Raw genomic sequence first — 56,885 nt, forward strand, 5'->3', positions numbered from 1 at the left:
CGGGCCGTCAGTTGTGCTGGTGGGCGGCGTCGTCGGTGACGGGCGCGGCGGCGGCCGCCGGGGCGGCAGCAGCGGCGTGCAGGTGGTCCATGCCGGGCGGCATGTTCCCGTTCTCGTCCAGCACGTGCAGCATCGTCGACATGCCGGCGTCGGAGTGGAACTGCATGTGGCAGTGCAGCATCCAGTGCCCCGGTCCGACCGACTCGCCGGCGACCACGTTGACCCCGAACGATTGGGCCGGGCCGAGCACCTTGGTGTCGATGATCGGTACAGAGTCGGCGAACGGCTGCCCGTTGCTCACCACCCCGGTCCGGGTGTCCGCCCAGGAGTGCCCGTGCAGGTGGAAGGTGTGCATGTCGTTGCCGATGCCGACCACCACCAACTCGATCCGCTCCCCCATGCGGGCGACCAGGCAGGTCGGGCCGGGCTGCGGGTTCACCTCCGCGCAAGTGTCGGTGGCCTCGCCGCGACGCAGGTTGATGCTCTGCTGGTTACCGAAGACCACCGTGTAGGAGCGGTCCGGCTTCGGGTCGCCGGGGCGGCGGACCACCAGGCCGCCGAAGAGGCCGGCAGCGAGCCCCTGGGTGCCGTGCGGGCCACCCACCACGTGGTCGTGGTACCACCAGTACCCGGCGGTGCCCTGCGCCCCGGTCTTGGTGTTGCGGGGCTGGGCGTACCAGGTGTAGGTGCGGGTGCCGCCCGGCGGGACGTACGACCCGCTCTGCACCGTGCCGTCGGAGTCCTGCGTGTACTTGACCCCGTGCACGTGCAGGGAGACGCCCAGCGGGTGGCTCGGGTTGGTCCGCAGCGCCGCCAGGGTCGCCTCGGGCACCAGGTTGTGCACGGTGATGGCGAGGCACTCCCCCTCCATCATCTCCATCAGCGGGCCCGGGTAGGACGCCGTCTCCGGGGTGAGGCCGTAGCCGAGACGGACCTGGGTACCGTCCTTGGGCAGCTCCACCGCGTACAGCTGGATGCTGCGGTCCGGCTTGACGCAGCCGTCCGGACGCTCGGCGAACATGCCGGTCCGGGCCGCGGCAGCCAATCCGCCGGCGCCGAGCACGGTCACCAGCATGACCACCGCGACGGCCAGGAAGCGTCCACCGGCACGGCGACGCTCTGGACGAGGCTCCTGCTCCGCCGGCTCGTCCTGGACCAGGCGCCAGGCCCTCATCGAGCACCTCGCAGCCCGAGTAAACGCTCGTGGGCCGCGCTGCCTGGCGGCAGCGTACGACGGTCGATCCTGTTCCTTGCCATGGGGCATGTCCCTTTCGTTCAACAGCAGGTGTTTCCGGTGCCGCCCGGGCGGCAGGCGGTGCCGTCGTGCTGCGAGCCGTCGCCCGGGTCGTCCATGCGGTGTTGACGTACTCGTTGGTCAGATGCCCGTTGCGAGAGGTCGGGTGGGGCCGGCCGTCGGAACGTGCGGAGGGGGTCGTCGGTTGCCCTTCCAGGCCGCACCGACTCCCCGGCCGTGGCCGGTGGCCATGGTCGTGCATGTATATGGCGGACTGTCACCGCTCGGCGGCGGGTCACCGGGCGGTGGTGCGGCGGAACTGTGGGGTGTGGATGTCGGCAATGGCCGGCGGCGGGCGGGCCGCCGTGGTGGCGCGCTGGCCCGGGGTGTGGCCAGCCGACCGGTCGTGGCCGCCGCCGGGTCGCGCCGCCGGAGGGCCACTGTCGAGAGCTACTGCGCCGGTACTTCCTTTCGATGAAGCATATTGATGGTGCCTGACAGTACTAACTTCACTCCAAACTGTCCATACTTTCGCTCAGTCCACGACTACTTTCCTACGCAACATACAAAAGTCCCCAGTGGTCGCTCGACACCCGTGCTCCTGCTTCGAGTACGCCTGAGCACCGTGTTCTCCGACCGGGCTGTGGCGCTGGCACACGACAGACCGAGCGAGAGCTCGTCGATGACCATGAGTTTGGGCTGCGACATCAGCGCACGCGCCATTGCCAGCATCTGGCGCTCACCACCGCTCAGGAGCCCCGCCCGCTTGCCGAAGAGCTTCTTCAGCACCGGGAAGAGGTCGAACGCTTCGTCGCGTCGGGCACCGAAGGCGGCGCGCGGCGCGGCTACAGCTCGTCAACGAGTCGGCCGGGCAACCGGGTGCAGCGCCTCGGGGATCGCCCGGCCTCGACTCAGCGCCCCGTTGCGCTCGCCGGGGCCGCGGGTGGGCTGGTGGTGGCCGGCGGGGTCGCGGTCCGGGTCGGGCTGGGGCGCCGGCTCGGGCAGTCCTGCGGCCGGCAGGTAGGGGCTGCGGAGCTCGGGCCGGCTGAGGTTGGCGTCGCCGGCGGCGGGGACGACGGCGCCGTGGTGGCGTCGCCGGGGAAGGTGGGCTGGTCGAACCGGAACCGGTTCTTGTCCAGCTGGAGCGCGGCCGCGGCGTCGACCATGAACTGCCGCCAGATCGCCCCGGGGTACGTCGCGCCGTACACGTCGTGGCTGCCGTCCTTGGTGACGAGCGCCTGGCCGTCGGTCGTGCCGAGCCAGACGGCCGCGGCGACCGCCCGGGTGTAGCCGACCATCCAGGTGTTCGCGTTCTCGGTGAGGCTGTTGCCGCGCTGCCAGGTGCCGGTCTTGCCGGCCGAGTCCCAGCCGTTGGGCAGTTTCGCCGCCTCGACCTGGCGCAACGTCCAGTTCAGCTCGTTGATCTGCTCCTGGTTCAGACCGACGTCGCGCGGCTGGAGCTTCTCGGTGTACACCTGGTCGCCTTGCTTGGTCACCGAGCGCACGAAATGCGCGTCCGCCCGCTTGCCCGCCGCCGCGAAGGTCGCCATGCCGTTGGCGTGGTCGAGCACGGTGACCGGGTACTGGCCGATGCCGACCTCGGTCGAGAACCGCTGGGCCGCCTCGGTGCCCGGCGTGCCGCGCAGGTCGACGCGGACCGGTTCGTTCTGGCCGGACTGGTTGGCCCACATCGCGTCGATGCCGGCCTTGCTGGCCATGTCGATGACGTTCGCCGTCCCGAGCTTCTCCGTCAACTCGAAGTACGTGACGTTGAGCGACGCGACGGTCGCCTCCCACAGGGTGCAGTCGGGCTGGCACTTGGCATGCTCGGCATTGCGGATCGGCCCGGCGGGGCTGCGGTTGACCCGGCCGCTGTTCGGGAACTCCTTGCTCGCCGGCGAGTCCCAGTGCGACTTCACCGAGATGTTCTGGTGCAGGGCTTCGGCGAGGTCGTACACCTTGAACGAGGAGCCCGGCGGGTGCGCGCCGAATCCGCGCGGCTTGCCGTTCGCGTCGAGGTACCACCCGGCGTAGTCGGCGCCGGTGCCGTTGCTGCCGCCGTAGTACGCCAGCACCCGCCCGGTGCCCGGTTCCACGGCGACGAGCGACGCCTGCCAGTTCGCGGGCTGCCCGCGGACGATCTGCGGTGCGCTCGGCCGTTTCAGGTCCGCGGTCGCCTCCGCCACGTCCTGCGCGCGCTTGTCGATCGTGGTGACGATCTTGAACCCGCCGTTGCGCACGTAGTCCTCGGGCTTGCCGCGGAACGCGTCGGTCTGCCGCAGCTCGGCCATGACCTGGCCCACGACCAGACCGGTGGGCCGGTCCAGGCCGGTCTGCCGCGCGGCCGGGTCGGGCTTGCGCACGGTGTCGGGGTAGGCGAGGGCGTCGGCCTTCGCACGCGTGAGGTAGCCGAGGCGAACCATGTTCTCGCGCACGTAGTTCCAGCGGTCCTTCGAGTTCTCCAGCGCCTTGGCGCCCCGGCTCGGGTCGTACCCCGGGCTGCCCTCCGGATCGCTCGGATCCGCCTCCGGCTGTTTGACCATCGACGCCAGGACCATGGCCTCGGCGACGGTGATCTGGGTGTCCGGCGGGGCGTTGCGGTTGGCCGTCTTGCCGAAGAAGGTCTGGGCGGCGGCCTCGATGCCGTAGGCACCCCGCCCGAACGGGACGGTGTTGAGGTAGAACTCCAGGATCTGCTCTTTCGAGTACCGGTCGTCGAGCTTCCACGCCATGACCGCCTCGCGCAGCTTCCTCGAGTACGTCACGCCCTTGAGGTCGGCCGCGAGGCGCGCGTACTGCTGGGTGATCGTCGAGGCGCCCTGTGTCTGCCCGCCGGTGACGTTGTTCCACGCCGCGCGCAGGATGCCGCCGAAGTCCACGCCCTGGTTGGTCCAGAACGTCTGGTCCTCGGCGGCGACGATGCTCTGCCGTACCGCGTCGTTCATCTCGCCGTACTTGAGGATCGTGCGGTTCTGCGTGCCCAGCTTGGCCATCGGCGTCGTGCCGTCGGCGTAGTACACGGTCGTCGACTCCGGCAGCGTGAGCTGCTCCGGCGTCGGCACGCTCTCGAAGTACAGCGCGCCGACGACCGAGCCGACCCCGGCCAGCATCGCCACGAGGGCGGCGACGACGAGCAGCCGCACCCGGCGTGACCGCTTGCGTGCCGCAGGCGGGCGCGGCCCGGTGGCATCGGCTGACGGACTGGGCTGCGGCGGGCCGGCCTCGGGTTGCGAGGTCGCCCGCGCGCCGGGCTCGACGATCGGCTCTGTGGGGTGCACGCGGTTACAGTTCCCGAGCCCGATGGGGCGGAAACACCGTCGTGCGCCGAATGCCCGGATCATGGCGGCCTCCCCGCCGCAGCAGCGGACCCGCGGCTGGCCACGCGAAGGTTGGCAACCTTCGCGTGGGCTGCCGCGTATGAGAGGCGTGGAAATGACCAAGGGGAGCGGCCCGGACGCGCCGTTCGAGGCGTTCGTCGAGGTCGCCTGGCGGCGACATCTGCGCTTGGCGATGCTGCTGACCGGCGACCCGTCGCGTGCCGAGGAGCTTCTGCAGGACAGTTTGGTCAAGCTGTACGAGCGGTGGGGCAAGATTCGGTCGGAGGACGGGGCGCACGCCTATCTGCGGCGGATCCTGACGAACAGTCAGATCTCCTGGTGGCGGCGCCGGTTCCGGGAGCGGCTCGTCGCCGAGGTGCCCGACCGGTCGTACGAGCCGATCGGGGCCCACCCGGACGCGGACGTGCTACGGCAGGCCCTGCTTGCCCTACCGCCCCGCCAGCGGGCGGTGGTGGTCCTGCGGCACTACGAAGATCTCTCCGAGCGGGAGATCGCCCACATCCTCGGCTGCACGGAAGGCACCGTCAAAAGCCAGAACGCACGCGCTCTGCAACGCCTCCGGCGCACGCTGCAACAGCCCGCACTCAATCCGCAAAGGTGATGGCGATGACCGATTACGACTCCCAGCTCGCCGTCGGGCTACGCGCATTGGTCGACGACGTGCCGATCCCGGCGGCGCCGACCGAAACCGTGCTACGCCGTGGCCGGCGGGCCCGCCACCGGCGGAAGCTGACCGTCGCGGCCTCCGGCACCGCGCTGGCTCTCGCGGTCGGATCGCTCTCCGTGGCCGCCATGACCGGCGCGAAGGATGGGACGCCGAAGCCGCCGGCCGCCACCGGCGCAGTGGCGGACCCGCAGACGCCAAGGTTGCGACTGGCCGCCGCGATCGACGCGACCGCCGGGGGCAGCTTCACCCAGGACATCACCGTCAACGTCGAGAACTTCGACAAGCTGTCCGCGCAGCAACGCAAGATGGCCTCGCACCTGGACCGACTGCGGCTCAGCGGCCCGTTCGATCCCAAGGCCCGCACCGGCTACCTGAGGTCCACGCAGGCCGACGGCACGTCGATCGAGCAGCGGCTGATCAACGGGACGCTGTTCATCGGCGACGGGAAGGCATGGAAGAAGGTGCCCGGCGAGCACACCGGGTTCGACGTTGCCAGCCTCAGCATCGACCGGATCGCGCTGTCGGCCGACCCGACCCAGTTCCTGTCCGCCCTGCGCGAGCTGGGCCAGGTCGAGCTGGCCGCCTCGGCAGGCGCCGACACGATCACGTACCGGTTCACAGGACAGCTCGGCGCGTTGCCGGAGGCTGGTCCGACGTACGAGCTGACCGGCGAGGTGACCGTGGCACGGGCCGGCAACCTGATCACCAAGGTGACGTACCGGGTGCCGGCCTGGCTGACCAACGGCCACCCGGACGTCGTGGCGCTGGTGACCATCAACCTGTCCAAGCACGGCGAACCGGTGTCCGTCGAGCGACCCAGGAACACCATCGACTGACCGGTGCGCCGGCGGCAGACCCCCGAATGGTCACGCGGCCAGGAAGTCCAGCAGCCGCCGGGTGGTCTCCTCGGGCGCCTCCTCCGGGATGAAGTGCCCGACCGGGATTGGGCCGCCGCGCACGTCGTCGGCCCAGTCCCGCCACAGCGCGAGCGGATCGTCGTAGAGCTTCGCGACCGCGCCGCGCTCGCTCCACAGGAACAGCACCGGGCCGGAAATCCTCCGGTGCCGCTCACGGTCGGCCTCGTCGTGCTGATAGTCCAGGGTCGCCGAGGCGCGGAACTCCTCGCAGACGGCGTGCACCGTGGCGGGGTCGGTGAACTTGTCGACGTACGCCGCGCGGATCTCGGCCGGGAAGGCGTCGGGCACCTCGGCCCAGGTGTCGAGCATGAAGTCGACCAGGTTCGCCGGGGCCGCGGCGATGTACCGTTCCGGCACCGGCTCGGGCGCGGCGAGGAACGACCACTGCCAGTACGCGAGGCTGAACTCCCGGCCGGCCCGCTCGTACGCGGCGCCGACGGGCACGACGTCCATGACGGCGAGGCGGTCGACGGCCTCCGGGTGGTCCAGCGCGAGCCGGTACGCGCATCGTGCCCCGCGATCGTGCCCCGCCACGCTGAACCGCTCGTGCCCCAGCTGCCGCATCACCTCCAGCTGGTCCCGGCCGATCGCGCGCATGCTGTACGGCTCGTGGTCGGGCGTGCTGGCCGGCTTGCCGCTGTCGCCGTACCCGCGCAGATCGGTGGCGACGACGGTGTACCGCTCGGCCAGCCGCGGCGCGACCGCCCGCCACATGAGGTGCGTCTCCGGGATGCCGTGCAGGAGCAGCACCGGCGGCCCGCTGCCGCCCCGGCAGCCGTGCACCGACGTCTCCGCCGTGGCGATGTCGAACTCCTCGAACCCGTCGAAGCCGGTCACGTGAGGAACCCTCCGATCGCCTCGGCGATGTCCGCGGCGTGGGTCTCGAGCGCGAAGTGGCCGGTGTCGAGGAAGCGGACGTCGGCCTCGGGCAGGTCGCGCCGGAAGGCCTCGGCCCCGGCCGGGAGGAAGAACGGGTCGTTGCGCCCCCAGATCGCGAGCATGGGCGGCCGGTTGGCGCGGAAGTACTCGTGGAACGCCGGGTAGCACGCCACGTTGCTCGCGTAGTCGAGGAGCAGGTCGAGCTGGACCTCATCGGCGCCGGGGCGGGCCAGGTAGGCGTTGTCGAGCCCGTAGCCGTCAGGGCTCACCCGGGACAGGTCGGGGACGCCCTCGGTGTATTGCCAGATCGTCGTCTGCGGCGCCAGCATGAACCGGACCGCCTCGCGGTTGGGCGGGGACGGGTCGCGCCAGTACGAACGGATCGGATCCCAGCCGTCGCTGAGTCCTTCCTCGTAGGCGTTGCCGTTCTGCGAGATGATCGCGGTGATCCGCTCGGGGTGGCGCACCGCGAGCCGGAACCCGACCGGAGCGCCGTAGTCGAACACATACAGCGCGAAGCGGCCGAGCCCGAGCCGCTCGGTCAGGCCCTCGATGACGTCGGTGAGGCGCTCGAAGGTGGCCCGCTCGGTGGCGGCGGACCGCCCGAAGCCCGGCAGATCCGGCGCGATGAGGTGGAACCGGTCGGCGAGCAGCGGAATCAGCTCGCGAAACATGTGGCTCGCGGACGGAAAGCCGTGCAGGAGCAGCAGCGTGGGCGCGCCGGGCGGCCCGGCCTCCCGATAGAAGACCGGCAGGCCGTCGAGCTCCGCCGTGCGGTACCGGACGTCAGTCATCGAGCCGACCGTCCCTCGGACGGGGAGGATCCGGCGCCACCCGTACCGGACGACGAGAGGCGCGACCACGTCGAGGCCTGGCTAGGCCCTGTCCTGCCGATCATGCCGGCCTGCGACGGGCCCAGATTCCGCCTGCGCGCACCCCGCGAAAGGCCGGTTACAACACCGGTAGCCTGCCTTCCGCGGGGCACACGCAGACGAAATCTGGACCTCGTCTCGGCTCGACATGATCGACAGGACAGGGCCTAGATGGCGGCGTCCCGGTTGGGCGAAGGCTGGGCTCGGCGGGCCGGCAGTGCGACGGCGCCGGCCAGGAGCAGGTCAGCGGCGGTCATGACGGCGCGCGACAGCAGGGCCACAGCGGTGGCCTCGGCGGAGCCGGCCTGGGTTGTCAGGAGAGCGATGAGCACGACATCCCGGGCGCCCACTCCGGCCGGCGCGATGACCAGCAGGAAGCCTGCGCACCAGGCCAGTGCGAACCCGCCGACCGAGACGGTGAGGGCCTTGCCCGGGTCGTCCGCCAGCGGGGCGAGCAGCAGCCAGATGTGGATGCCGAACAACAGCCACGACCCGACCGACCAGCCGATGGCGGTGAGCACGGCGCGGGCCGGGAACGGCCGGGCGAGGGGCGGGCGGCGGATGATCCGGAGCGTGGCCGCGAGGGCGGCGTTGACCAGCCGCGGGTGCAGGGCAGCGGCGATGACCGGCACGGCGGCGAGCAGCCACCAGTACCGGACATCCTGGCCGGCCAACGCCACCGGCACGGTCGTCGCGGCCGTCAGCAGTCCGGCCGCGAGGGACAGGAGCATCGTCAACAGGGCGGCGGTGCTGCTGCGATGGCGGGGTATCGCATAGGCGCGGGCGAGCTCCGCCTGGGCGACGATCGGCCAGACCGAGCCGGGTATGTACTTGCCGAGCTGGCCGACGAAGAACACCTTCGCCGCCTTGGCTGTGGGCAGATCGCTGCCGAGTCCGGCCAGGGTCGCCCGCCATGCCTGCAGCGTGGCCGCCAGGCCGGCCACGGCCGCGGCCGAACTGGCGAGCACCGCGCCCGCGCCGATCTGCCGTACCGATTCGGCGATCGCGTGCCGGTGCGGGGCGAGCGCGCCCGCGCCGGCGAGGACGGCCACGGCCACGAATCCCCACCGAACCCACCGGCTGGCCGCCACGGTCTGGGCGAGCCGCAGCGCGCTGCCGGCCAGCCGGGCTACAGCTCCGGTCGGAGGCGGCGGGAATGATCTCCGGCGGAGCATCGCCCGAGCCTATCCCTCCGCTCGATGGCGCCGAGGCCGGCATTGGTCCGAGGTTGCCGCCCTCGGCGAACGCTGGACTGTTGCGGCTTTGTCATACCGTGTCGTGATTTTCGTCGTAATTGTCACGGACAATGGCGCGGTGATCAGGACGGCGTCACGGCGGCATCAGACGCGTGTATTCCATCGGGTGCCGGCCAAGGTCGCCGCTCCGTGGCGGAAGGCGCTGCTCGCGCCCAGTGCCCGGGCCGGTTCGCTCCTGCTGCTCCTGCCTGCTCTGCCCGTCCTCGCCGTGACCGGCTGGCTGCTCGTCGCGGTGCCCCTGGCGGCTCTCGGCGGCTTCCACCCGTGGACGGTGCTGCCCGCGGCCACGGTCGTGGTGGCCCTGCTGACGCGTTGGGCGTGGCCGCGGCTGCACGCCGAGCGGGCGCGGCCGGTCCCGTGGTGGGTGCTCGCCGCGACGTTGCTCGTGGCGGCGGGGTTCGCCGCGTTCACCATGGTGACGCACAGCCAGCAGGCGGTCCTGCATCGCGACGCCGGCACGTATGCCCAGATCGGCTTGTGGCTCAGCGGACATCCGGGTCTCACGACGCCGGTGCCGGCCGAGGCGTACGGCTCGGCGGCAGACATGGTCAATTTCGCGCACCCGGGGTTCTACGTCCAGGGCGGCCGGATCGTGCCGCAGTTCATGACCGGCTGGCCGACGATGCTCGCGGCCGGCTATTGGGCGGGCGGCTGGACCGGGGTCTTCGTGTTGCCGGGGATCGTCGGCGGCTGCGCCGTGCTGGCGGTCGCCGGGCTGGCGGCGCGGCTGTGCGGGCCGCGGTGGGCGCTGTTCGCCGCGGTACTGCTGGCCGCGGCATGGCCGATGCTGCGGGTCAGCCAGACAACCTATTCGGAACCGTTGGCGTGCCTGATGCTCGCCGGTGGCCTGAGTCTCCTCGCCGCCGGCTGGTCGACCGGCGCTTCGGCGCGGGGACGTCCGTCGGCCGCCGTGCTGATGGGCCTGGCCGGGCTGGTGCTGTCCGCCGGTGAGCTCGTCCGGCTGGACATGGGCGTGGACTTCGCGCTGGTGCTGCCCGCGATCGGCTGGTGGTGGCTGCGGCGCCGGCCCGGCGGCCCGGCGTTCGTGGCCGGGGCGTTGCTCGGCGGAGGCCTCGGCTATCTCGACTGCCGGTATGTGACGTTGCCGTACATCGAGGTGAACTGGTCGTCGGTTCGGCTCATGATCGCGTTGCTGGTGGCGGCGGTGTTCGGCACGGTCGCCGGAGTCGTGGTACTGCACCGCCGGCCGTTGCGGCTGGGGCCGGCCCGGCGTCGCACGCTCGCCCGGGCTGCGGCGGCCGCGGTGGCGATCGGTGGGGTCGCGCTGGCGGCCCGGCCGCTGTTGTACGTCGACCACTCCATCACCTCGCCGGACACGATGGGGTACGTCGCCTCGCACCAGGACGCGTTCGGCCTGGCCGTCGACGGCAGCCGCGGCTACGCCGAGCAGAGCTTGGACTGGGTGGCCTGGTACGTCGGCTGGCCGGCGGTCGCACTCGCGGGCGTCGGGCTCGCGGCCGCGGCCGCCGCCGCCGTCCGGGGCCGTGGCTGGCGGCTGATGCCGGTGCTGCTGGTCTACGGCAGTTCGGGACTCGCCTCATTGCTGCGCCCCGCCATCACTCCCGACCATCCATGGGCGGACCGGCGCCTGGTGGTTGAGGTGCTGCCGGCGGTGGTGATCTTCGCGACGTTCGCGTTGGCTCGGGTCGTGCCGGTGCTGCGGTCCGCGCCGTGGCCGGGGTCGTCCACGGTGGCGCCGGCGATGCTCGTGCTCGCCGGCGTGGTGCCGGCCATCGCGATCTCCGTGCCGCTGGCGCCGGAGCGTACCGAGCTCGGCGAGCCGGCGGCGGCCGCGGCCGTGTGCCGGGCGCTACGCCCGGACGACGCCGTGATCATGATCGACACCCAGTGGGCGCCTACGGTACGTAACGAATGTGGTCTGCCGGTCGCGGCACTTCCGGACCCGACGGTCGAGCGGCTGCAGGCGGTCGTCGCGGCGGTGCGACGGACCGGGCACGATCCGGTGCTGATGTCCTCATCCACCCTGCCGCTGCTGCCGTACGGCCAGCCGCTGGAACAGGTCGTGTACCAGGACGAGCGGGAGGACCAGCATCAGCTGGTGGTCCGCCCGACCGGGACCGACCCCCGCCGGTTGGAGTGCTGGCTGGTGCGGCCGTGACCGGCGCGGCCGACCGCGGCGATCCGTTGGTGATCTTCTTCGGCACGTACGACACGACCACGCACCCGCGGGTACTCGTCCTGGCGCAGGGGCTGCGGGCACTGGGGGCGACCGTCGTCGAGTGCAACGCGCCCCTGGGCGTCGGCACCGCCGAGCGGGTCACGGCGCTGCGCCGGCCGTGGCGCGCGATCCCGTTGTCCGTCCGGCTCGGCCGCCGCTGGTGGACGCTGGCTCGGGCCGCCCGCGCGCTGCGTCCCGGCCGCGGTGGCCCGGACGTCGACGCCGTGGTCGTCGGCTACCTCGGGCTGTTCGACATCCATCTGGCACGGCTGCTGTTCCGCGCCGTCCCGCTCGTGCTGGACCACATGGCGCCCGCCGCGGACACCGCGGCCGACCGGCGGCTCGGCGGAGGTGGGCGGCGTCGGCTGCTGCGTGCCGTTGACCGGGCCGCAACGGCGCGCGCTGACGTGGTCGTCGCCGATACCAGCGAGCATCGCGATGCCCTGCCGGGCCCGGTCCGATCGCGTACCGTGGTCTGTCCGGTCGGTGCGGCGGATGCCTGGTTCGCCGCGGGCGCCGCCGCGCCGCCGCCCGATGCCGATGGCCCGTTGCGGGTGGTGTTCTTCGGTCTGTACACGCCACTGCAGGGTGCCCCGGCGATCGGTGCCGCCGCCGCGCTGCTGGCCGGCCGGCCGGTCCGGTTCACGATGATCGGGCATGGGCAGGACGAGGCGGCAACCCGGCGAGCCGCGGCGGGCGCGGACGTCCGGTGGCGCTCGTGGGCCGGCGCGGCCGAGCTGCCCGCCCTGGTCGCCGGGCACGACGTGTGTCTGGGCATTTTCGGCACCGGCGCGAAGGCGGCGCGGGTCGTGCCGAACAAGGTCTTCCAGGGCGCGGCCGCCGGGTGCGCCGTCGTCACGTCGGACACCGCCCCGCAGCGGCGGGCCCTCGGTACCGCCGCGGTGTTCGTGCCCCCCGGCGACCCGGCCGCGCTCGCCGCGGCGCTGGACCGCCTCGCCACCGATCGGGTCGAGCTGGCCCGGGTTCGCGCGGCCGGCCACCACCTCGCGCAGCGTGACTTCACCCCCGCCCGTGCCGCGGCCCCGCTGTGGCCTTGGATCACTGGAGCAGCGACGTGATGGACCTGGACCGCACCGCGCCGCTGTCGCTCAACGCGTGGCTGCGCCTCGACGTCGTTGCCCGGCTGCTGCCGCCGCAGGCCACCGACGTGCTCGAGGTCGGTTGCGGGCAGGGTGGCTTCGCGGTGCGGCTGGCCCGGCGCTACCGGTACACCGGCGTCGAGCCCGACCCGGAGTCGTTCGCGGTCGCCGAGCGCCGTCTCGCCGGCGCTGGGACGGTGGCGAACATCCGTCTCGAGGATCTCCCGCCGGCCCGCTTCGACGTGGTGTGCGCGTTCGAAGTCCTCGAGCACCTCGACGACGACGCCGCGGCGGTTGCCGCCTGGGCCGGGCGGCTACGCGCCGGCGGCCTGCTCGTGGTGTCCGTGCCCGCCTACCAACACCGCTTCGGTCCCGCCGATCAGCTCGTCGGGCACGTGCGCCGCTACGACCCGGCACACCTGCGGGCGCTGCTCGCCGGGGCGGGGCTGGAGCACGTGGAGCTCCTCCACTACGGGATGCCGCTGGGGTACCTCCTCGAGACCGGCCGCAACGTCATCGCCCGTCGGCGCCTGCGCCAAGGCGGCGACGTTCCGGCGGCGCAGCGCACGGCTGCCTCGGGCCGGCTGCTGCAGCCGGCCCGGCCGCTGCGAGGCCTGGCACACCGCTGGGCTACGGCGCCGTTCCGCCTGCTACAGCGCGCGGCGCCGGGCCGGGGCCCCGGACTCATCGCGGTGGCTTCCGCACCGACGCCCGCCGCCGGAGGGGGACCAGCGGCGGGCGTCAGGCATCCGGGCGGGACCGGACGATGAGGTCGGCCAACAGCGCGAGAGAGCCGATGATGAGCCCGGTCAGGAACACCATCACGGTGTTGTTGGCCAGCCGTACCGGGTGGACGATCACGTCGAACACACTCTTCACCGCGCCGACGCCCAGCAGCAGCAGGGTAAGCGGCATCAGCGCCTTGAGCGGGTTGAAGTACATGACCATGCGCAGCACCTGCAGCAGGTACCGGTAGGCGTCACGGACGAACCGGAACTTCGAGCGCCCGGCGCGCTTGGCGTAGTCGATCGGCACATAGGCGATCGGGTGCTGGTTGGACAGGAAGGCGAGCGTGATCGTGGTGACGCAGGAGAACCCGGGCGGCAACAGACGCAGGTAGGGTGCGGCCACGCTGCGGCGGAACGCCCGCAACCCAGAGTTGAGGTCCGGGATCGGCTGCCCCACCAGCCACTCGGCGATCTTCCGGATCGTCCACTTCGCCGGAACCCGCAGCAGCCGATGACTGCCCTGCTCCGACGTGCGGGCGCCGACGACCTGGTCGACGGACCGGTCGTCGAGCAGGCGGCGTACCAGCTCCGGAATCCGCTCGTTCGGGTACGACAGGTCCGCGTCGGTCCACACCACGATCTCGCCACGGGCCAGCCGCGATCCGAGCCGCCGGACGGTGCCGGCCCCGCCGTTGCGTGGCATGGCGATCACCTGCACGTGCGGCAGCGCCGCCTGCGCCAGATGCAGCACGTCGAGCGTGGCGTCGGTCGAGCCGTCGTCGATGGCAAGCAGCTCATAGGTCAGGCCGTCGTCGTCCATCGCGGCGCAGATCCGGTCCAGCTCGGCCCGCACGTGCGCGGCCTCGTTGAAGCAGGGCAGGACGATACTCACGACCGGCGGCGCCGACTCGTTGCCCGTCCCGGGTCCGGCGGTGGCGGAGTCGTGAAGTGCCTGCAGCCTCCCTCCGGCCACGAAATCGTGCCGAAGACCGATGCCGGGCAGCCCCGCGCGCTCAACCTCCACCGACCAGCAACTCCTTTACACACCTACCGCACCAGGTGCCGTCCGGCTTACCGCCCGAGTTAGGCTCTCGGCCCGACTTGGCGAACGTATCGCGATGACATGACAGTTCTATGACTCTTCGCACGGCGGGACGGATCGGGCTGACATCGCCATCGGCGGCCGGGGAGCGGATCGGGAAACTCACGGGCTGGTAGGATGGCCGGCATGGAGATTGAGGTCGACAGAATCTAGCCACCGCACTGCCGGTGGCTTTCACTCGTGTGGGCGGCGCCCGCACCTGTGCATGACCATTCTCCCGACGCAGCAGCATTCGCACCGCTGCGTGAACCTCGCCGGCAGGCGCGCACCGCACCGACCTCGGTCCCGAGTGGGTGCCTGCGAACGCGCGACTTCGACTCCCTGGCGGACCCACCTCTCGCCCGTTGCCTGAGCAACGGTGCATTGTCGCCGGTGGATGGTGCTCCCGTAGCTCGGATCGAATCTCTCGCCGCCTCGCCCCACGGCCCATGGTCGGTTGTCCCGCCAGCTCCGCTGGCATCCACAGCCACCTGTCAGGCCCGTCGGCAGCTGACGGGAAGAAGAAAGAGAAGTACCGCCAATGTCTTTGAAGTCCGCCATCACACTTCGCGACCTGACCTTCGACTGGCCGGACGGCACCCTTGCGCTCTCGGGCGTCAACGGCACGTTCGGCACGGGTCGTACCGGCTTGATCGGACGCAACGGCGCCGGGAAGTCGACCCTGCTTCGGCTGATCGCGGGAATCCTGCGGCCGGCCGCCGGGCAGATCGATGTCATCGGCGAAGTCGGCTACCTGCCGCAGACGCTCACGCTGCGGCACGAGGCGACGATCGCCGAGCTCCTCGGCATCGACGGCGTCCTCGCCGCGATGCGAGCCATCGAGTCCGGCGACGTCGACGAGCGCCACTTCCACACCGTCGGCGACGACTGGGACATCGAGGCCCGGGCCGATGAGGCGCTCCATCAGATCGGATTCGCCGCCGCCGACCTGGACCGTCGCGTGGCCGAGGTCTCCGGCGGGGAGGCGATGCTCATCGCCATCACGGGCCTGCGTATCCGCCGCACGCCGATCACCCTGCTCGACGAGCCCACCAACAACCTCGACCGGCCCACGCGCGCCAAGCTCGCCGAGTTCGTCGACCAGTGGCCCGGGACGCTCGTGGTGGTCACCCACGACCTCGTGCTGCTGGAGCACATGGATGCCACCACCGAGCTCTACGGCGGCACGCTCGACACCTTCGGCGGTCCCTACAGCGCATGGAAGGAACACCAGGAGCAGGAGCAGGCGGCGGCGGTGCAGGCCGCGCGGTCGGCTCAGCAGGCGCTCAAGGTCGAGAAGCGGCAGCGGGTCGAGGCCGAGACGAAACTGGCGCGCCGGGAGCGCACCGCGAAGAAGACCCAGAAGGACGGTGGCATCCCGAAGATCCTCGCGGGCAACCGCGCCAGCAAGGCTCAGGCCTCGGCGGGCTCGCTGCGCTCCACGCTCGACGACAAGGTCCAGGCGGCCCAGGCCGCCGTCGACGCCGCGGATGCCCGCGTCCGCGAAGAGGAGCACATCCATCTCGTACTGCCCGATCCCGACGTCCCGCGCGGACGGCGCCTCGCGGAGCTGCGGGACCAGGACCGCACCATCGTGATCCAAGGGCCGGAGCGGGTCGCCCTCGTCGGACCCAACGGCACCGGGAAGTCGACCCTGATCGAACAGCTCGTGCACGGTATGGCTCCCGCGACCGATCGGCCGCACGGGCGTCTGGTGACGGAACTCGTGGGATACCTCCCGCAGCGCCTCGACGGGCTGGACGACGACGCCAGCGCGATGGTGAACGTGCGGGCGGTGGCGCCGGGGACACCGGCGGGCACGATCCGCAACCAGCTCGCCCGGCTGCTCCTGCGTGGCGACAGCGTCGATCGTCCGGTGCGCACCCTGTCCGGCGGCGAGCGGTTCCGCGTCTGCCTCGCCCGGCTCCTCCTGGCAGAGCCGCCGGCGCAGCTGCTGGTGCTGGACGAACCCACGAACAATCTCGACATCGCAAGCGTCGAACAGCTCGCGGAAGCCCTCGACGCGTACCGCGGAGCCCTCCTCATCGTCAGCCACGACGTCGCGTTTCTCGAACGGATCGGCGTCGACACCGTCATCGAGCTCGACAGGAACGGGCGCATGCGTCAACGCCGGGACCTGAACATGTGACGATCTTGATCGCCGAGCCCGGCATCGCCTGACGTCGAGCACAGCAGCGCGAGGGGGATGCCGCAGCATCCCCCTCGCGGGTCCGGTCAAGGTGCGGCCGTCACCAGTCCCAGAGGAACCGGAGCAGGCAGCTGATCAGGTCGTCGGACGACGGGTCCGCGGCCGGGGCGGGCGCCGGGGCGGCGTTGTCCTGTGACGGGGCGGGGGCGGCGTTGTTCGCCAGCTCGAAGGCGACGTCGGGCGAGAACGTGCCGGCCGCGCCCTGGCAGCCGTCGGCCTCCCCCGGCGGCTTGATCCACAGGTACGCCTCGACGGCGGGGTCACCGGTGTCGAGGGTCGGTGCCTCGCCGATGGCGCGTCCGGCGGGGTCGCACCACTGGTCGCCCAGGGGTCCCTTGCCGTTGCGGCTCGTGTCGACGACGAAGTGCAGCTGCGATGCGCCGAGCTCGGCGAGGACGGCCTTGCCGTACGCGACCTCGTCGGCGGTCGGGCGGAAGTTCGACGCGTTGGTGAAGAAGCCGTCAGCGCTCCGCACGCCGGCCGCGGTGAGCCGCTTGGCCTGTTCGGCGGGCGAGTTCCACTGCGAGTGGCCGCCGTCGAGGTACACCTTCGCCTGGGGGTTCGCGCTCTTGATGGTCTTGACCGCGAACGTGACGGCGTCGTCACGCTCGGCGATCTTCGCGTCGTCGAGGCAGTTCTGCAGCGCGAGGGCGTCCGGCTCGACGATGACCATCGACGGTTGCGAGCCCAGCCCCTTGGCGAAGGCCTGCACCCACGTCTTGTAGCCGGCGATATCGGGGGCGCCGCCTGCGCTCGCGCCGCCGCAGTCGCGGTTCGGCAGCGCGTACATGACGAGCAGTGGCACCTGCCCGGTGCCGTTCGCCTGACCGACGTAGCCGCTCACGTCGGAAGCCACGGAGTCGGGGCTGTACGTGGTGAACCACTTGCCCGTGGGCTGGTTCGCGATGCGGTCGCGGATCGCGGCCGCCCGGGAGTCGTCGGGGTTGGCTGCCAGCCAGCGCGCCGCCTGCGAGTCGGGGGCCTGGAACAGGGCCCCGGGGGTGGCGGCGGCCGATTCGCCGCCGGTCCAGACCACGGCTCCTGCCGTGGCGGCGACCATGAGACCGGTGAACGCTGCCATCGTGGCACCGCGCGAGGGGTTGGGCGACAAAGCGTCTCCTTCCATGGAGGTACTAGCACGGGAGCGCTCCCAAGGACCGTAGTGGTTCGCGGCGGTCATTCAAGCCATGAGCAGGTGATTTAAGGCAACCTTAAGAAAACGCGGCGCCTGAATACTGACGCGCTTGCACACTCCACAATGGACGGTTAGTCGCCATCGGCCGACCGCCTCATGTGCACCGGGCTGTCGTACCTGTGGACGATCGACCTGAGCCGCCGGCGCCGGCGAGGCCCGCGCTTGTTACCAGCTCGACACGGTCTGCCACAAGTTACAAATGTGATAAATATGGACATTAATCACCACGCCTGCTGGCCGCCGCCGTGGCTCGGATGTAATGATCTCGCAGGTTCCACAATGCATGATGCGAATAGACGGGCGCCGCGATGCCCGGGTTGTGGGGGTGTCCATTGTCCGCAGTCCAGGTGGCGCCGAGGAAGGCCGCGGCCGTGCCGATGCACCGGGCGGTGCCGAGGCTCGCCCGCAATCCGCTCGACGCACTTGTCGGCTTCGCCGAGGAGGCCGGCGGCGAGGTGGTCCGCGTCAACCTGGGCGCGTTCCGGCCCTACCTGGTGTCCAACCCGGCGCACGTGCAGCACGTGCTGCGCGACAACGCCGCGAACTTCCTGCGTGACGGCAAGGGCATGCTGTGGCGGCCGGTCAAGCGGCTGTTCGGCGAGGGCATTCTCGCCGAGGGCCAGGTGTGGGCCGCGAGCCGCAACACGCTGCAGCCGCTGTTCACCGCGAAGCGCGTCGACGCGCTCGTCGATGGCATGGCGGCGTCGATCGAGGAGTCCGTCGCGCGGCTGGACGAGCCCGCCCGGGAGGGCCGCGTCATCGACGTCGGCGCCGAACTGTCGAAGATCGTGTGCGGCGCCATCATGCGGGTCCTCTTCGCCGACAGGGTGAGCGTCCCGGAGGCGCTGCGGATCGTGAACGCGCAGAACACCATCGCCACCGCGATCGTGTTCCGGCTGCTCGTTCCGTTCGTGCCGAACGCGATCCCGATGCCGGGCGACCGGCCGTTCCGCAACGCCGTGCAGGAGATCGACGACGTGCTCCTGCCGATCGTTCGGGCGTCACGGGCGCGCGGCGACGACGGCACCGACGTCATCGCCACGCTGAGCCGAGCCAGCGACGCCGACGGACGCCCGATCGACGAGCGGCAGGCCCGCAACGACGCCGTCGCCATGTTCGCCACCACGACCGAGACGACGTTCGGCGTCCTCACGTGGCTGTGGCCGATCCTCGAGGCCCACCCGCACGTGGCCGAGCGGCTCTACGACGAGATCGACCGCGTGGTCGGCGGGGGCCCGGTCCGCCGCGCGCACCTTGCCGAGCTGACCTACCTGCGGATGGTGCTCGAGGAGTTGCTGCGGCTCTATCCCGTGGGCTGGCTGATTCCCCGCGTCGCCGCCGGGCCCGACGTCGTCGGCGGGACTCGCATCCCCAAGGGTGCCGACATCCTTGTCAGCCCCTACATCACCCAGCGCATGTCGCAGTTCTGGGACAGGCCGCAGGAGTTCGACCCGGAGCGGTTCGCCTCGCCGCGGGCCGAGCGGCGCCACCGGTACGCCCACTACCCGTTCGGCGGCGGCCCGCACCAATGCCTCGGGCAGCACCTGTTCTACCTGGAGGCCCAGCTGATCGTCGCCACCATCCTCAGCCGCTTCCGGTTCCGGTTGCACGATCCGGCCATCCCGGAGCCGCAGGTCGCCGCGTCACTGCGCCCCAAGACGAAGGTCGAGCTCACGCTGCTGCACCGCGACCGCGCCACCGTCTAGCGGTGTCCAGCATGAACGCCCCGACGACGGAGCTCGGGAACGAGCTCGCCGCCGCGGCCGAGCAGGGCCGGATCTGCGGCCTCGCCGCGAGTGGGCAGCGGGACCTGAATGCCGCCGCGGCGGCATACCCCGAGCTGTTCCCGGCGAACCCGTTCGACCCGGCGGTGTTCGGCACCGTGGCGCTGGCCACCGCTTTCGGCGCGCCCTGGTGCACCCGCGAGCAGCTGCGGATCGCCAACCTGACGGCGCTGTGGGTCTTCGCCGTCGACTGGCGCGTCGACTACCTCGCGCGCACCGGTGCCGACGTCGACCGCGTCGTGGAACGGTGCCTGTCCGCGGCCGACGGCGGCGAGCCCGAGGACGATGACGCGCTGTCGCGGATGCTCGCCGCGGTGCGCGATGAGCTCGCCGCCGCGCCGGCGTTCGCGGCGCACCGGCCGGTCTGGCGGGAGGAGCTGCGCCGGATGCTCGCCGCGATGCGCCGCGAGTGGGAATGGAAGTCCACCGGCGCGCGCCCGGACCTGGCGCAATACCTCGACAACGCCGACAACTTCGGCTCGTCCTGGGTCAACGTCTCGCACTGGCTGTCGGGCGGCGAACCCGACGCGCTCGCCGAGTTGCCTCGGCTCATCGCCGCGGGGCGTGAGGTACAGCAGGTGCTGCGGCTCGTGAACGACTTGGCGACGTACCGGCGCGACGTCGAATGGGGCGACCTCAACGCCTTGCTGCTCGGCGCCGACCACGACGAGGTCACCCGTCAGATCGGCAAGCTCGCGCGACAGGCGCTCGGATCGGCCGAGGCGCTTGCCGGCAGCTGCCCGCGGGAGGCGGTGTACCTCAGCCGCCAGATCGGGTTCAGCACCGGCTTCTACCGGCTGACCGACTTCTGGGGTGCCCTGTGAGCGTCGATGAGGAGGCGATCGCTTCCGCGGCGAGCCTCGCCGCACCGTTGGACGCGCGCGTCGATCAGGGTGTACAGGACCTGCTCGAAAGCCTGGCGAGGGAGCCTTGGGGGCAGGTGTCCGCCTCGGTCTACGAAACCGCGCGGCTCGTTCGGCTGGCGCCCTGGCTACGGGGCCATGCGGAGCGGGTGCGGTGGCTGCTCGCCGCGCAGCGACCGGACGGCGGTTGGGGTCCTCCCGGCGGTTACGCACTGGTGCCGACGCTGAGCGCGACGGACGCGCTGCTTTCGGCCGGCCCCCGCGAGGCCGCCGAGCGCGGGCTCCGGTTCCTGCACCGCCTGCTGAGCGAAGTACCGTCCATTCCGGACACTCCCGCGGCCGACCTCATCGTGCCGGCGCTCGTCGAGCAGATCAACGAGCGCACCGCGCAGGCGCTGCCCCTGCCCCACGGCATGGACGGCACCCGGCTGGCGGCGGTGCGGCGGTGGTTCGAGGCCCGTGCGGCGGTCCCGGAGAAGCTCCTGCACGCCCTGGAGGTGCTCGGCGACGCGGCCCGCGGCGCGCCCTCGGTCCGGCCGGTCGGCCCCGGCTCGGTGGGCGCCTCCCCTGCCGCCACCGCCGCCTGGATCGGCGACCAGCGGCCGCCCGCGGTGAGCTCGTACCTCGCCGCGGCCATGCACCCTCACGGCGGCGCCGTCCCTTGCGCCACACCGATCACCGTGTTCGAGCGGGCGTGGGTGCTCGGCGGGCTCGCCCGCGCCGGCGTCCGATTCACGGCGCCGGCCGAGATGGTCGCGAGCCTGACCGCGAACTGGGGCCCGACCGGCACGGCCGCCGGGCCCGGGCTGCCGGCCGACGCCGACACCACGGCGGTGGTGCTGTTCGCACTCGGCGAGCTCGGGCATCGCGTCGATCCCGGCGTGTTACGGGAATATGACGTCGGTGAATTCTTCTGTACCTGGCCCGGCGAGGACGGCTTTTCGGTCACCACGAACGCGCACGTACTGGATGCATTCGGCGTGTGCGGTCAGGTGGACGTGACCGATCGAATTTCCTCGTGGCTGTGCGCGCAGCAGGAGCCGGACGGCTCCTGGCGCGACCGGTGGCACAGTTCGCCGTATTATGCGACCGCCTGCTGCGTGCTCGCGCTGACCCGTTTCGGCCGCGGGCCGGCGGTCGCCGCGGCGGTCGCGCGCGCCGCCGAATGGGTTGCCGCGACGGGGCGTCACGACGGCTCCTGGGGCCGCTGGAGCGGCACCCGCGAGGAGACGGCCTACGCGGTCCACGTGCTGCTCCTGGCCGGTCACCGGCCCCGCACGGACCTGGCCGCGACCGCGCGCTACCTGACTGGAACGCACCCGGCGGACCCGCCCCTGTGGCACGACAAGGACCTCTACGCACCGCACGCGATCGTGCGGGCCGCGGCGCTGGCCGCACAGCATTTGATCATGCAGCACCGAAATTGACCTCGGCGAGTTGGATCGCGTGGCGAGAAGTTGCTAGCGTGCGTCGGTGCTCCGGTGCCCGCGGCGTGAAGTCGGTGGATGACCGCGCCGGGCGTGTCCGAGAAATGCTCACTGGGACGGTGTGATGGCTTCCCGCAGTTCACGGCTCCGCACCAAGATTACCGCGCTACTGCTTTCGCTGACCGCACTCTGGGCGTTCGCGGCCTGGGTGACGCTGCGGGAAGGCGTCAACCTCCTGTGGGTCCAGACCTACAACAGCCAGATCTACGACCCGAGCGAGCCGCTGCTGCTGGAGCTGCAGGTCGAGCGGCGCATGTCGGTGGTGTACCTCGGCACGACCGGGGCCGCTCCGCACGGCGACCTCGACGCCCAGCGCGGCAAGGTCGACGGCCTCGCCGCCGAGTTCCGCCAATCCGCCCAGAGCCGCTGGGCCAAGCTGGCCGCCGACGCGGAGCTCAAGTCCCGCGTCGCCACCGTGCTGAGCAGCCTGGACCAGCTGCAGGCCACGCGCACGTCGGTCGACTCGCACACGATCGACCGGGCCGCCGCGTCGAGCGCCTACACCGCGGCGATCGAGTCGATCTTCCAGGTGTACTACTCGCTCGGCAAGCTCGACGACCAGGCGATCGCCGACGACACGGTCACCCTGATCCAGCTCAACCAGGTCCGCGAGCTCGTCTCGCAGGAGGACGCGTTGCTGGCCGGGGCGCTCGCCTTGGGCCGCTTCACCGACGTCGAGTACGGGCGGTTCACCCAGCTCGTCGGCGCGCACCGGTTCCTCGCCGACCAGGTCGCGGCGAAGCTGCCCGCCGCTGACAAGTCCCGCTACGACGCGATGGTCGACGGGGCCGAGCTCACCCGGCTCCGCACGATCGAGGACCAGGTCGTCTCCGGTTCCCGCACCAACCTGCGGCTCCCGGTCGACGCCGCCGGTTGGAAGACGACGACCGAGGCAGCGCAGAAGCAGATCCTCGACGTGGTCCTCCGCGGCGGTGACTCGGTCGTGCAGCGGGCCACGCCGGTCGCGATCGGGGTGGTCGTCCGCCTGCTCCTCGCCGCCGGTCTCGGCCTCGTCACCGTCATCGCCTCGATCATCGTGTCGATCACGACGGCCCGGGCGATCCTGCGCCAGCTGGAACGGCTGCGGGACGCGGCCCGGCACCTCGCGACGGAGCAGCTGCCGGGCGTCGTAGCCCGGCTCAGCCGCGGCGAGGTCGTGGACGTCGCCACCGAGGCACCGCCGCTGGAGTTCGGCAACGACGAGATCGGCCAGGTCGGTCACGCGTTCAACGCCGTGCAGGAAACCGCTATCCGCGCCGCGGTGGAGCAGGCCGAGCTGCGTCGCAGTGTCCGCGACGTCTTCCTCAGCATCGCTCGCCGGTCCCAGTCGCTCATCCACCGCCAGCTCGCCGTGCTCGACGGCATGGAACGGCGCGAGAGCGACACGGTCAAGCTCGAAGACCTGTTCCGCGTCGACCACCTCGCCACCCGGATGCGGCGCAACGCGGAGAACCTCATCGTGCTGGCCGGGTCGAGCCCGGGCCGCGTCTGGCGGCGCACCGTTCCGATGGTCGACATCGTCCGGGGTGCGATCGCCGAGGTCGAGGACTACGCCCGAGTGACCGTCTACCCGATCGCGCCGGTCGAGCTCGCCGGCCGCGCGGTCAGCGATGTCATCCACCTGCTCGCCGAGCTGGTCGAGAACGCGCTGTCCTTCTCGCCGCCGCATACCGAGGTGTACATCAAGGGCCAGGCCGTCGGCACCGGCTACGTGCTGGAGGTCGAGGACCGCGGCCTGGGCATCGGCGGGGAGGAGCTCACCGAGCTCAACGAACGCATCGCGAGCCATCCGGAGTTCAATCTGGCGAGCGCCGCGCGGCTGGGCCTGTTCGTGGTGAGCCGCCTGGCCGAGCGGCACGGCATCCGGGTGCAGCTCAAAGAGTCGGCCTACGGCGGCACCACGGCCATCGTGCTGATCCCGAAGAGCCTGCTCCACGGCGCCGACGCGATCGAGGGCGGGACCGGCGGCGCGCCGGCGGCAGGCCCCCGCGCCGCGGCGAACCGTGGGGCCAACCACCGGGAGGGAACCGTTGAGCCGTTGCCGGCCAGTGCCCACAGCTCCGTCGCGCTCGCCGAGGCGCCGCCGCCCGCGCTCGAAGCCGCCGGCCCGGTGACCGCCGTGCCGCCGGAGCCGGCTCCCACCCCGGTTGCCGACAGCTCGTTCACAACCTCCGGGCTGCCGGTCCGGATGCGGCAGACCAGCCTCGCCGCGCCGCTGCGGGACGAGTCGCCCGATCCCCAGTCGGTCGAGCCGGTGGCGCCTGCCGCCGACCCGGAGCAGGTCCGCAGCCGCATCTCGTCGTATCAGGACGGGGCCCGCCGGGGCCGCACCGACCTTCCCCGGCACGCCGTGGACGATTCCGCACAGCCCGAGGCCTGACGTAAGGGGAGACCTGTGGTACAGAAGACGGCCAAAGCCGATCTGACCTGGTTACTGGACGACTTCGTCGCACGCATCGACCACGCGCAGCACGCGATCGTGCTGTCTGTCGACGGCCTGCTCAAGGCGTCGTCGCAGGCGCTCGGCCAGGACGACGCCGAGCATCTGTGCGCGATCGCGGCGGGCATCCAGAGCCTCGCCCGTGCCGCCGGCAAACGGTTCGACGGCGGCCCGTTGCAGCAGACGATCGTCGAGATGCGGCGATCGTCGCTGCTCGTGACCGCCGCCGGGGACGGTTCGTGCCTGGCGGTCCTCGCCAGCGAGGACGCCGACCTGGGCCTCCTCGCCTATGAGATGGCGATGCTCGTGACGCGGGCCGGGAAGTACCTCGGCTCGCCGCCCCGGCTGGACGACCCGGCTGAGGGGGCGTGACGCGCTCCGATGACCGCCCAGGACGAGCCGATGGAGGATCAGTGGGTCGACGACCGTGCCGGCCCGGTCGTCCGGCCCTACGCGATGACCCGCGGGCGAACGCAGCCGAAGCGCGGCACGTTTGACCGCATCGCGCTGGTCACGGCCACCGTGATGACCGCCATGCCGGACGTCGGGATGGAGCCGGAGCACCTCGCCATCGTCCGGATGTGCCAGCGGCCGCTGTCGGTGGCGGAGCTGGCCGCGCATCTCGACCTGCCGCTCGGGACCGTCCGGGTCATGCTCGGCGATCTGCTCGACCGGCGGCTCGTGCAAGTACGTGAACCCCACCCAGCCGGGACACGTCCCGACACGGACATCATCGAGGCGGCGATCAATGGCCTACGGGCACTCTGACGGCGTCCCCACCGCGATCAAGATCCTCATTGCGGGCGGGTTCGGCGTGGGCAAGACGACGATGGTCGGCGCGGTCAGCGAGACCGGTCCCCTGCACACCGAAGAGGTCCTCACCGAGGCGGGCGCGGGCGTCGACAGCCTCACAGGTGTGGAGAGCAAGTCCACCACGACGGTGGCACTCGACTTCGGCCGCATCACCATCAACGAGCAGTTGGTGCTGTACCTGTTCGGCACGCCCGGCCAGGACCGCTTCTGGTTCATCTGGGACGAGCTCGCGCTCGGCGCGACCGGCGCGGTGGTCCTCGCCGACACCCGGCGCCTCGCCGACTGCTTCCCGTCCATCGACTACTTCGAGCGGCGCGGCACGCCGTTCATCATCGCGGTGAACCGCTTCGAGGGCGCACGGCAGTACGACATCGACGAGCTCAAGCAGGCCCTGAACCTCGAGTCCGACGTGCCGATCGTCCTGTGCGACGCCCGGGAGCGGCAGTCCGGCAAGGACGTCCTCGTCACGCTGCTCCAGCACGCGGCCGACGCCCGGCCCCGCGTGCCCGCCTGACCTCGCCCACTGGCGCCCCCGGCTGGGATCGAACCAGCGGCCTTGGCCTCCGTATGGCCATGCTCTACCCGCTGAGCTACGGGGGACGTGGTGCGTTCACCGGGCTCGCAACCCGCGCATCATGATCACGTCCGATGATAGGGACCCGCCTCCTGGCGGGCAAAGAGGTTTCAGCTCCACTCACCCTGCCGGCAGCCGGCCGGCTGAGGGTCAGCCGGTCGCCGGGGCGCACCCGCACGACGTCAGCGTGGCGACGAACGCGTCCCGCTCCGCCGTGGTGACCGACAGCCCGTACGCCGACTTCACCTCGACCTGCAGCGCGACGTAGGCGCACCGGCCGTTCGCCGGCAGCCAGGACGCCGCGTTCGCGTCACCCTTGGCCCGGTTCTGCTGGGCGGTCGTGGCCAGCAGTTCCCGCGGATCGTTGGCGAACGCGAGCCGCCGCTCGTCCGTCCAGGCCGAGGCGCCGCTGCGCCACGCGTCGGCCAGGGCCACCACGTGGTCGATCTCGACGTCGGCGCTCGTGGTGCCGCGCTGGAACGCCAGCGTGGAGCCGCCGTACGGGTCGACCAGGACGCCGCTGACGACGGTGCAGTCCGGGGCCGTGACCGCCGACCGCAGGTCCCGGCGCAGCACATCGTTGCGGGTGTCGCAGCCGTTGCCGTCGACGTCGGACCAGGCCGGCCCGAACCGCGCCCGCGCGTAGCCGCCGCCGGCCGCGTTGTCGGCGACCTTGAGCTGGTACACCTCGGCGAGCACGTCCGCCACGTCCGCCGTTGCCTGCTCGGCGCTCGGGGACAGCGACGGGCTCGGCGCAGGAGCCGGGGTCGTGGCGCTCGGGGCGACCGCGGGCGCGGCCGGGGTCGCCGGGTCCGGCCGCGGTACCGCTGTCGTCGCATCGAGTCCCGTCAGGTCGGCCGCCTCGGCGGCCTGGTGCGGGCTCGCCGGTCGCTGCGTCCCGGCCCAGGTGGCGGCGGCCAGGCCCAGCAGGAACGCGCCGAGCAGCGCCGCCGCGACCAGCAGCCGCCGCGGCCGGGCCGCCGTGGCCCGGCCCGACCAGGACGGCGGCACGTCCGGCCAGCGCGCGTGGGTGCGCCATTCGCTGTCCATCAGGCCCGCCGGGCCTCGACGATCACCTTGCGGTTCTGGGCCGCGGGCCCGGGCAGCAGGTGACCACTGGCGTCGGTGTCCGGCACGTGCCCGGGCGCCTTCGAGCCCAGGCCGCTGCAGGTAATGGTCGCCGGGTCGACACCGAGCCCGACCAGCGTCTGCTTGACCGCCTCGGCACGTTGCCGCGACAGCGCGAGGCCGTCGGAGTTGCCCGCGGTCGCACCGGTCAGGCTGACCAGCAGGTGGCCGGCGATGATCTTCTCCGCGAGTGGCTTCAGGGTCTGCTGTACGGCGGCCGGGTCGCGGTACACCGCCTGGTCGGGCAGGAACGCGACGGTCTCCTGGCCGAGGTCCACGGTGGTGGTGGGGCTGGTGCCGATCGTGGCGAACGTCTGCGCCACGGGCAGCGTCACGGTCGTGACCGCCGGCAGCCCGTCGGCGGCGGCGCCGCTGAGCGGCTCGTCTCGAACGGTGACCTCGGCGCCGGCCCGCTGCAGCACCGCGGTCCAGATCGCGACGAGGTTGGCGCGCTGCGCCGTGCTCAGCGGTTCCTGCGGCGCGGCCGTGTCGCCGATGCCGCTGAGCAGGACGGTGACGCCTTTCAGGTCCGGCAGCGCGTGGGCGCTCGCGAGCGACTCGGCGACGTCGGCCGGGTCGGCGCCGAGCACGCCGGGGTCCTGGAAGCGCAGCGGTGCCACGGTCTGCAGCCCGCTGTCGATCACCAGCAGCGTCCGCGTGCCGGTGCCGCCGGACGTCGCCCTGGCCGCGAGGCTGATCGCGCCGAGCAGGTCGTTCTCGGGTGCCGTCGCCCGCGCCGCGATGACCTTGGCCGCGAAGCTCGAGGAGAGCGCGGCGGTGCTCTTCTTGCGCGCCTCGGCGTTGTTGCCGCTGGCGGCGAGCGACACCGGCCCCTTGAGCGACGGCTGCCCGTCGCTGACCACGATCGAGGCCCGGCTCCCGCCGGCGACCGCCGCGTCGATGAGCGAGCCGGCGCCGGAGACCAGCGCCGGGTGGGGGCTGTTCGCGTGCGCGCCGACGACCACCGCGAACGCGTTGCCCGGCTGGGCGCCGGTCCCGGGCCGGGTGCCGCCGGGACCGGGCTGGGTGCCGCCCGAACACCCGGCGGTCGCGCCGGCGGCGAGGGTGAGCGCCGTGGCCACGGCGGCCAGACGGTGCATGGGCATGTGACCTTCCTTCATCTGACGTGGCGTCACCGGTGCGGTGTCGCCGGCTGCTGATGCGTGATCGCCGACGTGCCGGCGGGGCTGCCGACCCGCGTCGCCAGCGCCACCCGAGCGAGCTGCTTGAACTCGTCGGCCTGCGCGAACGTGCCGGCCCGCTGCGCCTCGCGGCGCTCCGGGTCCCGGCCGGCGTCGGCGCGGGCATGCTCGATCAGGCGCCGGAGCCGGTCGGCGTCGGCGGTGGCGCGCTGGTGGCGGGAGCGGGCGCGCCGGTACGCCCACGGCTGCGGGCCGCGCCAGAGGCGGTACCGGCGCCGCAGGGTGACCGGCAGGCCGAACGTCCAGGCCCACGCGATGGAGCGCAGCTGGCGGCCGTGCTCGCGGCGCTCGGCGCGGCCGAGCCGCCGGTGCCGGCCGAGCATCGCGATCCGGTCCGGGCCGTGGTCCCATGCGAGCCAGAACGCCATCAGGCCGCCGCCGAGGTACAGCAGCAGGAACAGCACGGCCATCGGCAGGCCGTCGAGGTTCGCCGCCGGCACACCACCGGCCGGGGCCGCGGGCGCCCCGCCGTCGAGCCCGGCGAGCGGGTCCGCCGGGTCGAGCCCGGCAAGCTGGTCACCGCCGGCGGCGCCGTGGGTGAGCCGGATCCACAGGGCGGCCGCGCCGAGCGCGAGCCAGAGCACCGCCAGCACGACGGCCACCACCACGCGCGCGGAACCGGGCCGCCCGCCACCCCCTGCCCCGCGCAGCGCCGCGCCCGCGATGTGCGTCAGACCGATCGCGAGCGCGGTGAACGCGGCCACGAGCAGCCATACCTGGTACTCCTGCAGCTCCCCGTCGAGCTCGGCCACCACGACCCTGAAGTTCGTGACGTCGCCGGCCGCGGCCACGAGTACGAACACCCAGCGGCCCCAGCCGCTCCAGAAGCCCTGTTCGGCGAGGGTGAGGCGGGGCTCGTCCGGCGGGACGACCGCCGTCACGACGCCACCGGGCCGATCTCGTCCCGGCCTGGCCCGGCCACGCGGAGCGGGCCCCACCCGGACGGCCGGGGCCGGCCCGGTTTGCGCCCGGCCGGGGGTTGCATCCCCTCGGCGGGTTCACCCGGGGCCTCCGGGCCGGCCTCGGCCCCGAAGGCGGCGGTGTAGCGGTCCATGGCCCACCCCGCGCGTTCGCGCCGCTGCTCCGCCTTGCGCAGGCGGTCCTGCAGGTCCAGCAGCGCGGCTTCGTGGGCGCGCCGCCGGTCGATGTAGTACGCGTCGATGCGCCGCAGCTGCTGTTCCCGCCAGGCGTCGATCATGCGGTCCAGCACGCGGGCGTTGCCCTCGTCGACGGAGCCGCCGGCGGCGAGCCGCTCGATCCACAGCTCGACCTGCCCGCCCGGGTCGGCGGGCGCCGTGGCGGGGCCACGGCCGGTCGGGGCATGCCGCCCGCGGCGCGGCGCGAACAGGCGGCGCCGCGGCTCGGCGCGGCTCACGGGGAGACGCCGTTCTCGAGGGCCCAGCGGTGCCACGGCTGCGGCAGGGGCTTCCATCCCCCGCGCCGGTTGAACCGGTTCGCGCGCAGGAACGAGCGCCAGTAGGCGGCGATGCGCCACTCGGTGTAGTGGCCGAAGCCGGCGCAGCGCTGCCGCATGGCCTCGACGCGCCCGCTGAATTGGGCCGCCGCCGTGCGCAGCGCGGTCTCGGCCTCCAGCTGGGCGGCGCGACGTTCGCGCAGGGCCGTCTCGAGCATGGCCCGCTCCCGCTCGTACTCGGCCTGCCGGCGGCGCTGGATGGTGGCGACGTCGAGGCCGTCCTCGCCGAGGCGCCGCTCCTGCCCGGGCCGGGTCGCGGCGAAGCGCTGGTAGCGCTCCTCGGCCGCGGCAACGGCCGCGTAGTGCTCGGGCAGGCTGCGGGTCAGGCGGTCCCGTTCGGTGTCGATCCGGGCCTGGTCGGCCCGCATGCTTTCCAGCTCGCCGTCGAACACCTCGTACGCATGGCGCAGCAGGGCCTCAATGTGCGGGGTCATCGCGACGCCGCGGTCGTCGAGGTTGACCGGCACGCGCCGCCAGCCGTCCCAGCGCCCGTGCCAGCGCAGCCGGCGCCGCTCCCGGCGGGTCCGGTGCAGCCAGGTGAACGACTGCTCCACGACCGCACCCTTCTGCATGTCGGCCATACGTTGCGTGCCTCCCCCGTAGCCCGCCGTACCGTCTTGCGATCGGGGATCTATCGGACCGGGCGACCGGGAGTTGAGAGTGGCGGCGGTCATAGCTGACATGGCGCGCCGGTGAGTAACGGTCGCGGGCGCTTACCCGCTGTTCTGTGGTGGTCGGTGTGGCGTCGCCGGCGTGGATCAGTGTCGCCGCGGTTGGCATGGTCGGAGGATGTGTATTGGCCGGGTCCGTCGTTCGTGAAGCCGGGCGCCGCATGTCGGCATTTGGCCCGGCGCGCGGCCGGGGGGCGGGTGTGGCAGCGTGAACCCGATGGCAGGCATGGTGATCGCCGGACGGTACCGGCTGCAGGCAGTGCTCGGCCGGGGTGGCATGGCCACCGTCTGGCGGGCGGTCGACGACCGCCTCGGCCGGCCCATCGCGGTCAAGGTGCTGTCCAGCCCTGCCGGCGCCGCCGATCCGGCCGCGGTGCGGCGCTTCGAACAGGAGGCCCACGCCGCCGCCCGGCTCAGCCACCCGAACATCGTCGCTGTGCACGACGTCGGGCGCGAGCAGGACATGGCGTACCTGGTGATGGAACTGGTCGATGGCGCCAGCCTGGCCGACCAGCTCGCGCACGGCCCGTTGCCCACCGGCCAGGCGGCGGCGATCGCCGTCCAGGTCTGCGAGGCGCTCGCCGCCGCGCACCGTGCGGGCGTGATCCACCGCGACATCAAGCCCGCCAACATCCTGCTCGCCCGCAGCGGCGAGGTGAAGGTCTGCGACTTCGGCATCGCCCGGCTCACCCACCAGCAGCAGACCGGCCTCACCGCCACGCACACCGTGATCGGCACCAGCGCCTTCATGGCCCCCGAACAGGCCACCGGCGGGCCGGTCGACGCCCGCACCGACCTGTACGCCCTCGGATGCGTGCTCTACGCCATGCTGACGGGCCAGCCGCCGTTCGACGGGGAAAACCCGATGGCGGTGCTCCACCAGCATCTGCACGAACCACCGGTACCGCCGCGGACCCTGCGCCGGGACGTGCCGGCCGGCCTGGACCGGCTCGTCACCGACCTGCTCGCCAAGCACCCCGCGGACCGGCCGGCCACCGCCGACGAGGTCCGCGACCGGCTCGGCGGCGCCGCGACCGACCGGCCCGTTCAGCACCAGCAACGCGCGCACGCCTCCGCCCGCGTGGTGTCACCGACCCGAGCCATGCCGGTCCTCGACGAGCCGTCCGCACCGGACGCGCCCCGGCGGCGGCGCCCGATCAGCGCGTTGCTCATCGCCGCCGTCACCGCGGTCATCCTCGCCGCGCTGACCATCGCCGCGGTCCTCTCGTCGCGGCAGGCGAACACTGACGCCGGTCCGGCCACCGGCACGCCGGCCGGCAGCGCCACGACCCCGGCCGGACCGCCCAGCAGCTCGCCCAGTGTCGCAATCAGCCCGATCGCCGCACTGCGGGCGGCCATCAGCCAGCAGGTCGGCGCCGGTCAGCTCGACACCGACGCCGCGAAGGATCTCGGCGGCAAGCTCGACGACGTCGAGAAGGAGCTCGTCCGGAACCGCACCGAGAAGGCGGCCGGGAAGCTCGCCGACCTGCGCGACAAGCTCGATGAACTGCACAACGACGGCAAGGTCGGCACGGTCGGGTATCAGGCCATTCGGGCCAGGGTCGACCAGCTCGCCGACACGCTCCCGTCCGTCAAGAACAACAAAGGCGACAAGGGCGACTAGGACGACAATTTGTGCACTGACCGGTCCGGTTCGCTGGCCGCCCGACGCGGAGGTGTCGACCGCTACGCCACCTTCAACCCGGCGACAGCCGCCTCAAACGGCTTGGCGACCGATGGCTTCACCTTGCCGGTGATCCGGACCAGGACACCACCGTTCAGGTAGTCGTATTCGGTACCGAGCATCTGCATCGACTTCAGGACGTCCTGGATGTACTTCGACCGGGCCTGTGCCGCACTTGCGTCGGCAAAGACTTCGACCACCCCGCCGCGATCGATGTCGTACAGTTTACCGTCCTTGTCGCCGCCGGGCACGTCGAACGACGCCCGGGACACATAGCCGCCGGGCCTTCCAAGGAGGTTGTTCGGGTCGGTGTTTTCGTCCTGCGCGGCGACGTTGCTGACAGGCAGCCCAGCGGCGGCAAGCGCATCGACGGCGGCTTTGGCGTCCATCTTCGCCACGGTCGGGGATGGTGACGGGCTCGAAGCGGTCGTCACTGCGACGGACGGTGCGGCTGCGGGCGCACTGGTGGGGGTACTGCCACCACCGCAGCCGGACACCGCAGTGGCAAGAACGACAACGAGAAGGCGACGGGCAATGATCACCAATGGATCTTGCACCAGAGAAAGCCGGAAACGGATCACCGCTATGGACAAACACCACCGCTCACCGTTGCCAGCCGTGACAAGACGACAGCCGGGTGGATCTGGCGCGTGGACGCAGCCAGGCCCCGCACGGGCTCGATCCGGGCCGGCAGGTGCGGCCGGGGCGCCTGCCTCGGGTACGTCACGCCTGCCGGCCTGACCGCCTACGGGATCTGGTACTCGGTGGCGACCACCTGGTCCGTCGGCAGGATCTCCATCCACTGGCTGAATACCGCGAACGGCGCCGCGCCGAATTTGATGCCGCCCTCCAGCGGGTCGAAGCCCTTGCTGAACACCGTCTCGGTGGGCAGGGTCAGCTCGTTGTTCAGCGCCGGGACCGGGGTCAGCGAGGCCTCGTGCTCGGCGCGGATCTTGTCGGCGATGAGCAGCAGCACCTGGCCGATGGTCTGGCCGCGGTACTCCGGCGGGTCCTGGGCGGCGTCGAACGGGTACGGCTCGTCCAGGCCGTCGCTGCCGGCGACCTCCGGGCGGCGCAGCCACGCCATCGCCTCGCGCTCGCGGCCCGGGCGGATCGGCAGCACAGCCTTGACCCACGGCGAGTTCAGGAACGCGTTGCGGTGCACGTCGCCGTCGAGCTGGATGAGCCAGCCCAGCGACGCGCCCTGCGGGGCGGGCGCGGTCTCCTCGGTGATGAGGTAGTACGGCCGGTGCCCGGGGATGACCCGCGGGCGGACCTTGCCCAGGCCGCTGACCCTGGCGCTGAGGGCCGGCTCGGCGATGATCGTCGGCTGCAGCTCGCCCTGGTCGTCCTTCGCCGCGAGGCGCTGCTCGCGCGGGCGCCACCAGTCCGGGGCCACGAAGTACAGCATCGAGTCCACGTCGAACAGGTACCGGATCAGCTCCGAGGCGACGTGGTAGTCCTCGTTGGTCCAGCCGTTCTCGTTGCCGTACAGCCGCTTGATGAGCGAACGGTAGACGATGCTGCGCTCCTCGGCCCGCAGGTCCTCCTGCGGGCGGGAGCGCACCTGGCCGACCAGCTTGAGCCGGGTGCGCAGCGTGTCGTAGAACAGCTGCTCCTTCTTCAGCGCCACCTCGTCGTCGTAGGCGGTCTTCAGGTCGGCGTTGGCGCGGTCGATGGCGGAGCGGGCCTCCATCGTGGGCGCGTACACCAGGTTGGCGTCGAACGGGATCGCCGGCCTGCCGCCGAAGCTCGCGTGCGTGAGGTGCACGACGAAGCTGTTGCCGGCGACGTTGACCGGGTCGACGTTGAAGTTGACCTGCGCCCCGTGGAAGTCGAGGCTGCTGACGGAGTCGAGCACGAACCCGGCCGGCGGGGGCGGGCACTTGAACTCGAACCGGAACTGGATGATGTCGTCCTTGCCGACGTCGGGCTTGAAGATGCCGTGGTCGGCGTTGTCGCCGGAGAGCTCGTAGGTGTTCTCGGCGTCGTCGTCCGCGCCCTGGTACAGGATGAACGGGATCGCCAGCGAGTGCGACTTCTCGATGTTGGCCGGGTAGGGCCTGTAGTCGGGGGCCTTGACCCCCGGGTCCAGGGCGGCCGAGGTGGCGTGCACGAACTCGCCCAGCCCCAGCGGGTCGCCCGGGTTGTCGATGTACAGCTGCCAGCACAGCTGCTCGCCGAGATCCTGTACCTGTACGGCGACCTTGCGCATCTTCCGGCTCAGCTGGTAGCTGACCAGCTTGTCGGTGGTGTTCTGCAGCAGGTACCGGCGGCTGGACGTGTCGGTCGTCTCGGTGACCGTGCGGAACGTCGTCTTGTAGTTCTGCCGCACCTCGCTGGACAGCTTCGAGCTCTGCTCGCGCATCCGCTTGTGGGTCTGCTCCTGGGCCTGCTTGCGGGAGCTGTCGAGGTTGAAGCTGCCGCTGCCGCTGGCCTGGAAGATGCCGGCCACGCCGCCGCTGGCCGAGGCGGTGACGCCCAGCCGGGTGTCGTTGGCGTTCTCCACCTTCACCGCGTCGGAGAGCTCGTCGCGGTCCGTCTGGGCGACCTCGGCCTTCGTGCTGGTCTCCGTGGACTGCTCGATGGTCCGCTCGACGAGCTGCCGGCGGGTGTTGACCTCGACCAGCTCGACCTGGCCGCCGGGGCTGATCCAGACGTGGCCGACGGGCGGGCCGAGGAACGTGCCGACCTCGAAGAAGTACTCGCGGAACATGTGCAGCAGGCCGATCGGCGACAGGAACGCCGAGCGGGCCGGGTGGTCCTCGGCGAACCACGTGGCCGCGGCGAGCACCCGCTGCCAGGCCGGCACCTTGGGCGTCAGCATCTGCTGGACCGTCTGGGGCGAGGCGCGGCGGAGGTACTGCAGCAGCGCCCCGGCCGCCCCGTCCCCCGTCGCGGGACGCACCGTCGGCGGGACGCCCGGGTCGAGGACGAGCCCCTGCCGGAGGTTGATGGCGACGGTCCGGTCCTCCGGCTGCTCGGCCGGCTCGGGGGCCAGGCGCACGATCGGCCCATGCGGCTCGCTCGGCGCGGGCGCCGGCTCGAACATCGCCGGGTCGACGAGCTTCGCGGCCTGCCGGAAGCGGCTGTTCGTCGCGTCGGCCAGGTGCTCGTGCTGCAGCGTCGACCGCCAGCCCACGAGCGGCTGGTACACCCCGAAGAGCTCGCTGGCGTACGGCAGCACGCCCTGCTCCGGCTCGTTGTGCGGGGCCGGCGCCGGCGGGTGCGCCCCGGCGGCGACGGCCGGCCCGGTGAGCGCCTGCACCACGTTGTCGGGCCCGTTGGCCTGGGTACGGAAGTTCACGAAGCGCGGGTCGGTGCCGGACAGCGTCATCAGCGCCACGGCGGTGAACCGGTCCTGGCGGGCCGGCGCCACGAACGCGATCTCCACCGATCCGTCGGAGAGGTCGTCGGTGTCGTGGACCACGAACTGCAGGGCCTCCGTCTCGCCGGTCGGCTTCACCAGCCGCGTGCCCCGCAGCTCGGCCACGTCCGGGAACGCCGAGGGGTCGCGGATGTCGAGGGCGGCGCCGAAGCCGAGGCCGATCGGGCCGCCGTGCACGGGCTTGTCGATGTCGATGCGGTACCGCCACAGCGCGAACGCGCCGCCCGCGATCCCCGGGAACGGCGCCGTGCCGATCAGGCTGACGATGTACATGGGTCCCCCCTAGCCGAGTTTGGTGAGGCCGGCGGCGTGCGAGAAGCCGATCCGGGGCGTGGTGTGGTGTGCGTCCAGGAAGACCGGGCGGTCGCTGCCGGGGCCGTAGTCGACGTACGAGTCGGACATCCGCACGCTGGTCCAGCGCTCGTTCTGCTTGATCCGGGCCCAGCGGCCCGGCGGCGTCTGCCGCCGGTCGAGCGTCAGTCCGGCCCCGCGCAGGTCCTTCCAGACCGGGTCCGGGTCGGTGTCCGGGTCCGGCGGCACCCGCCCGGACGAGTGGTAGCTGCGCAGGATGCGGGTGCCGTCGGCGGTGAACCAGGGGCGCAGGAGCTTGAGGTACCCCGGCCACCCGCCGGTGTCGGGGTGGAACCCGTCGAGGTCCCACAGCTCCCGGAACGCGGTGTTCCACACCCTCAGCGCGTCCGTGCCGTCCAGCGACGGCACGCCCCACAGCGCCGTGCCCTGCGCCACCGGGAACGCGCGCATGACCTGTTTCACCGGGTCGATGCCGGTGCTGAACCCGGCCACGGCGACCCCGCCGACCGGCGGCACTGGTCCGAAGCCGGGCCTGAACACGGCCCGGGCGAGGGTGCGCAGGTTCGGCCCGCACAGCTCGTCGGGGTTGTCGCCGGGCGGGCGCACCCCGGCCGCGCTCGTGCGGCACTGCCGGTGCAGGAACGCGGCGACCTCGCGCAGCAGCCGCAGCGCGCCCTCGCCGGTGGTGAGCGGGCCCCAGTCGGTGCCGTGGACGATCGGCATGACGGTGACGACGCGCTTCTTGCGGGCCAGCAGCTGGGCGACGAAGTAGAACTCGTCGAGAAGGTACTTCTTGCCCAGGTCGAAGTACTGCTGGAACGGGCTGGCGTCGTTGACCAGGCCGTAGGGGTAGGCGGCGCTGTAGGAGCTGGTGTTCGGGCTGTAGAACAGCACGAAGTCCAGCTGTGACAGGGGATCGGGGCTGCCGAGGTTGGGCGAGAAGACGGCCACGGTGTGCATGCCGTCGGCCTGCGGGGCCGGGTATCGCAGCCAGTAGAACCGCCCGAGCGCGTCGACCCGGACCGGCTCGAGGTGGTGGTGGAACTGGGCCCAGCCGCGCGCCTCGGCCGCCACCGGCTTCTCCGGCAGCAGGTCGGCCTCGGCGACGTAGCAGTCGAGCTGGTCGTTCCAGTGCCCGGTGTAGGCGCGCACGTTCGGGTACTTCGGCGGCCGCCACAGCAGCGCCGCGTGCGGGTCGCGGCCGGGCTGCTGCATGACAGCCTTGATCTGCTCGGCGTTGAGCTCGACGACCGGGCAGGTGTCGAGCCGGCCCAGCGTCACCGTGAGCGTGACGTCGTCGCCGGCCACCGCGCGCTGGACCAGCGCGTTGTCCCACGGCTCGGTGCGCAGGTCCCCGGCGAACGCGACGCGTTCCTGCACGTACGCGGGGTGCGTGACGACGACCTGCGGGATGGCCGGCGGCGGGGTCAGCGCGGCGCTCCAGCGCCCGGCCGCGTCGGCGGCGCCGGACGGGCCGCCGAGCACGACGACCTGGGCACCGGCGACCGGCCGCCCGTTGACGTCCTGGACCCGCACCGTGCACGTGACCGCCACGTCGCCCAGTGTCACCTTGGCGGCGACCGGGGCCGACGCAACTGGCGGGTGTGAGACAGCAGACCTGACCGAACAGCCGTCCCCACGCTGCCGGCCGCGCCTCGGTGAGCCGATTCGGATCTCCGGCTGTGCGTAGCGCGTGGTTGAGGTGCTTCGCCGGCACCACCGCAGCGCGAGCCGGCCGTATCGTCGCCACTCAGGAGGCGACGTCCGGCGGCGCCCTGCGCTCCGTTGGCTGAAATGCAGACATAGCAATGCTTTCACGCGTGCGCCCGCGGGTGTCGCGGGCGCGACACCCGCTCACCACGCATCGGCGGGAGGCGTAGCCTGTGCCCGATGCAGGACACCCAATCACCCGCCGGCGTAGCCGAGGCCGCGGTGCCGCCGGCCGGTGGCACCGGCCCGCATCCGCCGCGCCGCTCCTGGGGCCTGGAGTTGCTGGCCGTGGCGCTCATCGGGGCGATCGCCGCGCGGGCCTGGATCGGCGGCGCGTTCACCTCGCCGCGGGCGCAGGAGTGGGTGACCGTGTTCGTGGCGATCGCGGTGCAGGCGATGCCGTTCGTGGTGCTCGGCACGCTGCTGTCCGCGGCGATCGCCGTGCTGGTGCCGGAGCGGTTCTTCGCCCGGGCGCTCCCGTCCCGCCCGGTTCTGGCGGTGCCGGTGGCCGGGGTGGCGGGGCTCGCGCTGCCGGGCTGCGAGTGCGCCTCGGTGCCGGTCGCCGGCGCGCTGATGCGCCGCGGCGTCACACCGGCCGCGGCCCTGGCGTTCCTGCTCGCCGCCCCGGCGATCAACCCGGTGGTCCTCGCCGCGACCGCGGTCGCGTTCCCCGGCCGGCCGATGATGGTCGTGGCCAGACTCGTCGCGAGCCTGGCCACGAGCGTGGTGATGGGCTGGTTGTGGCTGCGCCTGGGCCGCGACGAGTGGCTGCGCACCCCGCGCCGCGCCGCGGTCACGGGAAGCCGGACGATGGCCTATCTCGCGGCGGTACGCCAGGACGCCGCCGAGGCCGCCGGGTTCCTCGCCATCGGCGCCGCTGCCGCCGCGTGCCTCAACGTGCTGGTCCCCCAGCGCTGGCTGCACACGGTCGCCGGGCATCCGGTACTCGCCGTGGCGGCGCTGGCCGGGCTCGCGGTGCTGCTGTCGATCTGCTCGGAGGCCGACGCGTTCGTCGCCGCCTCGCTGTCGCAGTTCTCGCTCACCGCCCGGCTGGCGTTCCTCGTCGTCGGCCCGATGGTCGACCTGAAGCTGTTCGCGATGCAGGCCGGCACGTTCGGCCGCCGCTTCGCGCTGCGCTTCGCCCCGGCCACCTTCGCCGTGGGCGTCAGCGTCGCCGTCGTCACCGCGGGCGTACTGCTGTGAACGGCCGGGCCGGGGTCCAGTCGGTGGTGCTGCTGCTCATCGGCGGCGCCCTGATCCGCACCGCGTGGACCGGCACCTACGTGCGCTACGTCAAGCCGGGCCTGCAGTGGTACCTCATCGCCGCCGGCGCGGTCCTCGTCGCCGTCGCGGCGGTCAACCTGGCCCGCCTGTTCGCCCCCGCGGCCCGCGGCGACCATGAGCACGGCCACGCCGATGACGACGGGCACGGGCACGGCACCGGCCGGTTCGAGCCGTCGTGGCTGATCGTCGCCCCCGCCCTGGCGCTGCTGCTGGTCGCCCCGCCCGCGCTGGGCTCCTACGCCGCCTCGCACGGCGGCACCGCCCTCGGCTCCGCGGCGACTTCGGACTTCCCGCCACTGCCCGACGGCGACCCGGTCCGCGTCTCGCTGCTCGAGTACGCCTCCCGGGCCGTGTTCGACAAGGGCCGGACCCTGCAGCAGCGGACCGTGGTCATGTCGGGGTTCATCGTCGTCGACGGCGACAGGCGCTACCTGACCAGGATGATCATCACCTGCTGCGCCGCCGACGCCCGGCCGGTCAAGATCGGGCTCACCGGCGCGGTACCACCCGGGACGGCCGCGGACACGTGGCTGGAGGTCACCGGCACCTACACCGCGCAGACCGACGCCGACCCGGTCGACGGCGAGCCGATCCCCTACCTGACGGTCACTACCGCCCACCCGATCCCGACGCCCCAGCGACCCTACGAATCGTGAGCGCGCGCATCCGGGTGGCCGCCGCGGCCGCCGTCACGGCGACAGTACTGCTGCTGGCCCTGCCAACCCCCGGGACGCCACCGGCCGGGAGTGAGGCACCGGCCACCCTGTCCGGGATCTGGCCGGACGCCCGAACCGTCGACCTGCCCGCCACCCTGCCCGACGGGACCACGTACACCCCGGCCGCCGTCGTGGACCGGCACACCGTCGTGGCCCAGATCGCCGACGCCGACCCGGGCACCGCGTCCCTCGCCCTGCTCGACCCGGCCGACCTGGCCCACCCGCGCCGCCTGGAGACGATCCCGATCGCCGGCGGCGGCTCGTTCGACGCCGTCACGGTTGACGCGGGCCGCGTCTACTGGATGTCCAGCGTCGCCGACGACCAGGGCGGCAGCCGCAGTACGCTGCACCGCGCCGACACCGCCGGCCACACCGTCGTGCTCACCACCGACACCGGCCACGCGACCTTCGCCGGCAGTATGCACGACCTGCAGGTCGCCGACGGGCGAATCTGGTGGACCGCCACCCGCGGTACCACCGTGCCGACAACCGACCTGCGCTCGGTGCCGCTCGACGGCGGCCCCGTCACCGTCCGCCCCCTCGAGGGCACCTACCACCTCACCGGCTGGCCCTGGGCCGGCGACGACGGCATCGGCGGCCAGCCCGTCGTCCAGCTCGACCTCACCACCGGCCGGCAACGCACCTTCACCGAACCGCCCGGCCAGGACGTGTACTGCGGCGCGGTCTGGTGCCGCATCGTCGTCACCACCCAGCAGTCGACGGTCGTCACGCTGCGCCGCGCGGACGGCACCGGGCAGACCGGCCGGGTCAACACCGACGGCGAGGTGCCGGTGTTCGTCGACATGGCCGCGCTGGACCGCTTCGAGTTCTTCACCTCGCCGATCTCCACCCAGGCCGCCACCACCAGCGAACGACTCAGCCTCTACGACCTGACCACCAGCCGGCGCGTCGGGATCGCCGTCTCGACCGCCGAGGGGTTGAACGGCAGCTGGCTGTGGTGGGCCACCGGCGACAACGAAACCATGACCTGGCACCTGCTGGACCTGACCACCCTGCACTGACCGCGCGCCGCCCGCGCCTTGACGGAGTGAGTACTCACTCCGTAGCGTTGGGCGCATGACTGTCACCCTGAACCACACGATCGTTCCGGCCCTCGACAACACCGAGGCCGCGGGGTTCCTGGCCGGCATCATGGGCTTCGAACTGCTGCCCGCTTCCGGCCGTACCGGCCACTTCCGTCCCGTGCGCGTCAACGAGACGCTGACGCTGGACTTTATGACCGTCCCGGACCCGGAGGGTCACCACCTGGCCTTCGCCGTGGACGGCGAGACGTTCGACGAGATCCACGCGCGAATCACGGACCGCGGCGTCGCCTTCGGCAACGGCCCGACGACCCCGGACAATGGCCGGATCGACCACCCCCTGTGTCCCCGCGGCCTCTTCTTCCGCGACGCGACCGGCAACCTCTACGAGGTCATGTCCGCGGAGTAGCGTCTCGGCGCCGATCGCGTTACGCACGGCCCGCCAGGTCTGCTCAAAGCACCCGGGGCTACAGCTTGGCCGCGACGCTGGCGCCGAGGTCCGCGTCGACGTTGGTCCAGTACTGGACGAACCGCTCACGGATGCCGTCGACCCGGATTTGGCGGCCCTGGCGGATGAGGGTGTCGATCATGCGTCCGCGAGCCTCGGAGCTGAAGACCTTGCGGTAGAGGGCGCCGGCCTGACCGAAGTCGTCGTCGGCGGCGCGCAGGGTGGCGGCGGAGCGGAGCAACTCGCCGTCGGACTCCCAGCCGCCGTTGCCGGCGGCGGCTGGATCGCCCACGGGGCCACCGAAGGAGTTCGGGGCGTAGACCGGTGCGGAGGCCGGCTTGAAGCCGTGCCGGCCCAGACCGTCCTGGCTGTAGGAGCGCACCCCGGCGATGGGGGCGTTGACCGGGATCTCGGCGTAGTTGGTGCCGACCCGGTAGCGCTGAGCGTCGGGGTAGGAGAAGACTCGGGCCATGAGCATCTTGTCGGGGCTGATGTCGATGCCGGGCACGGTGTTCGCCGGGGAGAACGCTGCCTGCTCGATCTGGGCGAAGAAGTTCTCGGGGTTCTTGTCGAGCGTGTAGGTGCCGACCCTGATCAGTGGATAGTCGGCGTGCGGCCAGATCTTGGTGACGTCGAACGGGTTGAACCGGTAGGTCTTCGCGTCCTCGTACGGCATCACCTGGACATTGACGTCCCACGAAGGGAAGTCGCCGCGTCCGATCGCCTCGTAGAGGTCACGGCGGAAGTAGTCCGCGTCGGCGCCGGCGAGGCGCTCTGCCTCGCTCTCGTCCATCTCGGCCGTGCCCTGCCGCGGCTTGAAGTGGTACTTGATCCAGAACCGGTCGCCCTCGGCGTTGATCCACTGGAAGGTGTGCGACCCGTACCCGGACATGGTGCGCCACGAGCGCGGGATCCCGCGGTCGCCCATCAGGTATGTGACCTGGTGGGCCGACTCCGGCGAGAGCGTCCAGAAGTCCCATTGCATGTCGGCATCACGCAGACCGGAGCCCGGCAGCCGCTTCTGGGAGTGGATGAAGTCGGGGAACTTGATGCCGTCGCGGATGAAGAACACCGGGGTGTTGTTGCCGACGATGTCGTAGTTGCCCTCGCTCGTGTAGAACTTGAGGCTCCAGCCGCGGACATCGCGCCAGGTGTCGGGCGAGCCCTGCTCACCGGCCACCGAGGAGAAGCGCTGGAGGAGCCGGGTCCGGGTGCCGGGCTGGAAGAGCGCGGCACGCGTGTACTGGCTGACGTCCTCGGTAACGACGAGCTCGCCGAACGCACCACCGCCCTTGGCGTGGACGATTCGCTCGGGTATCCGCTCACGGCTGAACTGCGCCAGCTTCTCGACCAGATAACGGTCATGGAGCACCGTGGCGCCGTCCGCGCCGGCGGTGAGGGAATGCGCGTCACTGGCGACCGGCGTGCCGGTCTGCGTGGTCGTGACGTTATCGGTCATGAGTCTCCTCCATCACTTCGGTACATCGCTCCTGCCTGACCTGACGACGTCCAGTGTTCTGGGAGCGAGGCAAGGACGGACCCGGCTGGTACGCCATGGATCCCACAGATGCGGACATACTCTTGGCTGCCACGGCCGACTGGCGAGACGAAAGGTGGGGTTGTGCGGTGACCAGGAGGATTGCGTTCGTCGTCTTCGATGGCATGAAGATGCTCGACGTGGCCGGGCCCGCGGAGGTGTTCGCGGAGGCGAACCGCTTTGGTGCCGGCTACTCGCTCACCTATGTGTCACCGTCCGGCACGCCGGCGACCACGTCGGTAGGGACGCGTCTGGAAGTCGGCGGTGCCGTCCAGGACCTTGGCGCCGTTGACACCGCAGTCGTCTCGGGTGGCGACGTGCTGGTCACGGAGCCGATTCCCCGGTCGCTGGTCGAGGCGATCCAGTACCTCCACCCGCGGGTGCGCCGGCTGGTTTCCATCTGCACGGGATCGTTCGCACTGGCCGCGGCCGGGGTCCTCGCCGCGCGCCGCGCGACCACCCACTGGCGGCATGCATCGCTGCTCGCGCGGGCCAATCCGGACATCAGAGTCGAGCCGGATGCACTGTTTGTCGAGGACCGGGGCGTGTTCACCTCCGCCGGCGTCTCGGCGGGCATCGACCTGGCGCTCGCACTGGTGGAGGGTGACCACGGCCCGGACCTTGCCCGGGACGTGGCTCGCAGTCTCGTGATGTTCATGCAGCGGCCCGGCGGCCAGTCGCAGTTCTCTGCGCCCCTCACGGTTCAGGCGCCCCGCACGCCTATGCTCCGGGACGCCCTCGACCTGGTTGCCGCGCATCCGGAACTCGATCACAGTGCCCAGTCGCTTGCCGCGCACGTGGGGGTCAGTCCACGTCATCTGGCCCGCCTGTTTGCGGCAGAGCTGGACACGTCGCCCGCAAGGTTTGTTGAACGTACTCGGCTTGACCATGCAAAGGCGCTGCTCGACGCCGGGCACAGCGTGGCCGAGACGGCGCGGCGCGTAGGTTTCGGGAGCGCCGAAACGATGCGACGGCTGTTCGTCGCCCGGCTCGGCGTGTCACCGAGCCAGTACCGCACCCGCTTCGCGACGACTTCCCCCCGGAACTCGTCCGGATCTTTGCGATAGCCGTCCCGGTCGGAGGGTTCAAAGGCCGCGCTGCCCGGTCAGTCTTGTGGAAGGCCCGGGCAACCGTCCGGAACAAGCAAGGAGGACCCTGTGCCGGAGACAATTGGGACCGTTGAAGTTCCCGACACCGCGCTCATTCGTGAAGCCACCGCGCTCGTACGCGAGGCCGCCGACGACACGCTGTACGACCACTCTCGCCGGGTCTTCCTGTGGGGATCACTCAAGGCACGGGCTCGCGGCCTGGAGGTCGACCCCGAACTCGCCTACGTCGGCGGCATGTTCCACGACCTCGGCCTCACGACGAAGTACCGTACCCCCGACCAGCGCTTCGAGATCGACGGCGCCAACGCCGCCAAATCCTTCCTGCGCGACCACGGGCGCAGCGAACAGGAAGCCACCGACGTCTGGCTCGCCATCGCGCTGCACACCACCCCCGAGGTGCCCCTCCACCTCGCCCCGGAAGTCGCCGTCGTCACCCTCGGCGTCGAGACCGACGTCCTCGGCTTCGACCTGGACCAGATCAGCGACGCCGACCGCGTCGCGGTGACCGCCGCGCACCCGCGCCCCGACTTCAAAAACCGGATCCTCGAGCACTTCTACAACGGCATGGCGTACCGCCCCGGCACGACCTTCGGCACCATGAACGACGACGTGCTCGCGTACTTCGACCCCGGCTTCAGGCGCGGGAACTTCGTCGACCTCATCCAGAACAACGCCTGGCCCGAGTGACCGGCGGGCCGGCCTCAGAAGTCGACCATGTCCCGGCGGGGCGGGACGTAGCAGTCGCTGCCGATCTGCAGGCGGGCCGTGCCGTTGGTGTTGTCGCCGAGGGTGATCGCGTAGTGGTCGGGGTGGTCGGCCTCGAGCCGGCGGGCGGCGCCGTTGATCATGTCGTTCTCGGTGATCGTCCAGCCGCGGGACTTCCACTTGTCGGGCATGGTGTCGATCAGGGCGGCCGGCTGGGTGCCGGTGGCCGGGAACAGGACCCAGGTGCCGACGACGGTGAACCGGCCGTCCTTGGTGTCGGCGCTCTCGCTGCACGGCGCCACGGTCACGCCCATCTCCTTGCGGGTGGCGCCGGTGCCGGCGTCGTCGAAGATCTGCTGGGCGATCGCGACGAGCTCGGTCTTCACGTCGTCCGGGGCCTTGACCTGCAACGGTTTGTCCTTTCCGAAGAGTCCGCACGCCGCGAGTCCGGACGCGGCGAGGGTCAGCACCAGCATGGCCGCAGCGGGCCGCGCGCGGCGGCGGTTCATGACGCCTCCGAGTACAGGTTGGCCTGGTTGGGCACGCCGGCGATGATCGCGCCCTGGCTGTTCAGGCTCTTCGAGTTTGCCGTCCAGTATCCGCTGTGCCCGGCCGTGTCGATGTCCAGGACGTTGCCGCCGAACGGGGCCGAGGCCGGGTCGGCGCCGTGGCCCCCGTCGATGCCGAGCCAGTTGGCGACCGTGGAGACGTCGCCGATGTAGGAGATCGGGTCGTCGGTGGCCGCGCCGGCGTAGAAGTGGGTCTTGTCCATCTGCAGGTCGTCGACCGAGCCGACGTCCATGCCGGGGCTGCCGAGCACGATGACGTTGTTGGCGTGCAGGCCGTCGCCGGTGCTGGAGGCGTTGCCGACGACGGTCGAGCCGTAGCTGTGGCCGATCACCGTCAGGTCGGTCGAGCCGCCGTTGTGGGAGGTGGACAGGCCGAGGTCGAAGTTCTGCAGCCGGCCGGCCCCCTCGACGGCGCGGTCGCTGTTCACGGCGGTCATCCACGAGCTGGGCGAGTCGAGGTCGGCCTCCGGCGCGTCGTAGTCGAGCCACCAGATCATCGCGGTGTTGCCGTTGTAGTAGCCGTTGGCCGACTGCTGGATCGCCTGGAGCCGGCCGAGCTGGCCGTTGAAGTCGCCGAGCTCGGTGTTGACGCCCGGCACCAGCACGCCGGTGTGGGCGGCAGTGTCGGGGTTGCCAAGGGCGATGATGGCCCGGCCGTCACCGGTGTTATCGACCTTGAGCAGGTACAGCCGGTGGTCGGGGTTGTCGTCGTACTCCGACTGCTCCAACCGATCCAGCAGCCGATTGGCGGTCTCCAGCGTGTCTGCGCCGCCGTGCGGTGTGCCCGACGGCCACTGCCCGGCGCGCATCATGACGATGTCGTCGCGCAGCTTCTGCCGGTTGGCGTCGTCGCGTACGTTGGACGGCAGTCCGTCGAGGGTGCCGACCCGGTCCGGGTACGCCGCCAGGTAGAGCGCCCGGTCGTCCGGGCTCAGGTTGTCCCACCACGCCTTGGCATCGGCCGGCTTGCTGCCGGCGGGCGGCACCGCGCCCGGGTCGAGGCCGAGCAGGGAGGCGACCTGGGCGGCGTCCTGCTGCTCGTCGAGCCACTCCCGCTCGCTCATCGCGCCCGGGTCCAGCGGCACCAGCCGGTTGAGCACCGCGGTCAGCGCGCTGTCGAAGTCCGCCGCCTGCTTGACGACGTCATGGAGCTCCCGCTGGACGGTGTCGGCCTCCATGACGTCGTGCTGCAGCCGCCGTTCCTGCTCGTGCTCGGGCATGGCGGCGAGCTCGGCGCTGGTCCGCAGCCGCGCCTCGACCGTGCCGTCGTCGCGGACCCGCATGCCGGCGGCGGTGGCCCGCACGACCGTGTCGTGCAGCTGCCGCTGGAGTGCGCCGAGACGGTCCGCGGCCCCGTGCAGGGTCACCGAGACCAGCCGGGCCTGCTTGCCGAAGAGCTCGAACTCGTCGTCGATCTTGTCCAGCTGGCCGAACGCGGCATTCGCGGCGTCGCCCTTCCAGCCGCTGCGGTGGCTCGGGCCGAGCAGGTCGTGGGTCGTCTCCTCGGTGAGCTGGGCGCTGGTGTTGGACAGGTCCAGCCAGCTGTCGCCGGCCGCGCGGATCGGGCCGGGCTTGAGGTCGTGCAGGTCGGCGAAGGTCACCATCCGCGGCTCACCGGCTCAGACCGGCGAAGTTGCCGGCGGCGGCGTGGTCGCTGTAGCGGTAGTCGCGGGCGCAGGCCGTGAGCGCGTCGCCGAGCGAGCGCAGGTAGCGGCTGTGTCCCTTGGCCGCGTCCTCCCAGGCCAGGTGCATCCGCTCCAGCGCGCCGGCGGCCGTGAAGCCGTGCAGCGCGCTCACCGCGGTGCCGGTGTCCGGCTCCACCCAGCCGATCGCCCGGTCCAGCTCGTCGCCGAGCCGGCGAACCCGGCCGGCCATGCCGTCCAGCACGCCCGGATCGACACGCGTCTCGTCCGCCAACGAAGTCCCCCCGTCACTGACCGTTGCCGCCTGCGAGCATAGACACCCGGCACTGTCCTGCAAAACCCCGCGGGCGCCGGCAAGAACCTCCACTGACAGTGGCGCACGGCGGCCCGGCGGCGGTTCGGCAGCGCAGACCCACCCGCATTGGGGCTACAACGCCGATCCCAAATTCCTGGGCCCACTATCACGATGCCGCTCAAGGTCACCGGCGAGGCACTTCCCCAGCTGTAGGCGCGTCGATGCGGCCGCGGGCGCAGCCTGGCACCGATCGCTGTCCAATTGCTGTCCGATGCCGTTCACGGCGGGCAGCCAACGGGCAGCGCACGGCAAGCCACTCCGCCGACGCTTGCTCCTGACCGATTCCTCCTCAGTCAGGAGCACGCCATGTTCCCCCTGCTCACGATCGACATCGCTCGGGCCATCGAGGCCGAGAGGCTTCGCCGGGCCGGCCGCGACCCCCGGCCGCGGGAGCGCGCGACGACGGCCCCCACCCACTGACCCCACGCCACCCGTCGCCCGAAGGAGGAGCCACCATGACCGCTCTCACCCCGTCGCCCGCCGCCGTCGGCGCGCACGCCCGCGGCAAGCGCGGAACAATGATCGATCGTACGTCGCTGCGCCTGCCGGCCGCGCTGCTGCTCGCGGGCCAGCTCCTGTTCATCGTGGTCACCCAGCTGCACACCGGTGGTCCCGCCAACGACCACCCCGCGGTCTTCGACGAGTACGCCGGCAGCCGGGCCTGGACCGCCGTACACCTCGGTCAGTTCGCGGCCATGGCGGTCCTGCTCGCGGGGCTCCTCGGCATGTTCCTCGCCCTGGACGTCCAGGGCTCGACGGCGAGGTTGGCACGTCGATTCGGCGCCGCGTCGGCCGCGTCGGCGCTGGCGCTGTACGGCGTCCTCCAGGCGGTGGACGGGGTCGCCCTCAAGCAGGCCGTGAACGCGTGGGCCAGCGCCCCGGACGCCGAGAAGCCGGCGCGTTTCGCGAGCGCCGAGGCGATCCGCTGGCTCGAGTGGGGAGCGCGAAGCTACCAGGACATCCTGCTGGGCCTCGCCCTGCTGCTGTTCGCGGCCGCGGTCGTGCGGATGGCGGGAGTACCACGGCCGATCGCCTACCTGGCGGGGCTCTCGGGCCTCACCTACCTGGCGCAGGGCTGGGTGGCCGGCTCGGAGGGCTTCACGCCGGCGCAGACGATCCTGATCGTGCAGGCCTTCGTCCTCAACCTGGCGTGGATGATCTGGCTGGTCGTCGTCGCCTGGCGGGCGCAGGGCACGAAGGCTCCGTCGCCTGCCCGCTGAGGCTGTGGCCGTCCTGGCGGCCACGGGCGGTCCGGTCGTCGCCTCAGAGCAACAGCGCCGGTACGGTCGCCAGGACCAGCAGCCCGGCGAGCGTGATGTTGACCGCGCGGGCGCGGCCGGGGTTGCGCAGTGCGGGTAAGAGCAGCCTGCCGGCGAGCAGCCACACCCCGTGGATGAGGACCACCATCAACGTGAGCACCGGCAATTTCAGCGCCGCGTCGGCCACCGCTGTCCTCGCCAGCTGAGCACTGGCGAACACGGCCGCGATCGCGATCCACGCCTTGGGGTTGACGACCCCGAGGACGAGTCCATCAGGAAACGACGGGCGGCGGTCGGACGCGGCCTGCTCGGCCAGCGGCGGGGCGGTGGCGAGGTGGTAGGCGAGCCACAGGATGTAGCCGGCGGCAGCGACGACCAGGACCCAGCGAAGCGTTGGCAAGGTGAGGAGAACGGCCGTGACACCGGTGGCGGCGGCGAGCAGTACCACCGTGGTGCCCAGGATGAGGCCGGCGCAGTACGCCAGGGAGCGCCGGACGCCGTACGCGACCGCCGCGGCGACCAGGCTGATCGTCGAAGGGCCCGGACTGCCCATGATCGCCAGGGCGGCGAAGACGAGGGTTCCCACGGGGCCGGCGTGCACGACAGGGAACGCGAGCAGCAGCGGTGGGTCGTACCGTGATGTCATGCCGCGGAAGCTAGCGCCGGTGGACAGGTACGGTCTTGAACGATCGGGCACGTCGCCGTCCGAGTCCATCCGATTCGGGTTGGGCTCGCCCGGCCTGGACCGCGCGGAAGTGTCACTGTCGCGGACCGTGTTCCAGCCGCACCGGCACGACTCCTACGCGCTGGGCATCACGACCGGCGGAGTGCAGACGTTCGGCTACCGGGGTGCGCGACGAGTGTGCCTGCCCGGACAGCTGCACCTGCTGCACCCGGACGAGCTGCATGATGGCGCGCCAGGCGTCGCCGGCTTCACGTACCGCATCGTCTACCTGGCACCGGCACTGGTCCGTGACGCCCTGGCCGGTGGGTCGCTGCCGTTCGTTGCCGAACCGGTGCAACAGCCCGGGGGCGCGGCGCGGCCGATTGCCGCGGCACTCGCCCGGCTGCTCGCCGACATCGACGAACCGATCGGCCAGCTCCTTGGGGTGGAGGCCGCCGTCGCGATCGCCGACGGGCTCGCTCAGCTGTCCGAACGCGCCGTCAGCCGAACGGTGACCGTCGACGTGCGGACGGTCCGGCTGGTGCGCGAATACTTGACCGCGCATGTCAGCGAGCCGATCAGCGCCGCCACCCTCGAACGGCTGGCGGGTGCCGACCGGTACACGATCGTGCGGCAGTTCAAGGCCGCATACGGCACGACTCCTGACCGGTACCGATTGCTGCGACGCCTCGACGCGGCCCGAGCCGCCATCGGCAGGGGGCAGTCGCTGGCTCGGGCGGCCGTTGATGTCGGCTTCGCCGATCAGAGCCACCTGACCCGGCAGTTCAAACGTGCCTACGGGATGACGCCCGGATGCTGGCAGCGCCTCACGTCCGTGCGCGGCCGGCCAGGCCTGTGACAGACCTGGCCGGCCGGTGGCCCCTAGCTCAGCAGCAGCGAACGGACGTGGCATTCCTCAGGCACTCGAACTCCCGTCTGGTCAGCGGGGTTCCGGCCGTGTGGTGCGCTCGGTGGTGTGCGATGTAGTGGTCGTAGCCGGTCTCGCCGGCCACTTCCCTGACGTACCACCACAGCCGCCCCAGCAGGTTACGTGCGCGCATCGGCATCCGCACCGGACGCGGCGGCACCGACGAGCTCCCGCCGTTCGTCCGCTGTGCCGAAGAGGCCGGCCGGGGCAATGATCTCCGATTCTACGAAGGGCGACTCCGTGGTCGGCAGTTCGCGGCCCTGGATGACCGCTCGGAGGCATACCCGAACCCCGTCCACGATCACGATGATGATCAGGACCGCGAGGAGCACCGCTAGGACGCCATCCACCGTGGAGTTGGTGACGACCTGGTGCATCTGGTCGAGGTTCTTGGCGGGTGCGAGCACCTTGCCCTGCTCGAGTGCGTCGGCGAAGCGCTGGCGCTGGGCGAAGAAGCCCATCTTCGGGTCGGCGGAGAAGATCTTCTGATAGCTGGCGGTCATCGTCACCGCCGTGACCCAGGCCATCGGGATGGCGGTGACCCAGGCCCATTTGAGCCGGCCACTCTTGACCAGGATGACTGTGACAATGGCCAGCGCCGCGGCGGCGAGCAGCTGGTTGGCGATGCCGAACAGCGGGTAGAGCTGGTTGATGCCGCCGAGCGGGTTGGTGACGCCGGTGTAGAGGAAGTAGCCCCATGCGCCGACGACGGCCGCGCTGGTCAGCCACACGCCGGGCAGCCAGCTGACCCGGCCGATCGGCTTCCAGATGTTGCCCAGCGTGTCCTGGAGCATGAACCGGCCGACCCGGGTTCCGGCGTCGACGGTGGTCAGGATGAACAGCGCCTCGAACATGATCGCGAAGTGGTACCAGAACGCCTTCACCGCCGTACCGCCGAGGAATCCGGAGAAGATCTCGGAGATCCCCACCGCGAGGGTGGGCGCGCCGCCGGTACGCGACACCAGCGTCGGTTCGCCGACGGCGGCGGACGCGGCCTGCAGGCTGTCGGGCGTGATGGTGAACCCGAGGTTGGTCACCGCGGTCGCGGCGCTCTGGAATGTCGCGCCGACCACGCCACCGGGCGAGTTCATCGCGTAGTACAGTCCCGGGTCTAGCAGCGACGCGGCGATGATGGCCATGACCGCGACGAAGGACTCCATGAGCATGGCGCCGTAGCCGATGAGCCGGACCTGGGACTCCTTCTGGATCATCTTCGGCGTGGTGCCCGAGGACATCAGCGCGTGGAAGCCGGACAGCGCCCCGCAGGTGATCGTGATGAAGGCGAACGGGAACAGCCCGCCGACGAAGACCGGTCCGTTGCCGCTCGAGGCGAACTTGGTGATCGCCTCGTTCTGCAGGGACGGATTGGTCACGAGCACGCCGATCGCGAGCAGCGCGATCGTGCCGATCTTCATGAACGTGGAGAGGTAGTCGCGGGGTGTCAGCAGCATCCACACCGGCAGGATCGAGGCGATGAAGCCGTAGCCGATGAGGCAGAAGACCAGCGTTTCGGGCTTGAGGGTGAACACACCCGCCCAGCTCGAGTTCTGTACCCAGCCGCCTGCGGCGATGGCGAGGACCAGCAGGGCGACGCCGATCACGCTGGTCTCCACGACGCGGCCCGGTCTGAGTACCCGCATGTAGAAGCCCATGAACAGGGCGATCGGGATGGTCATGGCGATGGAGAAGGTGCCCCAGGGCGACTTCGCGAGCGCGTTGACCACGACGAGCGCGAGGACACCGAGCAGAATAATCATGATCGAGAAGACCGCGACGAGGGCCGCCGTGCCGCCGACGCGGCCGATCTCGTCGCGAGCCATCTGGCCCAGGCTCTTCCCGTTGCGGCGCATGGACAGGAACATGACCACCATGTCCTGCACAGCCCCGGCGAAGACGACACCGACAATGATCCAGATGGTCCCGGGCAGGTAGCCCAACTGCGCGGCCAGGATCGGCCCGACCAGCGGCCCGGCGCCCGCGATCGCGGCGAAGTGGTGGCCCAGCAGCACGCGGCGGTCGGTGACGTGGTAGTCGATGCCGTTGTCCAGCCGCTCCGCGGGCGTGGCCCGCCGGTCGTCGACCTTGAGCACGCGACGGGCGATGAACCGCGCGTAGAACCGGTAGGCGATCGCGTACGAGCACAGCGCCGCGAACACCAGCCAGATCGCCGAGATATGTTCTCCGCGGGCCAGGGCGACGACCCCCCAGGCGACCGCGCCGACGATCGACACGGCCGTCCAGGTCACGATGGACCGCACACTGGGGCGGGCCCGGGTGTGCGGGGTGAAGATGCTCATGCAGTTTCTCCAGGGTGTGGGGGTTCGCCCGGATCCGTCCCCGGCGCGCGGACCCCTCGGTCCGCGCGCTTCAGCAGCAGATGGCTGGCCGCCATCAACGCCACACTGAGGACAATCCAGGCAAACTGGAACCAGTAGAAGAAGGGCAGCCCTGCCAGCCGGGGCGTGGTCCGCGCGTACAGCGGGACCCAGAGGATTGCCACGAGCGGCAGTGCCAGGCCGGTGTAGGCGGCGATCCTGATTGGCTTACGGAATCTCGCCACACCGGCCTCCCGAGCAGTCGTCGACGATGCCTGAATGTTGCGTAGCCATGTCGCGCGGTTTACCGCCCGATTGCCTCTTGTTTCGTGTCAACCGATCCGGGAGCGTGCGCAACACACAGAGGACTGAGAGGGTGCCCATGGTCGATCCCGCCAGCACCACCGCGTTCGCGCTGGTCGTCGCCGGCACGTCGCTGCTCGCTGTCGCCGCGCGGCGTTTCCGGGTCCGCGACGAGCTGCCGACGCTCGACGGCTGGGCGTTGGCGGGGCGGCAGTTCGGGGCCGTCCTCACCTGGTTCCTGCTCGGCGGCACGATCTACACGGCCTACACCTACGCCGCGGTGCCGGGCCTGGTGTACGGCATCGGGGCCCTGGGGTTCTTCGCGCTCGCGTACACGGTGATCGTCTACCCGCTGGCCTTCGTGCTGTTGCCGAGGCTGTGGCGGGTGGCGAAGGACAACGGCCACACGACGGTGGCCGACTACGTGCGGACCCGCTACGACTCGCCCCTGCTCGCGCTGGCGGTGGCGCTCACCGGGATCCTCGCCACCATGCCGTACATCGGCCTGCAGTTGCTCGGCATCCGCGCGGTCCTGGTCGCCGGCGGCCTGTACCCCACCGACGGGATCGCGGGCGACCTCACGCTGGTCGCGGTGTTCGCGGTGCTGGCCGGCGCCACGTACCGCAGCGGACTGCGCGCGCCGACCGTGATCTCCCTGGCCAAGGGAGTCCTGGTGGGCAGCACCGTCGGAGCCATCGTCGTGCTCGTGCTCCACCGGCTCGGCGGGCCACAGGCGGTGTTCCGGGCCGCCGAAGACGCCATAACCGCCCGCGGCGTACCGGAGGCCTCTTTGACCCTCGCCCCCTCGCTCTACACCACCTACGCCACGCTGGCGCTCGGCTCGGCGCTCGCGCTGCTCATGTATCCGCACGTGCTGACCGCGTCCTTCGCCGCGTCCAGCGCCGACCGGCTCCGCAAGGCGATCATCGGGTTGCCGGCGTGGACCGCGGTGCTGGGGCTCTTCGCGCTGCTCGGCGTCGCGGCGCTCGCCGCGGGCGTACAGGCCCGGCCCGGCAACGCCGAGGCGGCCGTGCCGATGATGGTGCAGGAGCTGACCTCGCCGATCGCCTCGGGGCTCGTGTTCGGTGCGCTCGCGGTGGGGGCGCTGGTACCCGCCGCGGTGATGTCGGTCGGCGCCGCGGCGCTGTTCGTCCGCAATGTCTACGTCGAGTACTTCCACCCGACCGCGACGCCGAAGCACCAGGCCCAGGTCGCCCGCGCGGTGTCGCTGGTGGCGAAGTTCGGCGCGCTGGCGTTCACCTTCGGCCTGCCGGACCAGGACGCCATCAACCTGCAGCTGCTCGGCGGGGTGTGGATCCTGCAGACGTTCCCCACGGTCGCGCTCGGGCTGTTCACCCGTTGGCCGCATCGCGGCGCACTGCTCGCCGGCTGGCTCGTGGGCATGGTCTCGGGGACCGTGCTCGCGGCCTCCGGCGGCTTCTCCTCGGTCGTCTCGTTCGCCGGCGTGCACGTGTACGTCGCGCTCGCCGCGCTGGTGCTCAACCTCGCGGTCGCGGCCGCGCTGACCCCGGCGCTGGACCGGCTCGGCGTGGCCCGTGAGCTTGCCCGCGGTACTGCCGGAGGGGCGGTGGTCCGGTGACCCAGCAGGTCTCGTCCCGCCCACTCGCACCGGCCGCCGACCCGGCGCCGGCCGGGCTGGACCCCGCCGCGGTGAACCTCGCCGACCTCGAGCGCGAGGCCGCGCTGGCCAGGCTCTTCGACACCAACCACACCCAGCTGCTGCGCCTGGCGGTGCTGCTCGGAGCGGAGGGCGAGGCCGAGGACATCGTCTCGGAGGCGTTCTACGAGCTGTACCGGCGATGGCACCGATTACGCAGTCACGACGCCGCGCTGAGCTACCTGCGATCCGTCGTGTGCAACCTCGTGCGGATGCGGGTACGCCGGCTGCAGGTGGCACGCAAGCACGCGGAGCAGGTGATCGAGTCGGTCGGTTCCGCCGAGGCCGAGGTGCTGCTGCGCGACGACCAGCGGGCCCTCGTGGAGGCGATCAAGCTGCTGCCGGCCCGGCAGCGGGAGGCGCTGGTGCTGCGGTACTGGCTGGATTTGCGAGAATCGGAGATAGCGTCGGCGATGGGCATTTCGGCGGGTGCGGTCAAGTCACACACGTCCCGGGGGATGGCCACGCTCACGCGTTTGCTGGAGGAGCGGAGATGAGTGGCGTTCCAGGCGGCCAGGACCCCGCGACCGGCTCGGGCCCCGGGGTCGCCGAGGAGCAGCTTCGCGACGTGTTCGACGCGCTCGTCACCTCGGTGCACGGCGCGCCGAACCGCTACCCGGCCGCGCTGGCCGACTGGCGGCGCCGGGAACGCCGGCGGCGGATCGTGCTGGCGATCCTCGCCGCGGTGATCTTCGCGCTGGCCGACATCGTCGGCCTGTGGGCGCTCGGCCGCGCCGACGTCAACACCCACATCATCTTCAACGACCGGCCGGGCAGCAGCACCGAGGCGCCGAGGAGCGGCATCGGGCCGCCCCCGTAGCCGGCGTCTCCGCGGTGGTCAGCCCACCGTCACCGCGCCCGCGGTGAACCCCGCGACGAACCGCTTGAGCAGCAGGTTGAAGACCACCCCGACGGGCACCGCGACGAGCACGACGGCGCCCTGCAGGGACTGCCAGTAGAACAGGTCGCCGCTGATCAGCTCGGTGGGGATCCCGGTCGAGACGACCTTCCCGGCGGTGGGAGAGACGAACGCGATCGCGTACAGGTACTCGCTCGCGCACAGGACGAAGCTGAGCACCACGACCGCCACCACCCCGGGCACCGCCAGCGGCAGCGCGACCCGGCGGAAGGCGGCGAACCGGGTACAGCCGTCGACCAGCGCCTGCTCCTCGACCTGCACCGGGATCGCGCTGAAGAACCCCATCATCAGCCAGACCGACACCGGGACGGTCAGCGTCGGATAGACCAGCACCAGGGCCCAGTCCGAGTCCTGCAGGCCGGCGGCGGCGACGAGCCGCGACAGCGGCAGAAACAGCACGCTGGGCGGGACGAGGTAGCACAAGAAGATCGCCATGCCGAGCCGGCCGGCCCACGGCCGCCGCAGCCGCGCCAGCGCGTAGCCGGCCGGCGTGGCGAGCAGGAGGGTGGCCGCGACCACGACCGCGCCGATCCACAGCGTGTTCCAGGCGAACGTCGGGAAGGCCGTGTGCTGCACCAGGTACGCGAGGTGGTCCGCGGTCGGCGGGGCGTTGAACCACAAGGGACTGTGCGCCGGGTCGTACAAGTCCCGGTTGAGCTTGACCGCGGTGATCGCGCTCCACAGGAACGGCCCCGCGCCCAGCAACGCGACCGCATAGGCCGCCGCGTGCACAGCCACGCCACTGAGCCGTTGCCGTCGCCGCGCCCGCTCGGCGCGCCGCGCGGGCGTCACCGGGCCACCATCCGGCGCACCAGGCCGAGGATCGTCAGCGTCGCGGCCAGCAGTACGGGCAGCAGGAACAGGGCCACCGCGGCGCCCTGGCTCACGTCGCCGCCGTCGATGCCCCTGCGGAACGCCAGCGTGGCCAGCACCTCCGTGGCATGGGTCGGGCCACCGTTGGTCAGCACCCGCACCACCGCCATGTCGCTGAACGTGAAGACCGCGCAGAACAGCCCCGCGACCGCGACGATCGGGGCGGTCAACGGCACCGTCATGAACCGGGTCCGCAGCCAGCGGCCGGCACCGTCGACGCGGGCGGCCTCGTAGATGTTGCGGGGGATCGCCACGAGCCCGGCCATGATGATGACGGCGGTGAGCGGGGTGAGCCGCCACGCCTGCACCGCCACGACCGCCGCCATGGCCGTCGAGGGCCGGCCGAGCCAGTTGGCGCTCTCCCCCGCGCCGAGCAGGCCGAGCTGGCGACCGGCCCAGTCCAGCGGCGAGTAGACCGAGTCGAACATCCACAGCCACGCGACCGACGACACGGTGACCGGGGTGACCCAGGGCAGCAACACGCACAGCCGCACCAGCCAGCGTCCGTACACCCGGGCCAGCATCAGCCGAGCCACCACGTTCCCGCCGGCCACCGCCAGCAACGTGGTCGCCGCGGTGATGATGCACGTGTTGAGCAGCGCCCGCCAGAACACCGGGTCGGCCAGCACGCGTTCGATGCCGGCCAGGCCGGCCCAGTCGAAGGTCGGGTCGGCGACGGTCACGTCCGACACGGCGTACGCGACGGCCAGGACCACCGGCCCCAGGATCAGGGCGGCGACGTAGCCGACGGTCGGGACGACGAACAGCAATGCCAGCGTGCGATCGTGGTCGCGGGCGCGGCGCTCGCGCGGCGCGAATACGTGGTGTCCCATCAGCCCACCAGCCCCCGGGCCTGCCATCTTGCGTAGATGGACCGGACCTGCGCCGCGGCGTCGGCGACCGCGACCGCGGCGCTGACCTCACCGCGCGCCGCACGGGCGAACATGTCGGGGATGACGAAGCTGCTGGTGACCTCCCCGACGGCGGCGTTGGCGGTGCCTGGGTGGCCCAGACCGGCGCTCCACCGGGCGGCGTCGACGAGCAGCTCGAGCTTGCCGGGCGGGTCGCCGCGGAACGGGTCGCGCCGCAGCCAGGTCGCGAGCTCCGGGGTACGGCCGGGCCAGGCACACAGGTCGTACAGCATCGACGAGTAGGTGGCGGCGGCGAAGTTCGCGGTGTAGTGCAAGAGGAACTCCTGTCCGGCGGCGGCCCCGGTGGCGTACTTCGGGATGACCCAGTTGTGCACGAGGTGGTGCGCGGCCGTGGCCCCCGCCGGGCCGGCCAACGCCGGGACGAAGTCGATGTCGGCCGCGATCGCCGGGGTGGAGCGC

52 protein-coding genes (1 of these 52 only partly in view) are annotated in these 56,885 nt (G+C 71.7%); 25 read left to right on the forward strand and 27 right to left on the reverse strand.

Annotated features, from left to right (window positions below; genetic code table 11):
* Positions 1-7: 7 nt before the first annotated feature.
* From ABD352_RS26750 to ABD352_RS26760, 3 genes are all read right to left on the reverse strand, one after another.
* The gene (locus ABD352_RS26750; protein ID WP_344615240.1) at positions 8-1,174 is read right to left on the reverse strand and encodes a multicopper oxidase domain-containing protein; all 1,167 of its coding nucleotides are present in this window, start codon (positions 1,172-1,174) and stop codon (positions 8-10) included.
* A 606-nt stretch (positions 1,175-1,780) separates the two neighbouring features.
* The gene (locus ABD352_RS57700; RefSeq protein ID WP_425553647.1) at positions 1,781-2,023 is read right to left on the reverse strand and encodes an ATP-binding cassette domain-containing protein; all 243 of its coding nucleotides are present in this window, start codon (positions 2,021-2,023) and stop codon (positions 1,781-1,783) included.
* A 122-nt stretch (positions 2,024-2,145) separates the two neighbouring features.
* Entirely contained in the window at positions 2,146-4,512 is a 2,367-nt protein-coding gene (locus ABD352_RS26760) for a transglycosylase domain-containing protein (RefSeq protein WP_344615241.1), read from the reverse strand.
* Positions 4,513-4,666: 154 nt separating this feature from the next.
* On the opposite strand from ABD352_RS26760, the gene ABD352_RS26765 reads away from it, so the two are divergent.
* Together ABD352_RS26765 and ABD352_RS26770 are read left to right on the forward strand one after the other, a co-directional pair.
* Entirely contained in the window at positions 4,667-5,173 is a 507-nt protein-coding gene (locus tag ABD352_RS26765) for a SigE family RNA polymerase sigma factor (RefSeq protein WP_344615415.1), read from the forward strand.
* A gap of 5 nt (positions 5,174-5,178) precedes the next feature.
* On the forward strand, positions 5,179-6,075 hold the full coding sequence (locus tag ABD352_RS26770; protein ID WP_344615242.1) for a hypothetical protein: 897 nt from the start codon (positions 5,179-5,181) through the stop codon (positions 6,073-6,075).
* A 30-nt stretch (positions 6,076-6,105) separates the two neighbouring features.
* Here ABD352_RS26770 and ABD352_RS26775 read toward each other — a convergent pair whose 3' ends face one another.
* From ABD352_RS26775 to ABD352_RS26785, 3 genes are all read right to left on the reverse strand, one after another.
* Positions 6,106-6,993, reverse strand: a complete 888-nt coding sequence (locus ABD352_RS26775; protein ID WP_344615243.1) for an alpha/beta fold hydrolase — start codon at positions 6,991-6,993, stop codon at positions 6,106-6,108.
* Positions 6,990-7,829, reverse strand: coding sequence for an alpha/beta fold hydrolase (locus tag ABD352_RS26780; protein ID WP_344615244.1), 840 nt, complete (start codon positions 7,827-7,829; stop codon positions 6,990-6,992). Before ABD352_RS26780 ends, ABD352_RS26775 begins: the two co-directional genes overlap by 4 nt.
* 245 nt (positions 7,830-8,074) lie before the next feature.
* Entirely contained in the window at positions 8,075-9,082 is a 1,008-nt protein-coding gene (locus ABD352_RS26785; protein ID WP_344615245.1) for a lysylphosphatidylglycerol synthase domain-containing protein, read from the reverse strand.
* A 187-nt stretch (positions 9,083-9,269) separates the two neighbouring features.
* Between ABD352_RS26785 and ABD352_RS26790 the strand changes: the two genes are divergently transcribed.
* From ABD352_RS26790 to ABD352_RS26800, 3 genes are read left to right on the forward strand one after another with little or no spacing between them, the layout of a single operon-like run.
* Positions 9,270-11,303 carry a hypothetical protein gene (locus ABD352_RS26790; protein WP_344615246.1) on the forward strand — a complete coding sequence of 678 codons (2,034 nt, stop codon included), beginning with the start codon at positions 9,270-9,272 and terminating at the stop codon, positions 11,301-11,303.
* Positions 11,300-12,442 (forward strand): glycosyltransferase, encoded by a 1,143-nt coding sequence (locus ABD352_RS26795; protein ID WP_344615247.1) that lies wholly within the window; start codon positions 11,300-11,302, stop codon positions 12,440-12,442. The genes ABD352_RS26790 and ABD352_RS26795 overlap by 4 nt, the downstream gene beginning before the upstream one ends.
* Positions 12,442-13,233, forward strand: coding sequence for a class I SAM-dependent methyltransferase (locus ABD352_RS26800; RefSeq protein ID WP_344615416.1), 792 nt, complete (start codon positions 12,442-12,444; stop codon positions 13,231-13,233). The genes ABD352_RS26795 and ABD352_RS26800 overlap by 1 nt, the downstream gene beginning before the upstream one ends.
* Here the strand turns inward: ABD352_RS26800 and ABD352_RS26805 are convergent.
* A complete protein-coding gene (locus ABD352_RS26805) occupies positions 13,205-14,215 on the reverse strand; it encodes a glycosyltransferase family 2 protein (RefSeq protein WP_344615248.1) in 1,011 nt (336 codons plus the stop codon). The two genes, ABD352_RS26800 and ABD352_RS26805, sit on opposite strands and share 29 nt — an antisense overlap.
* A gap of 598 nt (positions 14,216-14,813) precedes the next feature.
* Between ABD352_RS26805 and ABD352_RS26810 the strand changes: the two genes are divergently transcribed.
* Positions 14,814-16,421 carry an ABC-F family ATP-binding cassette domain-containing protein gene (locus ABD352_RS26810; protein WP_344615249.1) on the forward strand — a complete coding sequence of 536 codons (1,608 nt, stop codon included), beginning with the start codon at positions 14,814-14,816 and terminating at the stop codon, positions 16,419-16,421.
* A gap of 100 nt (positions 16,422-16,521) precedes the next feature.
* Here ABD352_RS26810 and ABD352_RS26815 read toward each other — a convergent pair whose 3' ends face one another.
* Positions 16,522-17,562 (reverse strand): glycoside hydrolase family 6 protein, encoded by a 1,041-nt coding sequence (locus ABD352_RS26815; protein WP_344615250.1) that lies wholly within the window; start codon positions 17,560-17,562, stop codon positions 16,522-16,524.
* Positions 17,563-18,047: 485 nt separating this feature from the next.
* Between ABD352_RS26815 and ABD352_RS26820 the strand changes: the two genes are divergently transcribed.
* From ABD352_RS26820 to ABD352_RS26850, 7 genes are all read left to right on the forward strand, one after another.
* Entirely contained in the window at positions 18,048-19,382 is a 1,335-nt protein-coding gene (locus tag ABD352_RS26820) for a cytochrome P450 (RefSeq protein WP_425553649.1), read from the forward strand.
* A gap of 11 nt (positions 19,383-19,393) precedes the next feature.
* Complete coding sequence (locus ABD352_RS26825) at positions 19,394-20,284, forward strand: terpene synthase family protein (RefSeq protein WP_344615418.1); 891 nt, start codon at positions 19,394-19,396, stop codon at positions 20,282-20,284.
* Positions 20,281-21,750 (forward strand): prenyltransferase/squalene oxidase repeat-containing protein, encoded by a 1,470-nt coding sequence (locus ABD352_RS26830; protein ID WP_344615251.1) that lies wholly within the window; start codon positions 20,281-20,283, stop codon positions 21,748-21,750. The genes ABD352_RS26825 and ABD352_RS26830 overlap by 4 nt, the downstream gene beginning before the upstream one ends.
* A 124-nt stretch (positions 21,751-21,874) precedes the next feature.
* Entirely contained in the window at positions 21,875-24,190 is a 2,316-nt protein-coding gene (locus ABD352_RS26835) for a nitrate- and nitrite sensing domain-containing protein (RefSeq protein WP_344615252.1), read from the forward strand.
* A 15-nt stretch (positions 24,191-24,205) separates the two neighbouring features.
* Positions 24,206-24,622 (forward strand): roadblock/LC7 domain-containing protein, encoded by a 417-nt coding sequence (locus ABD352_RS26840; RefSeq protein ID WP_344615253.1) that lies wholly within the window; start codon positions 24,206-24,208, stop codon positions 24,620-24,622.
* A gap of 9 nt (positions 24,623-24,631) precedes the next feature.
* Positions 24,632-25,018, forward strand: a complete 387-nt coding sequence (locus ABD352_RS26845; protein WP_344615254.1) for a DUF742 domain-containing protein — start codon at positions 24,632-24,634, stop codon at positions 25,016-25,018.
* Complete coding sequence (locus ABD352_RS26850) at positions 24,999-25,577, forward strand: GTP-binding protein (protein WP_344615255.1); 579 nt, start codon at positions 24,999-25,001, stop codon at positions 25,575-25,577. The genes ABD352_RS26845 and ABD352_RS26850 overlap by 20 nt, the downstream gene beginning before the upstream one ends.
* Positions 25,578-25,787: 210 nt before the next feature.
* On the opposite strand, the gene ABD352_RS26855 is transcribed toward ABD352_RS26850, so the two are convergent.
* Genes ABD352_RS26855 through ABD352_RS26875 form a run of 5 tightly spaced genes read right to left on the reverse strand, consistent with a single transcriptional unit; the run spans position 25,788 to position 30,022 of the window.
* On the reverse strand, positions 25,788-26,687 hold the full coding sequence (locus tag ABD352_RS26855) for an HNH endonuclease family protein (protein WP_344615256.1): 900 nt from the start codon (positions 26,685-26,687) through the stop codon (positions 25,788-25,790).
* Positions 26,687-27,871 carry an OmpA family protein gene (locus tag ABD352_RS26860; RefSeq protein ID WP_344615257.1) on the reverse strand — a complete coding sequence of 395 codons (1,185 nt, stop codon included), beginning with the start codon at positions 27,869-27,871 and terminating at the stop codon, positions 26,687-26,689. Before ABD352_RS26860 ends, ABD352_RS26855 begins: the two co-directional genes overlap by 1 nt.
* 26 nt (positions 27,872-27,897) lie before the next feature.
* Positions 27,898-28,848, reverse strand: coding sequence for a hypothetical protein (locus tag ABD352_RS26865; RefSeq protein WP_344615258.1), 951 nt, complete (start codon positions 28,846-28,848; stop codon positions 27,898-27,900).
* Positions 28,845-29,342: a hypothetical protein gene (locus ABD352_RS26870; RefSeq protein WP_344615259.1), complete on the reverse strand. Its 498-nt coding sequence runs from the start codon at positions 29,340-29,342 to the stop codon at positions 28,845-28,847. Before ABD352_RS26870 ends, ABD352_RS26865 begins: the two co-directional genes overlap by 4 nt.
* Positions 29,339-30,022 (reverse strand): flotillin family protein, encoded by a 684-nt coding sequence (locus ABD352_RS26875; protein WP_344615260.1) that lies wholly within the window; start codon positions 30,020-30,022, stop codon positions 29,339-29,341. Before ABD352_RS26875 ends, ABD352_RS26870 begins: the two co-directional genes overlap by 4 nt.
* A gap of 307 nt (positions 30,023-30,329) precedes the next feature.
* Here ABD352_RS26875 and ABD352_RS26880 point away from each other — a divergent pair, with 307 nt between their 5' ends.
* Positions 30,330-31,736, forward strand: coding sequence for a protein kinase domain-containing protein (locus ABD352_RS26880; protein WP_344615261.1), 1,407 nt, complete (start codon positions 30,330-30,332; stop codon positions 31,734-31,736).
* A 62-nt stretch (positions 31,737-31,798) separates the two neighbouring features.
* On the opposite strand, the gene ABD352_RS26885 is transcribed toward ABD352_RS26880, so the two are convergent.
* The 3 genes from ABD352_RS26885 to ABD352_RS26895 form a co-directional block, all read right to left on the reverse strand.
* Positions 31,799-32,194, reverse strand: coding sequence for a hypothetical protein (locus tag ABD352_RS26885; protein ID WP_344615262.1), 396 nt, complete (start codon positions 32,192-32,194; stop codon positions 31,799-31,801).
* Between the two features lie 347 nt (positions 32,195-32,541).
* Positions 32,542-35,457: a hypothetical protein gene (locus ABD352_RS26890; RefSeq protein ID WP_344615263.1), complete on the reverse strand. Its 2,916-nt coding sequence runs from the start codon at positions 35,455-35,457 to the stop codon at positions 32,542-32,544.
* 9 nt (positions 35,458-35,466) lie between these two features.
* Positions 35,467-37,050, reverse strand: coding sequence for a carboxypeptidase-like regulatory domain-containing protein (locus tag ABD352_RS26895; RefSeq protein ID WP_344615264.1), 1,584 nt, complete (start codon positions 37,048-37,050; stop codon positions 35,467-35,469).
* Positions 37,051-37,386: 336 nt separating this feature from the next.
* Between ABD352_RS26895 and ABD352_RS26900 the strand changes: the two genes are divergently transcribed.
* Genes ABD352_RS26900 through ABD352_RS26915 form a run of 4 tightly spaced genes read left to right on the forward strand, consistent with a single transcriptional unit; the run spans position 37,387 to position 40,658 of the window.
* Positions 37,387-38,409 (forward strand): permease, encoded by a 1,023-nt coding sequence (locus ABD352_RS26900; RefSeq protein WP_344615265.1) that lies wholly within the window; start codon positions 37,387-37,389, stop codon positions 38,407-38,409.
* Positions 38,406-39,146, forward strand: a complete 741-nt coding sequence (locus ABD352_RS26905) for a TIGR03943 family putative permease subunit (protein ID WP_344615266.1) — start codon at positions 38,406-38,408, stop codon at positions 39,144-39,146. The genes ABD352_RS26900 and ABD352_RS26905 overlap by 4 nt, the downstream gene beginning before the upstream one ends.
* Positions 39,143-40,228, forward strand: coding sequence for a hypothetical protein (locus tag ABD352_RS26910; RefSeq protein ID WP_344615267.1), 1,086 nt, complete (start codon positions 39,143-39,145; stop codon positions 40,226-40,228). The genes ABD352_RS26905 and ABD352_RS26910 overlap by 4 nt, the downstream gene beginning before the upstream one ends.
* Before the next feature lie 55 nt (positions 40,229-40,283).
* Positions 40,284-40,658, forward strand: a complete 375-nt coding sequence (locus ABD352_RS26915) for a VOC family protein (protein WP_344615268.1) — start codon at positions 40,284-40,286, stop codon at positions 40,656-40,658.
* Positions 40,659-40,716: 58 nt separating this feature from the next.
* Here the strand turns inward: ABD352_RS26915 and ABD352_RS26920 are convergent, their stop codons facing one another.
* A complete protein-coding gene (locus tag ABD352_RS26920) occupies positions 40,717-42,156 on the reverse strand; it encodes a catalase (RefSeq protein ID WP_344615269.1) in 1,440 nt (479 codons plus the stop codon).
* Positions 42,157-42,323: 167 nt separating this feature from the next.
* Between ABD352_RS26920 and ABD352_RS26925 the strand changes: the two genes are divergently transcribed.
* Positions 42,324-43,301 carry a GlxA family transcriptional regulator gene (locus ABD352_RS26925; RefSeq protein WP_344615270.1) on the forward strand — a complete coding sequence of 326 codons (978 nt, stop codon included), beginning with the start codon at positions 42,324-42,326 and terminating at the stop codon, positions 43,299-43,301.
* 90 nt (positions 43,302-43,391) lie between these two features.
* Complete coding sequence (locus ABD352_RS26930; protein WP_344615271.1) at positions 43,392-44,030, forward strand: HD domain-containing protein; 639 nt, start codon at positions 43,392-43,394, stop codon at positions 44,028-44,030.
* A 14-nt stretch (positions 44,031-44,044) separates the two neighbouring features.
* Here ABD352_RS26930 and ABD352_RS26935 read toward each other — a convergent pair whose 3' ends face one another.
* From ABD352_RS26935 to ABD352_RS26945, 3 genes are read right to left on the reverse strand one after another with little or no spacing between them, the layout of a single operon-like run.
* Entirely contained in the window at positions 44,045-44,557 is a 513-nt protein-coding gene (locus tag ABD352_RS26935; protein WP_344615272.1) for a hypothetical protein, read from the reverse strand.
* Complete coding sequence (locus ABD352_RS26940) at positions 44,554-46,221, reverse strand: alpha/beta hydrolase (RefSeq protein WP_344615273.1); 1,668 nt, start codon at positions 46,219-46,221, stop codon at positions 44,554-44,556. Before ABD352_RS26940 ends, ABD352_RS26935 begins: the two co-directional genes overlap by 4 nt.
* Positions 46,222-46,228: 7 nt before the next feature.
* The gene (locus ABD352_RS26945; RefSeq protein WP_344615274.1) at positions 46,229-46,534 is read right to left on the reverse strand and encodes a WXG100 family type VII secretion target; all 306 of its coding nucleotides are present in this window, start codon (positions 46,532-46,534) and stop codon (positions 46,229-46,231) included.
* A 536-nt stretch (positions 46,535-47,070) separates the two neighbouring features.
* Here ABD352_RS26945 and ABD352_RS26950 point away from each other — a divergent pair.
* Complete coding sequence (locus ABD352_RS26950) at positions 47,071-47,835, forward strand: DUF4386 family protein (RefSeq protein WP_344615275.1); 765 nt, start codon at positions 47,071-47,073, stop codon at positions 47,833-47,835.
* A gap of 43 nt (positions 47,836-47,878) precedes the next feature.
* On the opposite strand, the gene ABD352_RS26955 is transcribed toward ABD352_RS26950, so the two are convergent.
* A complete protein-coding gene (locus ABD352_RS26955) occupies positions 47,879-48,520 on the reverse strand; it encodes a LysE family translocator (RefSeq protein ID WP_344615276.1) in 642 nt (213 codons plus the stop codon).
* Between ABD352_RS26955 and ABD352_RS26960 the strand changes: the two genes are divergently transcribed.
* A complete protein-coding gene (locus tag ABD352_RS26960; RefSeq protein WP_344615277.1) occupies positions 48,519-49,397 on the forward strand; it encodes an AraC family transcriptional regulator in 879 nt (292 codons plus the stop codon). The genes ABD352_RS26955 and ABD352_RS26960 overlap by 2 nt on opposite strands.
* A gap of 28 nt (positions 49,398-49,425) precedes the next feature.
* Here ABD352_RS26960 and ABD352_RS57705 read toward each other — a convergent pair whose 3' ends face one another.
* The 3 genes from ABD352_RS57705 to ABD352_RS26970 are packed head-to-tail and all read right to left on the reverse strand — an operon-like array spanning position 49,426 to position 52,026.
* Positions 49,426-49,605 (reverse strand): CstA-like transporter-associated (seleno)protein, encoded by a 180-nt coding sequence (locus ABD352_RS57705; RefSeq protein ID WP_425553650.1) that lies wholly within the window; start codon positions 49,603-49,605, stop codon positions 49,426-49,428.
* A complete protein-coding gene (locus ABD352_RS26965; protein ID WP_344615278.1) occupies positions 49,586-51,763 on the reverse strand; it encodes a carbon starvation CstA family protein in 2,178 nt (725 codons plus the stop codon). Before ABD352_RS26965 ends, ABD352_RS57705 begins: the two co-directional genes overlap by 20 nt.
* A complete protein-coding gene (locus ABD352_RS26970; RefSeq protein WP_344615279.1) occupies positions 51,760-52,026 on the reverse strand; it encodes a DUF3311 domain-containing protein in 267 nt (88 codons plus the stop codon). Before ABD352_RS26970 ends, ABD352_RS26965 begins: the two co-directional genes overlap by 4 nt.
* 131 nt (positions 52,027-52,157) lie before the next feature.
* Here ABD352_RS26970 and ABD352_RS26975 point away from each other — a divergent pair, with 131 nt between their 5' ends.
* Genes ABD352_RS26975 through ABD352_RS26985 form a run of 3 tightly spaced genes read left to right on the forward strand, consistent with a single transcriptional unit; the run spans position 52,158 to position 54,582 of the window.
* On the forward strand, positions 52,158-53,684 hold the full coding sequence (locus ABD352_RS26975; RefSeq protein WP_344615280.1) for a sodium:solute symporter family protein: 1,527 nt from the start codon (positions 52,158-52,160) through the stop codon (positions 53,682-53,684).
* A complete protein-coding gene (locus ABD352_RS26980) occupies positions 53,681-54,259 on the forward strand; it encodes an RNA polymerase sigma factor (RefSeq protein ID WP_344615281.1) in 579 nt (192 codons plus the stop codon). The genes ABD352_RS26975 and ABD352_RS26980 overlap by 4 nt, the downstream gene beginning before the upstream one ends.
* Positions 54,256-54,582, forward strand: a complete 327-nt coding sequence (locus ABD352_RS26985; protein ID WP_344615282.1) for a hypothetical protein — start codon at positions 54,256-54,258, stop codon at positions 54,580-54,582. Before ABD352_RS26980 ends, ABD352_RS26985 begins: the two co-directional genes overlap by 4 nt.
* An 18-nt stretch (positions 54,583-54,600) precedes the next feature.
* Here the strand turns inward: ABD352_RS26985 and ABD352_RS26990 are convergent, their stop codons facing one another.
* The 3 genes in view from ABD352_RS26990 to ABD352_RS27000 are tightly spaced (each overlapping or abutting the next) and all read right to left on the reverse strand, a layout consistent with a single transcriptional unit that may run on beyond the window.
* Positions 54,601-55,473, reverse strand: a complete 873-nt coding sequence (locus ABD352_RS26990) for a carbohydrate ABC transporter permease (protein WP_344615283.1) — start codon at positions 55,471-55,473, stop codon at positions 54,601-54,603.
* Entirely contained in the window at positions 55,470-56,387 is a 918-nt protein-coding gene (locus ABD352_RS26995; protein WP_344615284.1) for a carbohydrate ABC transporter permease, read from the reverse strand. The genes ABD352_RS26990 and ABD352_RS26995 overlap by 4 nt, the downstream gene beginning before the upstream one ends.
* On the reverse strand, positions 56,387-56,885 hold the end of the coding sequence (locus tag ABD352_RS27000) for an ABC transporter substrate-binding protein (protein WP_344615285.1). 914 nt of this gene lie beyond the right edge of the window; 499 of the gene's 1,413 nt are visible here — the last part of the coding sequence; its start codon lies beyond the right edge, outside the window — the gene reads right to left on this strand; the stop codon is at positions 56,387-56,389. The genes ABD352_RS26995 and ABD352_RS27000 overlap by 1 nt, the downstream gene beginning before the upstream one ends.

The sequence above is a fragment of the Dactylosporangium salmoneum genome, assembly GCF_039532525.1.
GTDB classification, from domain to species: domain Bacteria; phylum Actinomycetota; class Actinomycetes; order Mycobacteriales; family Micromonosporaceae; genus Dactylosporangium; species Dactylosporangium salmoneum.

Bases quoted from the DNA above. Each gene is read 5' to 3' on its own strand.
- ABD352_RS26750 (WP_344615240.1), bottom strand. From the start codon at position 1,174: ATGAGGGCCTGGCGCCTGGTCCAGGACGAGCCGGCGGAGCAGGAGCCT.
- ABD352_RS26765 (WP_344615415.1), top strand. From the start codon at position 4,667: ATGACCAAGGGGAGCGGCCCGGACGCGCCGTTCGAGGCGTTCGTCGAG.
- ABD352_RS26770 (WP_344615242.1), top strand. From the start codon at position 5,179: ATGACCGATTACGACTCCCAGCTCGCCGTCGGGCTACGCGCATTGGTC.
- ABD352_RS26780 (WP_344615244.1), bottom strand. From the start codon at position 7,829: ATGACTGACGTCCGGTACCGCACGGCGGAGCTCGACGGCCTGCCGGTC.
- ABD352_RS26785 (WP_344615245.1), bottom strand. From the start codon at position 9,082: ATGCTCCGCCGGAGATCATTCCCGCCGCCTCCGACCGGAGCTGTAGCC.
- ABD352_RS26800 (WP_344615416.1), top strand. From the start codon at position 12,442: ATGGACCTGGACCGCACCGCGCCGCTGTCGCTCAACGCGTGGCTGCGC.
- ABD352_RS26810 (WP_344615249.1), top strand. From the start codon at position 14,814: ATGTCTTTGAAGTCCGCCATCACACTTCGCGACCTGACCTTCGACTGG.
- ABD352_RS26815 (WP_344615250.1), bottom strand. From the start codon at position 17,562: ATGGCAGCGTTCACCGGTCTCATGGTCGCCGCCACGGCAGGAGCCGTG.
- ABD352_RS26825 (WP_344615418.1), top strand. From the start codon at position 19,394: ATGAACGCCCCGACGACGGAGCTCGGGAACGAGCTCGCCGCCGCGGCC.
- ABD352_RS26835 (WP_344615252.1), top strand. From the start codon at position 21,875: ATGGCTTCCCGCAGTTCACGGCTCCGCACCAAGATTACCGCGCTACTG.
- ABD352_RS26845 (WP_344615254.1), top strand. From the start codon at position 24,632: ATGACCGCCCAGGACGAGCCGATGGAGGATCAGTGGGTCGACGACCGT.
- ABD352_RS26850 (WP_344615255.1), top strand. From the start codon at position 24,999: ATGGCCTACGGGCACTCTGACGGCGTCCCCACCGCGATCAAGATCCTC.
- ABD352_RS26855 (WP_344615256.1), bottom strand. From the start codon at position 26,687: ATGGACAGCGAATGGCGCACCCACGCGCGCTGGCCGGACGTGCCGCCG.
- ABD352_RS26860 (WP_344615257.1), bottom strand. From the start codon at position 27,871: ATGCCCATGCACCGTCTGGCCGCCGTGGCCACGGCGCTCACCCTCGCC.
- ABD352_RS26875 (WP_344615260.1), bottom strand. From the start codon at position 30,022: ATGGCCGACATGCAGAAGGGTGCGGTCGTGGAGCAGTCGTTCACCTGG.
- ABD352_RS26880 (WP_344615261.1), top strand. From the start codon at position 30,330: ATGGCAGGCATGGTGATCGCCGGACGGTACCGGCTGCAGGCAGTGCTC.
- ABD352_RS26890 (WP_344615263.1), bottom strand. From the start codon at position 35,457: ATGTACATCGTCAGCCTGATCGGCACGGCGCCGTTCCCGGGGATCGCG.
- ABD352_RS26900 (WP_344615265.1), top strand. From the start codon at position 37,387: ATGCAGGACACCCAATCACCCGCCGGCGTAGCCGAGGCCGCGGTGCCG.
- ABD352_RS26915 (WP_344615268.1), top strand. From the start codon at position 40,284: ATGACTGTCACCCTGAACCACACGATCGTTCCGGCCCTCGACAACACC.
- ABD352_RS26920 (WP_344615269.1), bottom strand. From the start codon at position 42,156: ATGACCGATAACGTCACGACCACGCAGACCGGCACGCCGGTCGCCAGT.
- ABD352_RS26935 (WP_344615272.1), bottom strand. From the start codon at position 44,557: ATGAACCGCCGCCGCGCGCGGCCCGCTGCGGCCATGCTGGTGCTGACC.
- ABD352_RS26940 (WP_344615273.1), bottom strand. From the start codon at position 46,221: ATGGTGACCTTCGCCGACCTGCACGACCTCAAGCCCGGCCCGATCCGC.
- ABD352_RS26950 (WP_344615275.1), top strand. From the start codon at position 47,071: ATGACCGCTCTCACCCCGTCGCCCGCCGCCGTCGGCGCGCACGCCCGC.
- ABD352_RS26960 (WP_344615277.1), top strand. From the start codon at position 48,519: ATGCCGCGGAAGCTAGCGCCGGTGGACAGGTACGGTCTTGAACGATCG.
- ABD352_RS26955 (WP_344615276.1), bottom strand. From the start codon at position 48,520: ATGACATCACGGTACGACCCACCGCTGCTGCTCGCGTTCCCTGTCGTG.
- ABD352_RS57705 (WP_425553650.1), bottom strand. From the start codon at position 49,605: ATGCCGATGCGCGCACGTAACCTGCTGGGGCGGCTGTGGTGGTACGTC.
- ABD352_RS26965 (WP_344615278.1), bottom strand. From the start codon at position 51,763: ATGAGCATCTTCACCCCGCACACCCGGGCCCGCCCCAGTGTGCGGTCC.
- ABD352_RS26985 (WP_344615282.1), top strand. From the start codon at position 54,256: ATGAGTGGCGTTCCAGGCGGCCAGGACCCCGCGACCGGCTCGGGCCCC.
- ABD352_RS26995 (WP_344615284.1), bottom strand. From the start codon at position 56,387: ATGGGACACCACGTATTCGCGCCGCGCGAGCGCCGCGCCCGCGACCAC.